The sequence below is a fragment of the Romboutsia sedimentorum genome (assembly GCF_030131845.1).
Lineage (GTDB): Bacteria > Bacillota > Clostridia > Peptostreptococcales > Peptostreptococcaceae > Romboutsia_D > Romboutsia_D sedimentorum.
Genome location: NZ_JASKYM010000011.1, coordinates 1 through 57,671 on the forward strand (window position 1 = coordinate 1; position 57,671 = coordinate 57,671).

General features: G+C 28.7%; 58 protein-coding genes, 1 tRNA gene, 2 rRNA genes and 2 pseudogenes (1 of these 63 running past the window's edge). 60 read left to right on the forward strand and 3 right to left on the reverse strand.

Translation table 11 applies throughout. The annotated features are described in order from the left end of the window. The 11 genes from QOZ84_RS14450 to QOZ84_RS14500 form a co-directional block, all read left to right on the forward strand. Nucleotides 1–109, forward strand: a 23S ribosomal RNA gene (locus tag QOZ84_RS14450); the annotation flags it as partial. Between the two features lie 107 nt (nt 110–216). Further along, nucleotides 217–290 (forward strand) — tRNA-Gly (locus QOZ84_RS14455). A 16-nt stretch (nt 291–306) separates the two neighbouring features. After that, nucleotides 307–423, forward strand: a 5S ribosomal RNA gene (gene rrf, locus QOZ84_RS14460). 164 nt (nt 424–587) lie between these two features. After that, complete coding sequence (locus QOZ84_RS14465) at nt 588–785, forward strand: DUF378 domain-containing protein (RefSeq protein ID WP_284133650.1); 198 nt, start codon at nt 588–590, stop codon at nt 783–785. 257 nt (nt 786–1,042) lie between these two features. Beyond that, nucleotides 1,043–2,455, forward strand: a complete 1,413-nt coding sequence (locus QOZ84_RS14470; RefSeq protein WP_284133651.1) for an aminotransferase class I/II-fold pyridoxal phosphate-dependent enzyme — start codon at nt 1,043–1,045, stop codon at nt 2,453–2,455. 59 nt (nt 2,456–2,514) lie between these two features. Then, nucleotides 2,515–3,204, forward strand: coding sequence for a dTMP kinase (locus tag QOZ84_RS14475; RefSeq protein ID WP_284133652.1), 690 nt, complete (start codon nt 2,515–2,517; stop codon nt 3,202–3,204). Nucleotides 3,205–3,206: 2 nt separating this feature from the next. Further along, on the forward strand, nt 3,207–4,142 hold the full coding sequence (locus tag QOZ84_RS14480) for a DNA polymerase III subunit (protein ID WP_284133653.1): 936 nt from the start codon (nt 3,207–3,209) through the stop codon (nt 4,140–4,142). Then, nucleotides 4,139–5,029: a PSP1 domain-containing protein gene (locus tag QOZ84_RS14485; RefSeq protein ID WP_284133654.1), complete on the forward strand. Its 891-nt coding sequence runs from the start codon at nt 4,139–4,141 to the stop codon at nt 5,027–5,029. The genes QOZ84_RS14480 and QOZ84_RS14485 overlap by 4 nt, the downstream gene beginning before the upstream one ends. A 95-nt stretch (nt 5,030–5,124) precedes the next feature. Continuing rightward, nucleotides 5,125–5,877 (forward strand): tRNA1(Val) (adenine(37)-N6)-methyltransferase, encoded by a 753-nt coding sequence (locus tag QOZ84_RS14490; protein ID WP_284133655.1) that lies wholly within the window; start codon nt 5,125–5,127, stop codon nt 5,875–5,877. Further along, nucleotides 5,878–6,711, forward strand: a complete 834-nt coding sequence (gene rsmI, locus QOZ84_RS14495; RefSeq protein WP_284133656.1) for a 16S rRNA (cytidine(1402)-2'-O)-methyltransferase — start codon at nt 5,878–5,880, stop codon at nt 6,709–6,711. A 24-nt stretch (nt 6,712–6,735) separates the two neighbouring features. Beyond that, nucleotides 6,736–7,431, forward strand: a complete 696-nt coding sequence (locus QOZ84_RS14500; protein WP_284133657.1) for an HD domain-containing protein — start codon at nt 6,736–6,738, stop codon at nt 7,429–7,431. Nucleotides 7,432–7,539: 108 nt separating this feature from the next. Here the strand turns inward: QOZ84_RS14500 and QOZ84_RS14505 are convergent, their stop codons facing one another. Together QOZ84_RS14505 and QOZ84_RS14510 are read right to left on the reverse strand one after the other, a co-directional pair. Continuing rightward, nucleotides 7,540–7,968 carry an Lrp/AsnC family transcriptional regulator gene (locus QOZ84_RS14505; RefSeq protein ID WP_026899666.1) on the reverse strand — a complete coding sequence of 143 codons (429 nt, stop codon included), beginning with the start codon at nt 7,966–7,968 and terminating at the stop codon, nt 7,540–7,542. A gap of 30 nt (nt 7,969–7,998) precedes the next feature. Further along, nucleotides 7,999–9,429 carry a nicotinate phosphoribosyltransferase gene (locus QOZ84_RS14510; RefSeq protein WP_284133658.1) on the reverse strand — a complete coding sequence of 477 codons (1,431 nt, stop codon included), beginning with the start codon at nt 9,427–9,429 and terminating at the stop codon, nt 7,999–8,001. Between the two features lie 126 nt (nt 9,430–9,555). Between QOZ84_RS14510 and QOZ84_RS14515 the strand changes: the two genes are divergently transcribed. The 9 genes from QOZ84_RS14515 to QOZ84_RS14555 all read left to right on the forward strand — a co-directional run bounded on the left by QOZ84_RS14515 (nt 9,556) and on the right by QOZ84_RS14555 (nt 18,985). Beyond that, nucleotides 9,556–10,137, forward strand: a complete 582-nt coding sequence (locus QOZ84_RS14515) for a nucleoside recognition domain-containing protein (RefSeq protein WP_284133659.1) — start codon at nt 9,556–9,558, stop codon at nt 10,135–10,137. Beyond that, nucleotides 10,137–10,658 carry a spore maturation protein gene (locus tag QOZ84_RS14520; RefSeq protein ID WP_026899663.1) on the forward strand — a complete coding sequence of 174 codons (522 nt, stop codon included), beginning with the start codon at nt 10,137–10,139 and terminating at the stop codon, nt 10,656–10,658. Before QOZ84_RS14515 ends, QOZ84_RS14520 begins: the two co-directional genes overlap by 1 nt. Nucleotides 10,659–11,140: 482 nt before the next feature. Beyond that, nucleotides 11,141–13,081 (forward strand): methionine--tRNA ligase, encoded by a 1,941-nt coding sequence (metG, locus tag QOZ84_RS14525; RefSeq protein WP_284133660.1) that lies wholly within the window; start codon nt 11,141–11,143, stop codon nt 13,079–13,081. Between the two features lie 20 nt (nt 13,082–13,101). Further along, nucleotides 13,102–13,872: a TatD family hydrolase gene (locus QOZ84_RS14530; protein WP_284133661.1), complete on the forward strand. Its 771-nt coding sequence runs from the start codon at nt 13,102–13,104 to the stop codon at nt 13,870–13,872. Between the two features lie 157 nt (nt 13,873–14,029). Continuing rightward, a complete protein-coding gene (gene rnmV, locus QOZ84_RS14535) occupies nt 14,030–14,569 on the forward strand; it encodes a ribonuclease M5 (protein ID WP_284133662.1) in 540 nt (179 codons plus the stop codon). Between the two features lie 70 nt (nt 14,570–14,639). After that, nucleotides 14,640–15,509: a 16S rRNA (adenine(1518)-N(6)/adenine(1519)-N(6))-dimethyltransferase RsmA gene (gene rsmA, locus QOZ84_RS14540; RefSeq protein WP_284133663.1), complete on the forward strand. Its 870-nt coding sequence runs from the start codon at nt 14,640–14,642 to the stop codon at nt 15,507–15,509. A 66-nt stretch (nt 15,510–15,575) separates the two neighbouring features. After that, nucleotides 15,576–16,778, forward strand: a complete 1,203-nt coding sequence (locus QOZ84_RS14545) for a hypothetical protein (protein ID WP_284133664.1) — start codon at nt 15,576–15,578, stop codon at nt 16,776–16,778. Nucleotides 16,779–16,858: 80 nt separating this feature from the next. Continuing rightward, nucleotides 16,859–17,974 (forward strand): M20/M25/M40 family metallo-hydrolase, encoded by a 1,116-nt coding sequence (locus QOZ84_RS14550; protein ID WP_284133665.1) that lies wholly within the window; start codon nt 16,859–16,861, stop codon nt 17,972–17,974. A 198-nt stretch (nt 17,975–18,172) separates the two neighbouring features. Continuing rightward, nucleotides 18,173–18,985: a hypothetical protein gene (locus QOZ84_RS14555; protein ID WP_284133666.1), complete on the forward strand. Its 813-nt coding sequence runs from the start codon at nt 18,173–18,175 to the stop codon at nt 18,983–18,985. Nucleotides 18,986–19,053: 68 nt separating this feature from the next. Here the strand turns inward: QOZ84_RS14555 and murC are convergent, their stop codons facing one another. After that, nucleotides 19,054–20,406 (reverse strand): UDP-N-acetylmuramate--L-alanine ligase, encoded by a 1,353-nt coding sequence (gene murC / locus QOZ84_RS14560; protein WP_284133667.1) that lies wholly within the window; start codon nt 20,404–20,406, stop codon nt 19,054–19,056. A gap of 223 nt (nt 20,407–20,629) precedes the next feature. Here murC and purR point away from each other — a divergent pair, with 223 nt between their 5' ends. The 40 genes and pseudogenes from purR to upp all read left to right on the forward strand — a co-directional run. Next, on the forward strand, nt 20,630–21,517 hold the full coding sequence (gene purR, locus QOZ84_RS14565; RefSeq protein ID WP_284133668.1) for a pur operon repressor: 888 nt from the start codon (nt 20,630–20,632) through the stop codon (nt 21,515–21,517). Nucleotides 21,518–21,644: 127 nt separating this feature from the next. Next, nucleotides 21,645–21,923: a septation regulator SpoVG gene (gene spoVG, locus QOZ84_RS14570; RefSeq protein WP_026902395.1), complete on the forward strand. Its 279-nt coding sequence runs from the start codon at nt 21,645–21,647 to the stop codon at nt 21,921–21,923. 184 nt (nt 21,924–22,107) lie between these two features. After that, nucleotides 22,108–23,481 (forward strand): bifunctional UDP-N-acetylglucosamine diphosphorylase/glucosamine-1-phosphate N-acetyltransferase GlmU, encoded by a 1,374-nt coding sequence (gene glmU, locus QOZ84_RS14575; RefSeq protein WP_284133669.1) that lies wholly within the window; start codon nt 22,108–22,110, stop codon nt 23,479–23,481. A gap of 88 nt (nt 23,482–23,569) precedes the next feature. Next, complete coding sequence (locus QOZ84_RS14580) at nt 23,570–24,520, forward strand: ribose-phosphate diphosphokinase (protein WP_284133670.1); 951 nt, start codon at nt 23,570–23,572, stop codon at nt 24,518–24,520. A gap of 165 nt (nt 24,521–24,685) precedes the next feature. Continuing rightward, nucleotides 24,686–24,886: a type II secretion system protein gene (locus QOZ84_RS14585; RefSeq protein WP_284133671.1), complete on the forward strand. Its 201-nt coding sequence runs from the start codon at nt 24,686–24,688 to the stop codon at nt 24,884–24,886. A 32-nt stretch (nt 24,887–24,918) separates the two neighbouring features. Continuing rightward, on the forward strand, nt 24,919–25,047 hold the full coding sequence (locus tag QOZ84_RS14590) for a hypothetical protein (RefSeq protein ID WP_284133672.1): 129 nt from the start codon (nt 24,919–24,921) through the stop codon (nt 25,045–25,047). A gap of 246 nt (nt 25,048–25,293) precedes the next feature. After that, the gene (locus tag QOZ84_RS14595) at nt 25,294–25,488 is read left to right on the forward strand and encodes a hypothetical protein (protein ID WP_284133673.1); all 195 of its coding nucleotides are present in this window, start codon (nt 25,294–25,296) and stop codon (nt 25,486–25,488) included. 24 nt (nt 25,489–25,512) lie between these two features. Next, nucleotides 25,513–25,878 (forward strand): annotated as a pseudogene (locus tag QOZ84_RS14600) (ATPase, T2SS/T4P/T4SS family); the annotation flags it as partial. Continuing rightward, on the forward strand, nt 25,824–26,024 hold the full coding sequence (locus tag QOZ84_RS14605) for a hypothetical protein (RefSeq protein WP_284133674.1): 201 nt from the start codon (nt 25,824–25,826) through the stop codon (nt 26,022–26,024). The pseudogene QOZ84_RS14600 and the gene QOZ84_RS14605, both read left to right, overlap by 55 nt. A gap of 12 nt (nt 26,025–26,036) precedes the next feature. Next, a pseudogene (locus QOZ84_RS14610) lies at nt 26,037–26,477 on the forward strand (hypothetical protein); the annotation flags it as partial. Nucleotides 26,478–27,028: 551 nt separating this feature from the next. Then, entirely contained in the window at nt 27,029–27,418 is a 390-nt protein-coding gene (locus QOZ84_RS14615; RefSeq protein ID WP_284133675.1) for a hypothetical protein, read from the forward strand. 117 nt (nt 27,419–27,535) lie between these two features. Continuing rightward, entirely contained in the window at nt 27,536–28,597 is a 1,062-nt protein-coding gene (locus tag QOZ84_RS14620; protein ID WP_284133676.1) for a type IV pilus twitching motility protein PilT, read from the forward strand. Between the two features lies 1 nt (nt 28,598). Continuing rightward, complete coding sequence (locus QOZ84_RS14625; protein WP_284133677.1) at nt 28,599–29,375, forward strand: prepilin peptidase; 777 nt, start codon at nt 28,599–28,601, stop codon at nt 29,373–29,375. A 60-nt stretch (nt 29,376–29,435) separates the two neighbouring features. Next, a complete protein-coding gene (locus QOZ84_RS14630) occupies nt 29,436–30,065 on the forward strand; it encodes a prepilin peptidase (RefSeq protein ID WP_284133678.1) in 630 nt (209 codons plus the stop codon). A gap of 12 nt (nt 30,066–30,077) precedes the next feature. Further along, on the forward strand, nt 30,078–30,638 hold the full coding sequence (gene pth, locus QOZ84_RS14635) for an aminoacyl-tRNA hydrolase (RefSeq protein WP_026902383.1): 561 nt from the start codon (nt 30,078–30,080) through the stop codon (nt 30,636–30,638). Nucleotides 30,639–30,655: 17 nt separating this feature from the next. Continuing rightward, on the forward strand, nt 30,656–34,042 hold the full coding sequence (gene mfd / locus QOZ84_RS14640; RefSeq protein WP_284133679.1) for a transcription-repair coupling factor: 3,387 nt from the start codon (nt 30,656–30,658) through the stop codon (nt 34,040–34,042). A gap of 29 nt (nt 34,043–34,071) precedes the next feature. After that, nucleotides 34,072–35,073 (forward strand): peptidylprolyl isomerase, encoded by a 1,002-nt coding sequence (locus tag QOZ84_RS14645; RefSeq protein WP_284133680.1) that lies wholly within the window; start codon nt 34,072–34,074, stop codon nt 35,071–35,073. Nucleotides 35,074–35,199: 126 nt separating this feature from the next. Further along, complete coding sequence (locus tag QOZ84_RS14650; protein ID WP_284133681.1) at nt 35,200–35,739, forward strand: stage V sporulation T C-terminal domain-containing protein; 540 nt, start codon at nt 35,200–35,202, stop codon at nt 35,737–35,739. Between the two features lie 120 nt (nt 35,740–35,859). Then, on the forward strand, nt 35,860–37,470 hold the full coding sequence (locus QOZ84_RS14655; protein WP_284133682.1) for a putative polysaccharide biosynthesis protein: 1,611 nt from the start codon (nt 35,860–35,862) through the stop codon (nt 37,468–37,470). A 116-nt stretch (nt 37,471–37,586) separates the two neighbouring features. Then, nucleotides 37,587–39,041, forward strand: a complete 1,455-nt coding sequence (yabN, locus tag QOZ84_RS14660; RefSeq protein ID WP_284133683.1) for a bifunctional methyltransferase/pyrophosphohydrolase YabN — start codon at nt 37,587–37,589, stop codon at nt 39,039–39,041. A gap of 75 nt (nt 39,042–39,116) precedes the next feature. After that, entirely contained in the window at nt 39,117–39,395 is a 279-nt protein-coding gene (locus tag QOZ84_RS14665) for an HU family DNA-binding protein (RefSeq protein WP_026902377.1), read from the forward strand. Nucleotides 39,396–39,499: 104 nt separating this feature from the next. Continuing rightward, complete coding sequence (locus QOZ84_RS14670; RefSeq protein WP_284133684.1) at nt 39,500–39,742, forward strand: RNA-binding S4 domain-containing protein; 243 nt, start codon at nt 39,500–39,502, stop codon at nt 39,740–39,742. A gap of 62 nt (nt 39,743–39,804) precedes the next feature. Then, nucleotides 39,805–40,059 (forward strand): YabP/YqfC family sporulation protein, encoded by a 255-nt coding sequence (locus tag QOZ84_RS14675; RefSeq protein ID WP_284133685.1) that lies wholly within the window; start codon nt 39,805–39,807, stop codon nt 40,057–40,059. Then, on the forward strand, nt 40,060–40,554 hold the full coding sequence (gene yabQ / locus QOZ84_RS16635) for a spore cortex biosynthesis protein YabQ (protein WP_284133686.1): 495 nt from the start codon (nt 40,060–40,062) through the stop codon (nt 40,552–40,554). Nucleotides 40,555–40,559: 5 nt separating this feature from the next. Next, nucleotides 40,560–40,841: an FtsB family cell division protein gene (locus tag QOZ84_RS14685; protein WP_284133687.1), complete on the forward strand. Its 282-nt coding sequence runs from the start codon at nt 40,560–40,562 to the stop codon at nt 40,839–40,841. An 82-nt stretch (nt 40,842–40,923) separates the two neighbouring features. Beyond that, a complete protein-coding gene (locus QOZ84_RS14690; RefSeq protein WP_284133688.1) occupies nt 40,924–41,844 on the forward strand; it encodes a Ppx/GppA phosphatase family protein in 921 nt (306 codons plus the stop codon). 88 nt (nt 41,845–41,932) lie between these two features. Further along, nucleotides 41,933–44,302 (forward strand): stage II sporulation protein E, encoded by a 2,370-nt coding sequence (gene spoIIE, locus QOZ84_RS14695; RefSeq protein WP_284133689.1) that lies wholly within the window; start codon nt 41,933–41,935, stop codon nt 44,300–44,302. A 465-nt stretch (nt 44,303–44,767) separates the two neighbouring features. Then, nucleotides 44,768–46,687 carry an oligoendopeptidase F gene (gene pepF, locus QOZ84_RS14700; RefSeq protein WP_284133690.1) on the forward strand — a complete coding sequence of 640 codons (1,920 nt, stop codon included), beginning with the start codon at nt 44,768–44,770 and terminating at the stop codon, nt 46,685–46,687. A 97-nt stretch (nt 46,688–46,784) separates the two neighbouring features. After that, nucleotides 46,785–47,669: a UTP--glucose-1-phosphate uridylyltransferase GalU gene (gene galU, locus QOZ84_RS14705; protein ID WP_284133691.1), complete on the forward strand. Its 885-nt coding sequence runs from the start codon at nt 46,785–46,787 to the stop codon at nt 47,667–47,669. Nucleotides 47,670–47,991: 322 nt separating this feature from the next. Next, a complete protein-coding gene (glpX, locus tag QOZ84_RS14710) occupies nt 47,992–48,993 on the forward strand; it encodes a class II fructose-bisphosphatase (protein ID WP_331496601.1) in 1,002 nt (333 codons plus the stop codon). 322 nt (nt 48,994–49,315) lie between these two features. Next, nucleotides 49,316–50,875: a transcription termination factor Rho gene (rho, locus tag QOZ84_RS14715; RefSeq protein WP_284133692.1), complete on the forward strand. Its 1,560-nt coding sequence runs from the start codon at nt 49,316–49,318 to the stop codon at nt 50,873–50,875. Between the two features lie 117 nt (nt 50,876–50,992). Next, on the forward strand, nt 50,993–51,193 hold the full coding sequence (gene rpmE, locus QOZ84_RS14720) for a 50S ribosomal protein L31 (RefSeq protein WP_026902367.1): 201 nt from the start codon (nt 50,993–50,995) through the stop codon (nt 51,191–51,193). A gap of 114 nt (nt 51,194–51,307) precedes the next feature. Next, nucleotides 51,308–51,892, forward strand: coding sequence for a thymidine kinase (locus QOZ84_RS14725; protein WP_026902366.1), 585 nt, complete (start codon nt 51,308–51,310; stop codon nt 51,890–51,892). 103 nt (nt 51,893–51,995) lie between these two features. Further along, nucleotides 51,996–52,895 carry a DUF1385 domain-containing protein gene (locus QOZ84_RS14730; protein ID WP_284133693.1) on the forward strand — a complete coding sequence of 300 codons (900 nt, stop codon included), beginning with the start codon at nt 51,996–51,998 and terminating at the stop codon, nt 52,893–52,895. A gap of 16 nt (nt 52,896–52,911) precedes the next feature. Continuing rightward, on the forward strand, nt 52,912–53,763 hold the full coding sequence (gene prmC / locus QOZ84_RS14735) for a peptide chain release factor N(5)-glutamine methyltransferase (protein ID WP_284133694.1): 852 nt from the start codon (nt 52,912–52,914) through the stop codon (nt 53,761–53,763). Between the two features lie 44 nt (nt 53,764–53,807). Beyond that, a complete protein-coding gene (gene prfA, locus QOZ84_RS14740) occupies nt 53,808–54,872 on the forward strand; it encodes a peptide chain release factor 1 (protein ID WP_284133695.1) in 1,065 nt (354 codons plus the stop codon). Nucleotides 54,873–55,004: 132 nt separating this feature from the next. Then, entirely contained in the window at nt 55,005–55,685 is a 681-nt protein-coding gene (locus QOZ84_RS14745) for a ZIP family metal transporter (RefSeq protein ID WP_284133696.1), read from the forward strand. Nucleotides 55,686–55,713: 28 nt separating this feature from the next. Then, nucleotides 55,714–56,754, forward strand: coding sequence for an L-threonylcarbamoyladenylate synthase (locus QOZ84_RS14750; protein ID WP_284133697.1), 1,041 nt, complete (start codon nt 55,714–55,716; stop codon nt 56,752–56,754). A gap of 58 nt (nt 56,755–56,812) precedes the next feature. Continuing rightward, the gene (rpiB, locus tag QOZ84_RS14755; protein WP_284133698.1) at nt 56,813–57,265 is read left to right on the forward strand and encodes a ribose 5-phosphate isomerase B; all 453 of its coding nucleotides are present in this window, start codon (nt 56,813–56,815) and stop codon (nt 57,263–57,265) included. Nucleotides 57,266–57,278: 13 nt separating this feature from the next. Then, nucleotides 57,279–57,671, forward strand: the 5' portion of a protein-coding gene (gene upp, locus QOZ84_RS14760) for a uracil phosphoribosyltransferase (RefSeq protein WP_284133699.1). Its footprint extends 237 nt past the window's final position; 393 of the gene's 630 nt are visible here — the first part of the coding sequence; its start codon is at nt 57,279–57,281; its stop codon lies off the right edge, out of view.

The following is a 57,671-nucleotide window of genomic DNA, read 5'->3' on the forward strand; positions in this document are numbered from 1 at the left end:
CCCACCGTAAGGGTAAGACCCCAGGAAGACTACCTGGTTGATAGGTCGAAGGTGTAAGTGCAGTAATGTATTTAGCTTACCGATACTAATAGGTCGAGGACTTGACCAAAAATAAAATCTAACGATTTTATATCGCAACTAAAAAACAGTTGCTAAAATTAAATGATTAATTCTAAATGGTATACAGTTTTCAGAGTATTAACTCTAAAACTAAATGCGGGTGTAGCTCAATGGTAGAGTTCTGGCCTTCCAAGCCAGCTGTGAGGGTTCGATCCCCTTCACCCGCTCCAAATTAAATAAAGATTATGTGGTTATTATAGCAAAGAGGATACACCTGTTCCCATTCCGAACACAGAAGTTAAGCTCTTTAGCGCTGATGGTACTTGGTGGGCAACTACCTGGGAGAGTAAGACGTAGCCACGTAATCTTTTTTTGTGTTTAAAAATAAGGTCTTCATTTGAAGGCCTTATTATAGTTGCTAGATAAATTAAATTTTGAAATTTGGAGAAACTATATGAGAATTCAATTAATTATTTGAGTATAAATTAGTAAATAACTTGAAAGCTAAAATCTAAGGAGCGATACAGATGAAGAAAATTGCATTAATTTTAGTAATAGTAGGAGCACTTAATTGGGGTGGAATAGGTGTTTTTGGAGTCGATTTACTAGGAAATGTTTTTGGTGGAACATATGAAATTGTGAGCAGGATGATGTATTTTGCAGTAGGTATTGCTGGAATATACTTATCTTTCACATTTGGTCAAATAATTAATAATAATTCTTAGTAGCTAAATAAAAGTCGTTGATAAATTTTATAATATCAACGACTTTTAGCTATATAAAATATAATAATTAACTTTAAAATGATTAAATTTAATATAAAAGTAATGTGTTATGTTTAATAGAAATTTCTAAAATTTATAGAAATAATAATTATAATTAATTTAAAAATAAATATAATTTTTTAATTAATATAAAATTTATAGAAATTGTGTTTGATTTAGTTATAATAAGATATATTAACAAATGTAAGGAGAGTAAAATGGATACTTCAATCATAGATAAATTAAAAGAAATAGTAGATACAAATTTAATATCATTTCATATGCCAGGCCATAAATTAGGCAAAGTTTATGACAAACTAGGATACTCAGATATATTAAAAAACATATATAAAATGGATACAACAGAGATAGACGGAACAGACAACTTACATTCACCAGATGGGATAATAAAAAAATCGCAAGAACGAGCTTCTAAGGTGTTTAAAAGTAAGCATACATATTATTTAGTTAATGGAAGTACATGTGGCATACAAGGGGCAATAATGGCATCATGTTTACCAAAAGACAAAATTATTGTAAATAGAGACTGCCATCAGTCAGTTATAAACTCTTGTATATTAGGCGACATAGAACCTGTATATATAAGACCTAAAATAAACATACAAACAAATATAATAGAAGGCATAGAAAGACAAGATGTCATAGATACAATAGATAATAATTTGGATGCGAAGGCTATTTTGGTAACATATCCAACTTATTATGGAAAAACGTATGATTTAAAAAAAATATGTGACTATGCCCATGAAAAAAATATGGTGGTTATAGTAGACGAAGCACATGGATCTCACTTGGGGTTAAGTGATAAATTGCCAAAGACTGCATTAGAACAAGGTGCAGATATAGTTATACAAAGTACTCATAAAACCCTACCTTCATTTACTCAATCATCTATGATACATATACAAGGGAATAGGGTAGATATAGATAAGATAGGACAAATTCTAAGAATTATTGAATCTTCAAGCCCATCGTATGTGCTTATGTCATCATTAGATTTAGCAGTAGATATATATGAGAGCAAAGGCGAATTGCTAATGAATGAACTTTTACTAAACATAGATATATTTACTAATGATATGAAGGATAATGAATTTATAGATGTGTTTAATGAAGATGATAAAACAAAAATATTTATTTCAACAAAAAAAATGGGTATAACAGGATATGAATTAGAAAAAATACTAAGACAAAAATATAATGTACAAGTAGAATTAGCTAATTATTATGGTGTATTATTAATATGTACCATAGGAAATGAAATAGAAGACTTTAATATAATAAAAAAAGCGTTAAATGATATTAGTAAAAACTTTCATAGTGAAAAAACTATAGAAACTATCCAATATCCAATGAGTATACCTCTAAAAGTATTAAGTCCTCGAGAAGCATTTTATAAACCTAAAAAACGTGTTAAAATATATGAAAGCATAGGAAAAATCTGTGGAGAATATGTGATACCTTATCCACCAGGAATAAGCTTATTATCTCCAGGAGAAATAATAACAAAAGAAATAATAGATTATATATTACTGTGTAATGAAAAAGGAATGAATGTAAGTGGAATAAAAGACTCAAGCTTACAGTTTATAGAGATAGTAGTAGATTAAAAAATATATAGGAGGTGAAAATCTGATTTTAAAATTATTATTTTAATCAGGACATAATTATGAACGGAAAGTTAATAATCATAGAAAGTGGATCAGATGCAAGCGGAAAAGCCACTCAAACCAAGAAATTGTATGAAAGGCTATTAGAAGATGGGTATAAAGTTAAAAAAGTTGAATATCCAAACTATGAATGTGAATCTTCAGCTTTAGTGAAAATGTATTTAAGAGGGGACTTTGGAAAAAAAGCTTCTGATGTAGACCCATATATTGCATCTACATTTTATGCAGCTGACAGATATGCATCATTTAAAACGCAGTGGGAAGAATTTTATAATGAAGGTGGAATAATACTTGCCGATAGATATACAACGTCTAATATGGTTCACCAAGCGTCTAAAATGGACAAGTTAGATAGAGATAAATATTTAGAATGGTTATGTGATTATGAATTTAACTTATATAAGATACCAAAACCTGACTGTGTTGTATTTTTAGATGTTCCCGTAGAGTTTAGTAAAAAGCTTATGGAAAATAGAAAAAACAAGATAACAGGAGAATCACAAAAAGATATTCATGAAAGTGATATAAAATATCTAGAAAAATCTTATAATAATTCGCTAGATATAGTAGAAAAATATAATTGGAACAAAATTAATTGTTTACAAAATAATAATCTAAGAAGCATAGAAAGTATACATGAAGATATTTATAAAGTAGTTATAGATACAATTAAATCTTCGGAGAGGTAAATATGTATTTTGAAAATATAATAGGGCAAGAATTTGCTAAAAAATATATAACAAATTCAATTAAAAATAATAAAATAAATCATGCGTATATGTTTGAAGGTATAGAGGGAATAGGGAAAAAAAGATTTGCAGATGAATTAGCTAAAATATTATTAGATGGCTACGATATAGATAATAATCCTGACTATATAAATATATATGCAGATGGGAATAGTATAAAAATAGCACAAATAAGAAAACTACAAACAGACATAATAATCAAACCACATAAGGATTATAAAATATATGTAATAAATGATGCACAAAAAATGACAGTAGAAGCACAAAATGCATTATTAAAGACGTTAGAAGAACCGCCTAAGTATGCTATAATGATTTTAATTACAAATAATAAAGAAATACTACTAGATACTATAAAATCTAGATGTGAGATAATTAAGTTCCTACCTATATCTTTAGTAGAGTTAAAAAATTATTTAACGAAAAATGGTATAGATGATAATAGGGCTCAATTATTAGCGACATTTTCAAGAGGTAGTATAAAAAGAGCATTAGAGTTATCTGAATCTGCAGAATTTGCAATTATGAGAGAGGATATACAGTCATACATACAAACAATACTTGATAAAAATATAGTAGATATATTAGAAATACAATCTAGCATGGATAAATACAAAAAAGATATAGCTAGTGTATTAGACATGATGGTAAATTATTTTAGAGATATAATTCTTTTAAAAGAAAAAATAGATAAAAGTATGATAATAAACTCAGACAAAATAATATTTCTACAAAATATGGGTAAAAAAATTACATATTCTCAAGTATCTAAAATTATTGATATAATAGAAGAAACAAAGAAAAAGATAAAAAGCAATTGTAACTTTAATATCAGTATACAAGTTATGGCTTTAAATATATATGAGGTGATTAAATGATAAAGATAGTGGGTGTTAGATTTAAGAGCGCAGGAAAGATATATTATTTTGATCCAGTTGAATTAGAGATAGAAAAAAATATAGATGTAGTAGTTGAAACTGCAAGGGGACTAGAATATGGGACAGTAGTGGTTGGGCCAAAAGAGATAGAAGAAAGTGAATTAGTTTCACCACTAAAACCAATTATAAGAATAGCTACAGAAGAAGACACTAAGACATATATTGAAAATAAAGAAAAGGCAAAAGAAACTTTTGAGTTATGCCAACAAAAAATAAAAGATCATGATTTAACTATGTATTTAATAGATTGTGAATATACATTTGATAGAAATAAACTAATATTCTACTTTACAGCAGAAGGTAGAATAGACTTTAGAGAACTTGTAAAAGATTTAGCTGCAATATTTAAAACTAGAATAGAGTTAAGACAAATAGGAGTAAGAGATGAAGCTAAATCAATAGGGGGATTAGGACCTTGTGGAAGAAGTCTTTGTTGTTCTTCATGGCTTGGAGATTTCCAACCAGTATCAATAAAGATGGCTAAAGATCAAAGTTTATCATTAAACCCTACAAAAATATCTGGAATATGCGGAAGATTATTCTGTTGCCTAAAGTATGAACATGATGTATATACTGAAGCTATAGATGCAATGCCTGTAGTAGGTTCTTTAGTAAAAGTTGAAGAATTGAAGGGAAAAGTTATAGAGATAAATCCGCTTCTAGAGCAAGTTAGAATAGAATTTAATGATAAGACTATAAAGATATGCCATAGAGAAGAAGTTAAAGTTCTTCAAGAACCTAAAAAATGTAATGGTGGTTGTGGTAATCTTAAAGAAGAAGGTTTAGATGCAGCAACAATAAGAGAATTAAAGAAACTAGAAGATTAAAAATAGTTTAAATAAGAGAATTAAGGGGGTAGGATTTTTCCTACCTTTTTATGATATAAGACAATTTAAGTCATAAGACATGGAAGGAGATATACATGGAAATACAATTAAAAGAAAGTGAAAGAATAGATGACTTGCAACTAAAGGGTCTAAAACTAATACAAGATACTAATGGATTTTGTTTTGGAATAGATGCGGTATTATTAGCGAATTTTGCAAAAGTAAAAAGAGGTGCTAATGTAGCGGACTTAGGAACAGGAACGGGAATAATACCAATATTAATAGCAGGAAAAAGTGAAGCTAAAAAAATAGTAGGTGTAGAGATACAAGAAGAAGTTTATGAAATGGCTACTCGTTCTGTAAAGTTAAACAATTTAGAAGATAGAGTGCAAATAGTAAATGCAGATATAAAAACAATAGATAAAGAACTAGAAGTACATGGATACCATGTAGTAACTTCAAACCCTCCGTATATGCATATGGATGGAATAAAAAATCCTAATGATAAAAAAGCAATATCAAGACATGAAGTAAAATGCAACTTAGAAGATGTTATAAGAGCAGCTTCAAGATTAACAATGCCTAAGGGTAAATTCTTTATGATACACAGACCAACTAGATTAGTAGATATAATTGAACTAGGAAGAAAGTATAGATTAGAGCCTAAGCAACTACAATTTATACATCCAAGAGCAAACAAAGCACCAAATTTAGTTCTTGTAGAATTTGTGAAAGATGGAAGACCGGAGCTTAAAATATTAGATCCATTATATGTATATGGAGAAGATGGAAATTATACAGACGAATTAAGAGCAGTATATGCAAATGAAGATATAGGAGAAAATTAAATGAGTGGAAAATTATATATATGTCCAACACCTATAGGCAATTTAGAAGATATGACTTATAGAACAGTAAGGATATTAAATGAAGTAGATGTAATAGCAGCTGAAGATACAAGACACAGTATAAGACTTTTAAATCATTTTGAAATATCAAAGCCATTAACTAGCTACCATGAACACAATGAAGAATCAAAAGGTGGATATTTAATAGAAAAGTTATTAGCTGGAGAAAACATAGCTATAATAAGTGATGCAGGAATGCCAGGAATATCCGATCCAGGAGAAGTAATAATAAAACAAGCTATTGAGAATAATATAGAGATAGAAGTATTACCAGGAGCAACAGCATCTATAACAGCACTAGTAGGTTCTGGACTTCAAACACGTAAATTTGTTTTTGAAGGATTTTTAGATAGAGACAAAAAAGTAAGAAGAAATCAATTAGAAGAAATAAAAGAAGAAGCAAGAACTATAATATTTTATGAATCACCACATAGACTAAAAGAAACTCTAAAAGACATGCTAAAAATATTAGGTAATAGAAAAATAGCTGTAAACAGAGAACTTACAAAAAAATATCAAGAGATAATAAGAGAAGACATAGAAACAGTTATAAATATTTTTAATGAAAAAGATGTTAAGGGTGAGTTTGTATTAATAGTAGAAGGTTTTACAGGAGAAAAAACTGTAAAAAATAATTATGATGACCTTAATGAAAGAGAATATGTAGTAGTTTTAATGAAAGATGGTATGGACAAAAAAGATGCAATTAAAGTAGTATGTAAAGATAGAAAACTTCAAAAAGACATAGTATATAAACAAGTATTAGACCTATAAAACATAAAACTTGAGGTGATGTAGATGAAACTACAAAATATATTAATCGATAGCTTATCTTGTGATAGTACTTATAAAAAAATCATTGAATTAGATGAAAATAAAACACTAGAAAAGATAATACCTAAAACAAAAGATATGAAACTAAATGGAGAGTGTAAATATCATGTAGTTAATGTATATAATCACTCATTAAATGCTTTAAAAGAATTTGAAGATACAATTGATGAAGATAAATTTTTTTCATCTCATTTAAGAAGCTATATAAAAGATTACTTAAATAGTGATGCAGGTACTAATTTAAATAAACTTCAATTATTAAAACTAGGAATATTTTTACATGATATAGGAAAGCCCGATAGCAAAACTGTAGATACTGAGGGAAGAGTTCATTTTAAGGGACATGAAATCGTAGGAGCAGATATAGCTGTTAATTTAGGCAAAGATTTAGATTTACAGGAAAAGACAATTGATTTGCTTAATATATATGTAAGACACCATATGATACTTTTGGTAACTTACAAAACCAATAATATGAGTCACGAAAAATTATTTGAGATATTTGAAACATTAGGAGACGATGTTATAGGTGTTTTATTACTAGGATACTGTGACATAGTTGCTACTAGAAAACTATTGAATCCCCATGAAGATACTGGTGTAATAAAAATATATATGGAATACGCTTTAACAAACTATATATATAAATATAAAAAATAAAAAAATATAGATTACTTATAAATATAAGTAATCTATATTTTTTTATATATCGTAAAAAGTACCTATCAATACTTTTTAAATAACATGTACATAAATACATTTTAATTTCTATAATATAGCTTTTGCATGTATAGGAGTTGATAGTATAACGGAAGTTTTTGTTGAACCTATTTTCTTTATAGAATCAATAACGTTTTCAAGTTCATACATATCTTTAACAATAACCTTTAGCACAGAACAATCGTTACCAGTTATATGATGGCATTCTACTATTCTATTATCATTACGAGCTTCTTGAATAAAATCTACATACTTATTGCTAGGCAGAGATATGTGTATAAAAGCTTTGATAACTCTTCCTAAAGCATCAGGATTTACTATAGCCTTGTAACCTTCTATTATTCCTGCTTCTTCTAATCTCTTAACTCTTTCAGAAACAGCTGGAGAAGTTAATCCAACTATTTTACCTAAGTCTTTCATAGAAACTCTACCGTCTTTTTGTAGAATGTCTATAATTTTGTGATCTGTAATATCCATGTTTGAATCCCCCTTAATTAAGATAATATATTATAAAAACTTTTTAGAATCTATCATTTCATTTTTTAAATTCCAAAGATCATCAGATAAATCAACTTTATAAGTTTGAGGATTTGAAAGTCTTCTATATCCTTCCCATAAAGTATTTAACTCATCTTTTACATAATCTCTTATTTCCATAACTGACTTATGTTCATGTTTGCACTCCCCGTTTATAAATAAAGGTTTGTGAAGTTCTTTGATTTTGTAATTAATAAAAGTTTTAGCTTTCCAATTATAAATAGGATGGAATACCGTTAAAGGTTTAGATTCGTCTATAACCTCATTATGAAGCATTATTAAATCTGCCTCAGCTTTGTGACTTTCATTGTATATTCTAACAACTTTTTTATATCCTGGGTTGTTAATTTTTTCAGGATCTTCAGATAATTTTATTTTAGGCTCAATTATATCACCTTTAAAAGATGCGGCCAATTTATAAACACCACCAAGTGATGGTGAATCTGCAGAAGTTATTAGTTTTGTACCAACACCCCAAGAATTTATAGCAGCACCATCTGATTTTAATGAAGAGATAGTATATTCATCAAGATCATTAGAAGCTGTAATACTAACATCCCCAAATCCCTCTTTATCTAAAACTTTTTTACATTCTTTAGATAAGTATTGTAAATCCCCTGAATCTAATCTTATTCCTAAAGGCTTATAATCGTTTTCTTTTAGTTTCTTAAAAACCTTTATTGCATTAGGAAGACCACTATTTAATACATTGTAAGTATCAACTAATAAAAGGCACTTATCTGGATATATATCAGCATAAGCCTCAAATGCTTCTAATTCTGTATCAAATTTTTGAACCCAGCTATGAGCTTGAGTACCTATTAAAGGTATATCAAATAATTTTCCAGCCAAAACATTTGCAGTAGCATTACATCCTCCGATTACAGCCGCTCTTGCACCATATGTACCTGCATCAGGACCTTGAGCACGACGTAATCCAAACTCTAGTACAGGATCTCCTTGAGCAGCAAAGCAAACTCTAGAAGCTTTAGTAGCTATAAGTGATTGGAAATTAACAATTGTAAGTAATGCAGTTTCAATAAGTTGAGCTTGGTATAACGGAGCCTTTACAGTAAGAACAGGTTCATTAGGGAACATTATAGTTCCTTCCTCAACAGCGTATATATCCCCAGTAAATTTGAAATCTTTTAAAAATATTAAAAATTTATCAGAAAATAAATTTAAACTTTTAAGATATTTTAAATCATCATCTGAAAAATGAATGTTATTTATATAATCAACAAACTGCTCAATACCACACACTATGGTATATCCACTATTGCATGCATTTTTCCTAAAAAACATATCAAATACTACAATATCCTCATGAATATTTTTTTCGAAATATCCATTTAACATAGTAAGTTGATATAAATCAGTAAGAAGTGTTAAATTTCTCATTGTATTTCTCCTTAAATTAAAAATTATATAAAACCCCACACATATACTAAAACATAATATAGTACAACTTTCAAGTATAAAGTGTTATATGTGTATCATAAAATTATTTAGGAGGTGTGGTATTTAATGGGAAAAATATGGTTTTATATGCTTTCGATAGGAATAGTAGGAAGTATAATTTTTGATAATTTAGGAGAATTAAATAAAGTTATATTAACAGAAGCATCAAGAGGAGTTGAATTTGCTATAAGTTTAGCCGGAGTTATGGCGCTTTGGATGGGAATAATGAATATAGCTAAAGATTCGGGTTTAATAGAAAAAATTGGTAACAAGCTCAATCCTTTAATGAAAAAATTATTTCCATCTGTACCCTCAGGGCACAAAGCAATGTCTTATATGGTTATGAATATAGCGTTGAATATGGTGGGAGCGGGTAATGGAGCAACAGCATTTGGACTAAAAGCTATGGGTGAATTACAAACACTTAATAATAAAAAAGATACCGCTAGTAACGATATGATAATGTTTTTGGTAATAAATATATCCTCAATTCAAATAATACCATTTACGATGCTAAAAGTTAGGATGGACTTAGGCTCACAAAATCCAGGAGAAATAATACTAACAACTTTATTTGCAACAATAGTATCTACAATAGTTGCTATAATAACATGTAAAATGCTACAAGGTAATAGGAGGTGTAAGTAGTGGATTTATTTTCTAATATACTTATACCACTTATAATACTTTACATAATAGTTTATGGAAGATATAAAAAAATAGATATATATGATAGTTTTATAAAAGGAGCAATCGATGGATTAAAGTCAGCATGGTCTATAGCTCCATACATAATCGGAATATTTTTAGCTATAGGTATATTTAAAACAGGAAAAGGGATAGAGATGCTAGAATTTTTATTTAAACCTATAGCACAGCTAATGAGTATACCAAAAGAACTTATTGGATTGATTATAGTCAAGCCATTATCTGGGAGTGGAGCATTAGGAATGTACACTGAACTAGCTCAAAGAGTAGGTGTAGATACATTGATAGAGAAAATGGGATCTACTATGGTAGGTGCATCAGAAACTATATTTTATACAATGGCTATTTACTATGGAAGTTTAAAAATAAAAAACACAAGACATACTTTAACTTGTGCTATGATTTGTCATATAGCTGGGGTAATAGCGTCTGTATTTGTTTGCTATGTAATGTTTGTTTAAAATAATATTTATATGATATAATAAATTAATATATAATAAAGCATAAATTTATCAAATTAAGCTTAAATATTAATTAAATTTGAAGTATAATAATATGTATAGAATATATTGATTTAGTAAAATATACAAATATATAATAAGCTAAGAAGAGAAGAGTAAATAAGGAATTTTTCTACAGAGATCTAGATTAGGTGAAAGCTAGTGATAAATAAATTATTGAAGATGGTCTCAGAGCTTTTTATCCGAATGATAGATTATCTATCTTTAAGATAAGACGGTTAGATTCGTTATAGTCTACTAAGATATCTAAACATAATTATTTAAAATAAAATAGTTTATATAGTTTCTTGTAAAACATTATAAATTATATTTATAGATATTAGAGTTTAGGTAAATTAGGGTGGTACCGTGATTAATCTCGCCCCTATGTTTAATAGGAGGCGAGTTTTTTAATATAAGGAAAATAAAATGGAGGTAAAATTATGACTAAACCAAGTTTTTATGTAACAACACCTATATACTATCCAAGTGGAAACTTACATATAGGCCATACTTATACAACAGTTGCAGCTGATGCAATAGCAAGATTTAAGCGTTTCTGTGGATATGATGTAAAATTTTTAACAGGAACTGATGAACACGGAGAAAAAATACAAAAAACAGCTAAAGAAAAAGGTATGACTGAAATAGAATACTTAGATAAAATGATCGCAGATATAAAAAGCTTATGGAATACTATGGATATATCATATGATGATTTTATAAGAACTACTGAAAATAGACATGAAGCGATAATACAAAAGATATTCACTAAGTTATATGAACAAGGCGATATATATAAAGGTGCTTATGAAGGAAGATACTGTACTCCATGTGAGAGTTTTTGGACAGAGTCACAATTATTAGAAGGGAATAAGTGCCCAGATTGTAAAAGAGAAACTTATATAGCAAAAGAAGAAGCTTATTTCTTTAAATTATCTAAGTATGAAGATAAATTAAGAGAACTATTCGCTGATCCTAATTTCTGCTTCCCAGTATCAAGAAAGAATGAAATGGTTGCAAATTTCTTAGACAAAGGTCTAGAAGATTTATGTGTAACTAGAACTACTTTTGACTGGGGTATAAAAGTACCATTCGATGAAAAACATGTAATATATGTTTGGGTAGATGCTTTATGTAACTATATAACAGCTCTTGGATATATGAGTGAAGATGATAGTGAATATAAAAAATTCTGGCCTGCAAATGTTCATATAGTAGGTAAAGAAATAATGAGATTCCACACAATAATATGGCCAGCAATACTTATGGCATTAGGTGAAGAAGTTCCTACACAAGTATACGGTCATGGATGGATATTATTTGATAATGATAAAATGAGTAAATCAAAAGGAAATATAGTATACCCTGAGCAAATGATAGAAAGATATGGAGTAGATTCGCTTAAATACTTCTTATTAAGAGAATTTGCATTTGGTCAAGATGGAAACTATACTCATAAAAACTTTGTAACAAGACTTAACTCTGACCTTGCAAATGATTTAGGAAACTTAGTAAGTAGAACAGTAGCTATGGTAGAAAAATACAATGATGGAATAATACCAATGGTTAAAGAAAATACTGAATTTGATGCAGACTTAAGAGATGTTGCAAAAACTTCAGTAGAAAACTTTGAAAAAGAAATGGATAAACTTCAATTTAATGAAGCATTAGAAAGTGCTTGGAAATTAATAAGAAGAACAAATAAATATATAGATGAAACTATGCCTTGGGCTTTATCTAAAGATGAAGCTAAAAAAGATGTATTAGATACTGTATTATACAATTTATGTGAATCTATAAGAACTATAGCAACTCTTATAAATCCAGTAATGAATGATACTGCTAAGAAAATATATACTCAATTAGGAATAGTTGATGAAAGCTTAACTACTTGGGAAAGTTTAAAAAGCTTCGGATTAATAGGTGAGAATACAAAAGTTCATAAAGGGCAATCTTTATTCCCAAGATTAGAGGTTGAAAAAGAAGTAGAAGAATTAAATGAATTATTCTCAGAAAAAAAAGATGAAGAAACAGCACAAGAGCCAATAGAACACAAAGAAAATATCACAATAGATGAATTAGACAAAGTAGAACTAAGAGTAGGAAAAGTTTTAAGTTGTGAGAAACATCCAAAAGCAGATAGATTATTAGTATCTCAAATAAAAATAGGACCAGAAACTAGACAAATAGTATCTGGAATAGCTTCTTGGTATAAGCCTGAAGATATGGTAGGAAAAGAAGTTATAGTTGTATGTAACTTAAAGCCGGTTAAATTAAGAGGTGTAGAATCTCAAGGTATGATATTAGCAGCTGGAGATGATGGAGATGATTTAGTAGTTCCAATCGCAAGTGGTGCTAAAGATGGATGCGAAGTTTGTTAATAAGTTAGGAGAATAAAAAAATGTTATTTGACTCACATGCACATTTAAATGATGCAAGATTTGATCAAGATAGAGAAGAACTAATTAAAACTCTAAAAGAAAAACAAGTAGATTTAGTTGTAAATCCAGGTGCAGATATAGAAAGTTCTATAAGCAGTGTTAAACTTGCGAATAAATACGATTTTATATATGCAGCAGTTGGAGTACATCCACATGATGTAGGTCAACTAGATGATAGTGCAATAGACACTCTAAGAAAATTAGCTACTGAGAATGAAAAGGTAGTTGCAATAGGTGAGATAGGATTAGATTATTTTTATGATAATGCACCTAGAGAAATTCAAAGAGAATGGTTTAAAAAACAAGTAGAATTAGCTAATGAATTAAAATTACCAATAATAATACATGATAGAGATGCACATGCTGATACTTTTGAAATAATCAAAAATACTAAAAATCCAGAAATAGGATGCGTGCTTCATTGCTATAGTGGAAATGTAGAATTAGCTAAAGAATATATAAAAATGGGATGCTATATTTCTATTCCAGGAACAGTTACATTTAAAAATAATAAAAAAACTAGAGAAGTAGTAAGTGAAATACCACTAGAATATTTATTAATTGAAACTGATTCACCATACATGGCACCAGAGCCACATAGAGGAAAAAGAAATGACCCATCACTAGTAGCTTTTGTTGCTGATAAGATAGCTCAGGAAAAAGGAATATCTTATGAAAAAGTATGTGAAGCTACAAAAGAAAATGCAAAGAGATTCTTTAATATAAAATAATAAATAATTTTTTATAAAATATTATAAAAGTAAAAGCTATAGTGCATAATTGTACTGTAGCTTTTATTTTTCTTGATAAAATGTCATAAAAAACGTAAAATATAAAGATGTAGTATAAGACGAGAGATTAAAAATTAGATAAAAAGGTGAATTAATAATGATAAAAGAAATTATAGTTGTAGAAGGACGAGATGACGTTACAGCGGTAAAAAGAGCTCTTGATGCAGAACTTATAACAACTGGTGGCTTTGGATTTCCAAAAGGAACTATGGAACGTATAAAATCAGCTCAAGAAAGACGTGGAGTAATAATATTCACTGACCCAGATTTTGCAGGGGAAAAAATAAGAAAAAAAATAGCAGCGGAAATTCCAGGATGTAAGCATGCATTTTTACCAAGAGAAGAAGCTAAAAAAGATGGAGATATAGGAATCGAAAATGCTACTCCAAAGAGTATAATAGCAGCTCTTGAAAAAGTAAGAACAGAAAGTACGGATAAAAGAGATGAGTTTAAACAAGTAGATTTAATAAGAAACGGACTTATAGGAAATGAAGATGCATCTTTTAGAAGAGATGAACTTGGAAAAATACTTGGAATAGGTTACGGAAATGCAAAACAATTCTTAAATAGATTAAACAACTATGGAGTAAGTAGAGAAGAGTTTGAAGTAGCATTAAACAAAATAGAATTAAGTTAAAAAAGTCACGCAAGCGTGACAAAAATAATTCACAAAAAACGTGAAAATATAGTAAAATAGGAGAAATTAAATGGATAGACTTTCATCACATAGTGCAACCAAAGATGTAGTTCAAAAACATGGATTTAAGTTTTCAAAGTCTCTAGGACAAAACTTTTTAATAGACGACAATGTAATAGATAGCATATTACAAGGTGCAAGACTTTCAAAAGGTGATCAGATAATAGAGGTAGGTCCTGGAATAGGAACACTTACTCGTGAAATGGGAAAAGTAGCGGATAAAGTAGTTGCTATAGAAATAGATAGAAAATTAATTCCGATATTAAGAGAAACTTTAGATGATCTTGATAACGTAGAAGTAATAAACAAAGATATATTAAAAGTAGATGTTCAGGAATTAGTAGAGGAAAAATTAAAAGGTGGGCCAGTTAAATTAATAGCGAACCTTCCATATTATATAACTACACCAATAGTTATGAAGTTTTTAGAAGAAGATATTCCAGTAACTGATATAGTAGTTATGGTACAAAAAGAAGTTGCAGATAGAATGAATGCAGTACCAGGTACAAAGGATTATGGAACTTTATCAATAGCAGTTCAATACTACTGTGATACAGAAATAGTGGCAAAAGCACCAAGACACATGTTTATACCACAACCAAATGTAGATTCAACAGTTATAGGACTTCATGTAAGACCAGAAATAAAATATCCAGTAGATAGCGAAGAAATATTCTTTAAAACAGTTAAAGCTGGATTTAGTCAAAGAAGAAAAACTTTACTTAACTCATTAAGTACATTGGGTTTCTTAAGCAAAGAAGAAATTAGAGAAGTATTATTAGAAGCTAATATAGATGAAAAAAGAAGAGGAGAAACTCTTAGCATACAAGAATTTGCTACTCTTTCAAATAAAGTAAATGCAAAGGTACCTTCAAAATAGAAGGTACTTTTTTTATACCTTTAATCATATAATATTTAGAGAAATTATGTTAAGGGGGGATTAGAAATGGCTTCCAAAAGAAAGTTTAAAAGAGATTATATAATTCTTGAAGCTAAAGATACTAATTTTAGATACAAAGAGCGCATTTTACCAAAAGCATTTGCTAAAGTAGAAATAAATGATGAAAAATCAGTAGTTTCACTTTATGTAGAAAATCTTAAATGTGTAAAAGATGGATATAGAGTAATTGCGATACAAAGTGATTATGAGACTTTAGATTTAGGGAAAGTTGTTTTAAGTGAGCAAGGAAAAGGTGAGTTTGTATTAAACCTAGATAGAGATGACATAGATTTAAAAGGAATAGCTCTACTTTATGAGCAATCTGTTCCACTCATAGGTTTTAAGGGAAGTAAAATAGAAAATTACGAAGATATATTATTCACTGTTGATGATGAAGAATTTGATGAGTATGAAGAAGTGGAATATATAGAAGTAGATGATGAAGAAGAATTTGATGATGAGGATTACGAATATGAAGAGATAGAGTATATAGAAATAGAGGAAGAAGATGACGAGGATTACGAAGAAATAGAAGAAAATGATGGATATATAGAAATACAAGACGAAGAAGATGACGAGGATGAGTATGAGGATGAAGAAGAAAAAGATGAAGAAGAAGAGGATGAAGAAGAAATTATAGAACGTAATTTATACAAACAAAAATCACAACCACAAAAAACTAAACAACAAAGAAAACCTAAATATGCAAGTCAATATCAAGAACCAAAACCTCAAAATAGACCATATCAATCATATGAACAGCATCAACAAAAATCTCAAAATTCTAACGCAGCAGGGGCATTGCTAATGCCAAGACAGATTAAAAAGGGATTAAAATATTTCAACGAAGTTAAGCCGTTTGTGAGTGAAGATATAGAAGACACTAGATGGTGGAAAGTAGAAATAAGTCCAACAACTTTATGTGGATATACAATGCCGCACTTAGGATATGTAAATTCATTAAATTACACAATGTATAGCGATGCTGTAATGCATTCATATAAATATAGACATTATTTATTTGGTGTTCAATATGATGAATATAATAAGAGAAAAAATTATATATATGCAGTTCCAGGAAATAAAAATGAGCAACCAGATAAAGGTCATACTGGATTTAATACTTATCAACCATGTGATACTAGAAATGATAGTCTAGGATACTGGCTATGTTTTATAGATTCTAGGAGTAGAAGAATCCTAAAATAAAATATATCACCTTTTCTATTGATAATATTATGATATTAATCTAAAATATATAGATATACTATAATTTGGGAGGAGATATCATGATAAACAAACAAAGATTAATAAATGAATTTTTAGAGTTAGTACAAATAGATAGTCCATCTTCAAAAGAAGGTAAAGTAGCACAAGTTTTAGTTGAAAAATTAGAAGCAATAGGTTGTGAAGTTTCAATAGATAACGCAGGGGAAAAGGTTAACGGAGAAACTGGAAATATAATAGCTAAGTTAAAAGGAAACAGACCAGGAAAGAAATTATTATTCAGTTCACATATGGACACAGTTAGCCCAGGAGAAGGAATAAAACCTATAATAGATGAAGCTACTGGAATAATAAAAAGTGATGGAACTACAGTATTAGGTTCTGATGATAAAGCTGGTATAGCTGCTATATTAGAGGCTTTAAGAATGATTAAAGAAAAAGATATTGATCATGCAGATATACAAGTAGTATTCTCTATATGGGAAGAAGGCGGATTATTTGGAGCTAAATACTTAGACTACTCTAAAGTAGATGCTGATTATGCATTTGTATTAGACAGTGGTGGAGCTCCTGGAGAAATAATAATTCAAGCACCAGCACAAGATGCTATAAATGTTAAAATAACAGGAAAACCAGCTCATGCAGGTCTTCAACCAGAAAACGGAATAAGTGCAATAATGGTAGCTTCAAGAGCTATGGAAAATATGAAGTTATTAAGAATAGATGAAGAAACTACTGCTAATATAGGAATAATTAAAGGTGGTATAGCAACAAATATAGTTATGCCAGAATTAGAAATAGCAGCAGAAGCTAGAAGTTTAAGTGAAGAAAAATTAGATGCTCAAACAAATCACATGGTAGAAACATTCAAAAAAACTGCCAAAGAGTTTGGAGCTAAAATAGACATAGAAGTTAATAGAGCATATGCACCTTTTAATGTATGTGAAGATGATGAAATAGTTAAACTTGCTAAAAAAGCTTTCTCTAACATGAATATAGAAGGACATACAGCTTCTACAGGTGGAGGTAGTGACACTAATATATTAAACAAAAATGGAGTAAAAGCAGTTAACTTAGGAGTAGGTATGAAAAATGCTCATACATTAGAAGAATATATAGCTATAGAAGACATAGTTAATTCTGCAATAATGGTAAAAGAAATAATAAAAGAAGCATAATATAATATTGCTTAATTAAAATCACCTAGCAAAAGTTAGGTGATTTTTGATATTTATAAACATATAAAAAAAATATATATTATTATCGAATTGTGAAAAAATTTCCTGGGAAATATTAATATAAAATAAACATACTTACAAAATATTGATAAAAGTATATAATTGTCTTATAATTATATAGCCTTAGGGGGGATTTTTATGGCAAAGAAAAGAAAACTAAAAAAAGGTACAATAATAATTATTGGAATTATTTTATTTTTTGTAGTTTATTTTTTAGCTTTTAATACTGCAAGAAATATGGAAGAAGACAGCACACAACCAGTAAAAGCAGAATTAGATAAAGAAGATACAAGATCGCTAATAAAGCAAATAAGCTCAAAAGAAAAAATATATATATCGGATTCAAAGGTAGAGAAAGTAAGAGTAGAAGAATCTTACTGGTCTAATGTAAAAATTTTATTCAGTGAGTTTACAAAGATAAGAAAACCAGAATCGTATACTCCGGTATATAATGGATATTCAGATGATGGAATAAGATTCTCTACAGATTTGAATTACTTTAGAGTATATACTGTAAGCAGCGAAGAATATTATAAAGTTCCAGTAGCTACAAAGAAAGAATTTGAGAAGCTTTTAAGTGAAAGTATTTACTTATCTTTTGATTTTGTTAAGCAGTATAAAAGTTGGGAAACTGTAGAAATAAAATATAAAAATGAAACTAAAAAAATACATAAGTGGAAATTCGATGATCTTTCACTTCAAATGATTCAAAAGAGAATAGTAGGAAAAGTTCAACCTGAAAAAAGTAAAGAAAGAAGTGACTATAACTTCCAAATAAATATTAAGGGAGAACACTACGATGCAGTCGTAGAAACTATGGGCAAGGATTATATAAAAATATCTCAAAAAGGAAAAAATGAAAGTAAAGCACAAGCTTATTATGAAGTACATACAAAACTTTATAACTACCTTGTGTCAGAGATATTTGAGATTGGAAAAAGCTCAAAATAATTATGTTTAAATAAAAAAGTGTCTTTTATAATGATAAAAAATCATTTAAAGACACTTTTTTATTTGAATTATTTTTGAATCAATGCTTCAGCAACTTGGTATATAGGACCTGCACCAGCAGTTATAACTAAGTCATTATCCTTAACATTATCACGAAGATAATCAGTTATATCTTCGAATTTGCTTATATAAGTTACATCGACATTATTTTGATATAATTTTTCAACTAAATCTTTAGAATGAATATCACCAGGATCTTGCTCTCTAGCAGCGTAGATATCAGTAATAATAACTTTGTCTGCAGCATAAAAAGCTTCCGCAAATTCATTTAAAAGAGATTTTGTTCTAGTATAAGTATGAGGCTGGAATATGCACCATAATTTAGACTGTTTCATTTTCTTAGCAGCAGATAAAGTAGCCTTTAGTTCTGTTGGATGATGAGCATAGTCATCAACAACTAAAGCACCATTATAATTACCTTTAACTTCAAATCTTCTACCAACTCCGCCATAAGCTTTTATATTAGTTCTTATAAGTTCTAGATCTATAGAAGATACATAAGCTGTAAGAATAGCAGCTGCAGCGTTGTATATGTTATGAAGACCAGGAACAGAAAGTTCGAATGTTCCTAAATTTTCACCTCTAAATTCTAAATCAAATACTCCGTGACCATTTTCATTGAAGTTTATATTTTTTAAGATTGCATCGTTACAAGCATCTGTTCCGTATTTTATTACGGTAGCTTTAATCTCATGTAATATATCTTCTGTGTTTTCATCATCACCATTAATTATGAAATAACCATCTTTAGGAAGTAATTTTCCAAACTTATTGAAGGATGCTTTTATTTCATCTATACCTGAGAAATAATCTAAATGATCTTCCTCGATATTTAATACTATAGCTATTTGAGGGTTGAAGTTAAGGAAACTATCAACGTATTCACAAGCTTCTGTAATGAAATGATCAGAATTACCTATCTTAACATTTCCACCAATAGTGCTTAAATTTCCTCCTACTAATATAGTAGGGTCTAAATCTGCATATTGGAATATAGTAGACAACATAGAAGTTGTCGAAGTTTTACCGTGAGTTCCAGAAACTGCTATTGAGTTTTTATATTCTCTCATGATTTGACCTAAAAAAGCAGCTCTATTCATAGTAAGTTTATTTTTTTCTTTAGCAGCTATCATCTCTGCATTGTCTTTATGTACAGCTGCAGTATAAATAACCATATCTATATTATCAGAGATATGTTCTTTTTTGTGACCAATAAATATATCAGCACCTTGAGATCTAAGTTTCTCTAATAGATATGATTCGTTTGCATCTGAACCAGACACTTTATATCCTTTATTAATACATATTTCAGCTAAAGCACTCATGCTTATACCGCCAATTCCAATGAAATGTATATTCATAAGAAAACCACCTTTCTTTTTAATTAAGTCCTACAATATGAACTATGTTTGTGGTATAATAGTATAATGTTCAATATTTTATGGCAAATATACATATACTAGATTATATATATAATATATTTAAAAACTAATTAAAACATAACCATTATTATATCATAATAAATATTGTTGTGCATTACATAGTTTAAGTAGTAAGGTGTTATAATCCTAGGAGGAAAATTTAATGAAGTTTAAAAGAACGGAGAGAATTGGAGCTATAGTAAAAATACTATCAGATAATCCAAACAAAATATTTACGCTAAGTTATTTCACAAATCAATTCAATGCAGCGAAATCAACAATAAGTGAAGACTTGATAGTTGTAAAAAATGTTTTTGAAAAGCTACAATTAGGTAAAGTTATAACTATATCAGGAGCAGCTGGTGGAGTTAAATATATACCAAAAACTTCAAAAGCAGAAAATGAAGAATTCTTAATGGATTTATGTGAAAAAATAGGCGATAAATCAAGAATATTATCAGGTGGATTTTTATATTTAATAGATTTAATATATGATCCAACAATAGCGGCTAAAATAGGCAAAATATTTGCCTCAAATATAGATTATATAGATGCTGATTATGTAGTGACAATGGAAACAAAGGGAATTCCAATGGCATTAATGACAGCAAAAGCTATGAATTTACCATTAGTTATAATAAGAAAAGACATAAAAGTATCAGAAGGTCCGACACTTAGTATGACTTATGTAAATGGAAATAATTCTAAAGTAGAAAGCATGAGTTTACCAAGAAAAGCTATAAAGCCAAACAGTAAAGTTATATTAATAGATGACTTTATGAGAGGTGGAGGAACTATCAAAGGAATGGTAGATCTTATGAATGAGTTTGGAGCACAAGTTATAGGAACTGGAGTGTTTATATCTACAATAGAACCACAAGAAAAAATGGTAAAAGACTACATATCTTTAATAGAATTAGATGTAAATGGTGAAAGCGTTAAAGTAGAGCCAAATCTAAAGACATTTAAAGATGAATATCAAAATGAAGAGGTACAAGGGGAGTGCCAAATTGACGATATAATAGAGGACATTTTAGAAGAGGAAGAATAATCCTACAAAAAATAATAAATTTTGTAAAAATAAAAAAGGATATTCAAAAGATTCCTAGAATTATATAAAAAAACAGTCCAATATTAAATATATTAATTTGTTAAATATAAAAGGGGGATACAAGGGTATGAAGATAACTGACGTAAGAGTAAGAAAGATAACTGATGAGGGCAAGATGAAGTGTATAGTTTCATTAACTTTTAACAACCTATTTGTAGTACATGATATAAAGGTTATAGAAGGTCATAATGGACTATTCATAGCTATGCCAAGCAGAAAAGTAGGGGAAGGTAATTTTAGAGATATAGCGCATCCAATAAATGCTGAAATGAGACAAGTATTAGAAGATGCAGTTTTAAAAGCATATCATGAAGCGGTGGCTCAATTAGAAGTTGCAGCTGAGTAATTATAAATATAGGGAATTTATTGAGAGTCGAACTATTCGGCTCTTTTTTGTATTTAAAATTTTTGTATAAATGTATACTTTTTTGCAAAAAGGTGCTATATTAGTTAGTGATAGCAAAGACATTAAATATAAACAATTAAAATATAGAATATATAGGAAATAAAATAAAGAATGGAGTGGAGAGATGAACTTTAAAGCTATAATCCTTGCTGCAGGCAAAGGTACAAGAATGAAGTCTAAATTTCCAAAAGTCATACATAAAGTGTGTGGAAAAGAAATGGTTAACCATGTAATAGATGTTTGTAAAAACTCTGGGGTTAACGATATAGTAACAATATTGGGACATGAAAGTAAAACAGTAAAAGAGAGATTACCTAAAGACACTATGATAGCAATGCAAACAGAACAATTAGGAACTGGGCATGCTGTTATGATGGCTAAAGAATATATAAATGACGAAGATACTATAGTGGTATTATGTGGAGACACACCTTTAGTAAAAGAAGATACATTAAAAAAATTATTTGATTATCATTTAGAAAATGGATACCATGCTACAGTACTTACTACATGTGTATCAAATCCTACAGGATATGGAAGAATAATAAGAGATGAAAATCAAGATTTACTAAAAATAGTGGAGCAAAAAGATGCTAGTGAGGAAGAGAAGCAAGCAAAAGAAATTAATTCAGGTATATACTGTTTTAATGGAAGGAGCTTAAGAGAATCTCTAGACTTATTAGATAATAATAATGCCCAAGAAGAGTACTATTTAACAGACACTATCAAGATAATGAGAGATAAAGGTCATAAAGTAGGTGCTTTCAATGGTTCTACAATAGAAGAACTAATGGGAGTAAACTCAAGAGTTGAGTTATCAAAAGCAGAACAAATAATGAAAAATAGAATCAATGAATCTCATATGGTAAATGGAGTTACGATAATAGACACTAATTCAACATATATAGAATCAGGTGTTGAAATAGGTAATGATACTATAGTATATCCAGGAGCTATGATAAGAGGAAACACAAAAATAGGTTCAAGTTGTATAATTGGAATGAATTGTAGTATAATAAATTCGCAAATTGGTGATTATACAGAAGTAGAAAGTTCAACGATAACAGATAGTATTGTTGGAGAAAATACAACAGTAGGACCTTATGCATACTTAAGACCAAAGAGTAATATTGGTAATAACGTAAAAATAGGAGACTTCGTAGAAGTTAAAAATGCTACAATAGAAGATAATTCTAAAGCATCTCACCTTTCGTATATAGGTGATGCTCACGTTGGAAAAAATGTGAACATAGGATGTGGAGTGGTATTTGTAAACTACGATGGTAAAAATAAATTTAAATCTATAGTAAAAGATGGAGCATTCATAGGATCTAACTCTAACTTAGTTGCACCAGTAACTGTAGAAGCAAAAGGATATGTAGCTACAGGCTCAACTATAACAGACAACGTTCCACAAGGAGCATTAGCTATTGCAAGACAAAAGCAAGTTGTCAAAGAAGGTTGGGTAGAAAAGAAAGACCAAAAAGATAACAAGTAATTACTAAATAGCTTATTATTTTCAGGCAATATAGCCTTGAACTTTTAATAAATATAACAAATGTTTAAAAATTTTCGGGAGGATATACATGAATACTAGCGGAAGCGAAATCAAAATACTTGCAGGAAATTCATCTAAAGAATTAGCTAAAAAAATAGCTGATTACATAGGAGTACCAGTTGCGGATTGTGAAGTTGGAACATTTAGTGATGGAGAAATATCAGTAAACATCAAGGAAACAGTAAGAGGATGTGATGTTTTTGTAATTCAATCAACTAATAGTCCAGTTAACGATAACTTAATGGAATTATTAATAATGATAGATGCAATGAAAAGAGCATCAGCAGGAAGAATAACGGCAGTTATACCTTATTACGGATATGCAAGACAAGATAGAAAAGCTAAGGCGAGAGATCCAATCACAGCTAAATTAGTTGCAAACTTATTAACAGCATCAGGAGCGGATAGAGTATTAACAATGGATTTACATGCAGCACAAATCCAAGGATACTTTGATATACCTCTAGATCACTTACAAGGTGGAAAAATATTAGCTGATTATTTCAATGAAAAAGAAATCGAAGACTTAGTGGTAGTGTCTCCAGACCTAGGAAGTGTTACAAGATCTAGAAAATTTGCTAATAGCTTAGATGGAGATGTTCCAATAGCTATAATAGACAAAAGAAGACCTAAGGCTAACGTATGTGAAGTAATGAACATAATAGGTGAGGTTAAAGGTAAAAATGTTATATTATTAGACGATATGATAGATACAGCAGGAACAATAGTAAACGCAGCTAATGCACTTAAAGAATTTGGTGCTAAAGATGTTTATGCTTGTTGTACACACGGTGTATTATCAGGACCGGCTATAGAAAGAATAGAAAATTCTTCTATCGGTGAGTTAATAGTACTTGATACTATACAACTTCCAGAAGATAAGAAGATAGATAAGATACAAGTTAAAACTGTAGCACCTTTATTCGGAGATGCTATAAAGAAAATATTCGCTAACGAATCTGTTAGTATATTATTCTAATTATAAAACCATTGGATACACCTTGTTTAGTATAAACAAGGTGTATTTTTATATTCTGTATGTGGACATCTAGAATATATGGAGTTAGTAGTGCAACCGGCTATGAATATATAATTATATTTCATGGCTTTTTTTGATTTCATAAAACGAATAAGGGGGGATAGTTTGAAAGTAAATAAAAAACTTAAAGATAAAAATGGATTTACATTAGTAGAGTTACTGGTTGTAATAGTAATATTAGCAGTGCCAGCTTTATTTAAAAATATAAATAAAGCAAAAGCAGCAGATTTAAAAGCAGATTATAAAGCATTTAAGTCAGCGTCATTATATTACTATACAGATAGAATACTTATCCTGCGGCTTTAACAGGGACTGGAGAGACTGATTTAGATGAATATATGGAAAAAGTACAAGCAGAATCACCATTTGGTGGTAAATATGAACCTTCAATAAATGGGCAGTCAATGGATATAATTATAAAGGTACCTAATAGTATAAGCACTGAATCAAAAAACATGATGTTATAAAATGTGGATAGAAATCAAAACTGATATAATTAAATATATATGGAGGTGGAAAACATTGAGAAAAATAAGAATTGGAGATAACCTTGTTGAAAAAGGATATATAACAAAAGAACAGCTAACATGGGCTTTATCTCAACAAAAATAACAGGAAAAAGACTGAGAGAACTATTAATAGACCAATGATTAATAACTGGCGAATTATTAACAAATGTACTAAAAGAACTTTTTAAAATAGAAAGCGTACATTTGACACCCATAAATATAGATACAATAGCAACTAATTTAATCCCAGCAACATATGCAAAAGAGGTGGTCGTATATATAGCAACAACTAGTGAAATTAATCAATCTATAGACTTGGCATATGCAAACTCAGATTTAGATAAATCAATAAAAGGCTATGCAAATGCAGATAAAAAAATTATAAAAGAAGGAGTATAGTCAGAAGAAGAACTAAACTCAGCTCTTATAGTAAGGCTTGTACAAAATATTTTAGAAAATGCTGTAAGGATGAGAGCTAGTGATATTCATGTTGAACATGAAGGTGATTTTAGGAAAATTAGATTCAGAATTGATGGAATGTTTATTCAGTATATGAAAACTAGTGTAAAGTCATACAAAGCAGTTGTAAGTCGTATAAAAATAATAGCTAAAGAGATAAATAAAATTATAAATTCATTAAAAAGAGGTGGTTCTATATCTGAAGTTATGTTAAATGAAGATTCGAAGTTCGCTAAACTTTTAGGGCTATTGTGTCTATGTGATTTTCTAGAGCGTTGGACTTATTTACATCAACTGGATATCCATTATTACAAGGTCTTGATTGTATAAAAGATAGTATAAATAATGCTATTGCTGAAAAAGCCATAGATATTGCAAAAGAAGGTGTAATAAAAGGGGAATCTTTAGCTGAAAATCTAGAAAAAATAGATTATTTTGGACCTATATTTTTACAAATGATTTCTATACGAGAGTAAACAGGGCAGTTAGAAAGTATGAGTTATCAAATTGCAGAGTTTTATGAATATGAAGCAGAAATATACTTAGAGCGATTAGTATCTATGATTGAGCCAATTATGATAATAGTTGTTGGTATAATAACAGCAATACTAGTTATATCAGTATTTTTACCAATGCTAAGCCCTAAAGATTTAAATGGACTTATGGATTTAGAAATAGAGGATATGATATCACTTGATAGCGATAAATACACATTCTCATATGAAGTTTCACGTGAAATTAAAAATGATGAAGAAAGTAAAATAAATGTTATTTTAGCGGGAGTTCTTAAAGAAGAAATATATGAAATCGATAATATTTTCAAACAATATAAATTAGAGAGAGAAGCTGTTGATACAATAGCAACTTCATACTTAAGGGTATTAAAACACGTTGCATATGATGATATTATGATTATGAATATAGAATAATATGGAAGTATTGTAGATATTTATAAAGACGATTTTTTATTTATACATGATAATATACCTATAAAATTTAATAAAAAATCTTAATATCAGCAGTGTTTAGCTTTAGGTGATGAAACTAGTGGACTTATAAATTATTATTCATCTAGAAATTTTGGAAAAGTAATTGATACTATTTTAATATTAGCTAAGCATACTTACAACAATAATATATATGAGGTTTTAAAATCATCTTTTGATAGTGAAATAGTAAAAGGTGTTGATAACCTATTTGATATAAAAGAAGATTTCAATAGGGATATACCTAGTGAAGACTTAAATAAAATAGTTGGTAATTTAGGTTGTATGCTTAGAGATTCAGAAAAGGAGAAATATCCTTTTATATCAATATCATTTATTTGTAAAAACCACAAGATACTAAATCACAAATAAAAGATATAAAGATTGAATATGAACAAGGTATAGAAAAAATAGAAAGTAAATATGCAGCTAAAGCAGGAATAAATACGACTATTTCTCAAGCTATAAAATCTATAGAAGTTCATGAAGGGGTTATGGGAGAGCAATTACAGTATGAAATGGAAAATTCAAACTTAAATTTCCCAGGAAATAATCCTTATAAAGTGTCAAATAATCAGGGATTTAGCTACTTATCAAATAATGGAAACAGTGGATCTAAAAGTACAATTAGGATAATTTATCTGGATATATTAAATTTGAGTTGGGATAATACAATATTATATAATAAAAAAATAGAATATAAATTAAAGTCTATTGGACTTATGAAAAATAAAGATGATGTAGATGGTGTACAGCCTAGACAAGTTATTTATATAGAACCTGGTCAAAATACATATATTGATTTTGATGTTATGTATAGCGGGTTAGTGTATAACGCTAATGAATTAGAAGAGGAATACACTATAAAGCATCGATACAAGTAAAAGTTGAGCAAGTTATAAGTGCAAATAATTATAAATTATCTTATGATATTAATGACTGGAGATATACGATAAAATAGTATTAGTTATATTTTAACAAATATAGTAAGGAGATAAACAATGAATATATTTGATTTGCTAAAAAAAGCAATAGATATGAATGCATCAGATATACATATAACAGTAGATAGTCCTGCAATAGCTAGATGTAGCGGGAAGTTTAAAAATTTAACAGAGTATATATTGACAGATGAAGACACTAAAAACATGGCTAGAGAATTAGCTGGCGATAAAAATTTTAATAAAATAGAGGAACATGGAGAAGCTGATTTTTCAGCTTACTTAGACAGTGGAGAAAGATTTAGGATAAATGCATATAAGCAAAGAGAAAAATATGCAATAGCTATAAGAACTATAGCATCTGATATACCATCTTTTGATAGCCTAGGATTGCCAGATATATTAAAAAAAATATCCGAAAAACATAAAGGTTTAGTATTGGTTACAGGGCCTACTGGAAGTGGTAAAAGTACAACATTAGCAAGTATATTAGATATAATAAATACTAATCAGCAAAAGCATATTATAACACTAGAAGACCCGATAGAATATGTTCACAAGCATAAAATGTGTATAATAAATCAAAGAGAAATAGGGAAAGATACTGAAAGCTTTAACTCGGCATTAAGAGCGATACTACGTCAAGACCCAGATGTTATTTTAATAGGTGAGATGAGAGATAAAGAGACAATATCTATTGCACTAACAGCAGCGGAAACTGGTCATTTAGTTTTTTCTACACTACATACTGTTGGAGCTGCTAAAACAATAGATAGAATAATAGATATGTTTCCATCAGAGCAACAACAACAGATAAGAACTCAGTTATCTACTGTATGTGAGGGAGTTATATCACAGCAATTACTTCCTACTTATGATGGAAGCTCTAGAGTAGCAGCTCTTGAAATTATGATACCTAATCATGCTATAAGGAATTTAATAAGAGAAGGTAAAATTTATCAAATACCTAATATAATACAAACAGGGTCTAAACTTGGAATGCAATCAATGGATAATGAACTAATAAATATGTATAAACAAGGTAAAATATCTAGAAAAATTGTATTAAGCAGATGTACAGATTATGAATATACTAGCAAATTGGTAGGAGATAGATATTAATATGGACGTATATTTTACAGTAGTATCATTTATAATGGGGGTAACTTTTGGAAGTTTTTTTAATGTTTGTATTTTTAGAATACCAGAAAAAAAATCAATAGTTAATCCACCTTCACATTGTTATAATTGCAATACTAGACTAAAATCAATAGATTTAGTTCCGATATTAAGTTGGACTTTATTAAAAGGTAAATGCAGATATTGTGGAAAAAAAATATCATCAAGATATGCATTAGTAGAGTTATTAACAGGTTTTTTATTTGTATTAATATACCATGAGTATGGGTATAATGTTATAACATTATATTATTTAGTACTAATATCATTACTCATAATCATAACTTTTATAGATATAGATCATTATATAATACCTGATGAACTAATAGTGTTTGGATGTACAATTGCATTAATATTTAATATGTTTGGAAAAGGTATTGGAATTAAAGGAAGTTTAATAGGAGCAGTTGTATGTGGCGGAGGTATGTTACTACTAATTTACTTAATAGAATTAGTAGTAAAAAAAGATGTTATGGGTGGAGGAGATATTAAATTATTCACCATGACAGGTTTATTTTTAGGAATTAAGGGTGGATTATTAACAATACTTTTAAGTATATATGCTGGAGCTATTTACGGTATATTTAACATAATAAGTAGTAAGAGGAAAAAGAAAAAATATGATTCTATGATACCTTATGGACCGTTTATATCGGTCGGTGCATTAATAACTGTTTTATGTGGAACTAATATAATAAATTGGTACATAAACTTATTTTAATGATTAAATATATATAGTAGGGTTAATAATTAAAATAACCCTACTATTATTTATAAAAATATGATTTATATAATAATAACTTCAGTAATAATAGCTCATATATGCAATAAGCAATTATACAAAATATGTGATGAAATAAATAAAAACAAAATAAATACAATAATAATTTATCTAGCAAGTATATCATCAATGATGTTAATTTATTATAAATATGGATTAAATGTAGAATCTATAAAGTATCTGTCACTAATACCGTTTATAATAATAATTTCAATAATAGATTATCATACTATATACATATATAATATGACAGTACTTAGTGGTATAATAGTCCAAGGAGTAATTTTTCTAATAACAATAAATAGAGAAACCGATGCATTAAGTCATATATTAGGATTAGTTATAGGATTTATGATACCATATATATTGTCAGTTGTGACAAAAGGACTAGGAAAAGGAGACATAGGCTTATACGGCTTATGTTGTTTTGCGTTAGGTCACAATTATGTGACTTATCTTATATACTTATCTTATGTTATGGGGTTTATATACTGTATGTATATACTTTTATTAAAACGTTATAAAATAAGAAAAATACCATTTGCACCATTTATATCATTGGCAACAATAACAATAATGTTAACCAATTATGATATATTAAAAATATACTTTGACATAATAAGTAATTAAAGGAGGAGAAAAATGTATATAGTAGTAGGGTTAGGAAATCCAGGAAAACAATACGATAAAACAAGACATAACGTCGGTTTTAACGTTATAGATATTTTAGCAAAGGAATATGACATATCCGTGACGAAGATAAAACATAAGGCTTTAATTGGAGAAGGTAGAATTGGGTCTGAAAAAGTTTTATTAGTTAAACCACAAACATATATGAATTTAAGTGGAGAAACTTTAATAGATATATATCAATATTATAAAGTAGACTTAAGCAATATAATAGTAGTGTACGATGATATCGATTTGGATGTTGGTAAATTAAGAATTAGAACAAAAGGAAGTGGTGGAACTCATAATGGAATGAGATCTATTACAAAGTGTTTAGGTTCAACAGATTTTCCAAGAGTAAGAGTTGGTGTATCTAAGCCAAGACCAGGACAAGATTTAGCTGACTTTGTTCTTTCAAAATTCAGAAAAGAAGAAGCTATAGACTTAGAAAATGGACTTGAAAAAGCATATCGTGCAGTTGATACTATAATAAGAGAAAATATAGAAATATCTATGAACAAATACAACGGGTAGTGAGAGGGGAATTATATATGAATGACGTTTTTGTATACCCTTTGCAAAATTCAAAAGAATATAAAGATGTAATAAATTGCATACAAAATAACAAAGGCTCATTACTAGTTAATGGGCTTTTACCAGTGCAAAAACCTCATATCGCTTATTCTATATTCAAGGACCTATCTAGGCAAATAGTCTTTATAGCGAGTAGTGATTTAGAAGCTAAAAAAGCATATGATGATTTAAGTTTTTATATGAAAGATAAAGTAGATTATTTAGGTTTCCAAGATATCTATTTTTATCATTTAGATGCAAAGGATAGAAATGAAGAAGCTAAAAAATTAAAGGTATTACTAAAATTAGCTAAAGGAAAAGATATGATTTTAGTAACATCTGTTGAAGCTATATTAAAAAAATATACACCTAAAGAGGTATTACTAGAAAATATATTTACATATAAAATAGGTGATAACCTTAAAATAGAAGAGTTAAGTGATAAATTGGTATTATTAGGATATGAAAGGGTTTCCAAAATCGAAGGCTTTGGTCAATTTAGTATTAGAGGAGGGATTATAGATATATTCTCACTAGAATATAATAATCCTATTCGTATGGAACTGTTTGATGATGAAATAGAATCTATACGAATTTTTGATGTTTTTACTCAAAAATCTATAGAAAAGATTAAGAAATTTTCTATAACACCATCAAGAGAATTTATATATCCTAAAAAGACTGAGGATAGCGTCAATAGAATTAAAAGTGATACAACTAAATATACTAATGAAGATATATTTTCAAATATTGACAAGATACAAAGTAAAACGTATTTCCAAGGTGTAGAAAATTATATTGACTATGTATACACAGATGAAAATAAAAGTTTATTCACATATTTAAAAGATGATGCAATAATTTTTGTTAACGATATAAGTAGAGTTAAGGAACGATGTGAGAATTATATAAATGAATTTAAAGACAATTATCAGTTGAATCTTGAAAGAGGATTAGCTCTTAAAGATCAAGGAAATTTATTATATCACTATAGTGATTTAGAATTTATAATGTCTAAAAATAAGTTGGTTTTAAATACATTACTTCCAAAACCTATAAATGATTTTGATGTAAAGTCTATAGTTAATTTTGAGTGTAGAGAAATTCCTACATTTAATGCTAAATCTAATAGTTTAGCAGATGAATTAAATAGATTAAAATATAATGGTTATAAATTAATATTAGCTACTAATACTTTAGATAGAGCTAAAAAATTAAATTCAGAATTACTAGACTTAGGACTAGAAAGTACTATATCTCAAAGTAGAAATATAGAAATAAAGTCTTCTCAAATTATTATTACTCCAGCTCGTATAACTAGCGGATTTGAGTATAAATCTATAAAGTTTGCAGTAATAACTGATAATGAAATGATAGGTGTACATAAGAGAACATCGACTCCTAAATCTAAAAAACAAAAAAAAGGGAAAAAAATTGATTCATTCTTAGATTTAAATGTTGGTGACTATGTTGTTCATGAAAATAGCGGTGTTGGTAGATACACAGGTATAGAACAAATAACTGTAAATGCTATAAAAAAGGACTACATGAAGATAGTTTATCATGGTGGAGATAACTTATATGTACCAATAGACCAAATGGACAAGGTTCAAAAGTATATAGGTGTTGAAGAAGATAAAGTAAAATTAAATAAATTAGGTAGTAGTGAATGGACAAAGGCGAAAGCTAAGGTTAAAAAAGAAATAGAAGATATGACTAAAGACCTTATAGAGCTTTATGCAAAAAGAGAAAAGGTAAAAGGATATAAGTTTGAAAAAGATACTCCATGGCAAAGTGAATTTGAGTCTTTATTCCCACATCAAGAAACTGATGATCAGTTAAAGGCAATAGAAGAAACTAAAAAAGATATGGAATCAAGTAAGGTAATGGATAGACTTATCTGTGGAGATGTTGGATATGGTAAGACAGAGGTAGCTATAAGAGCAGTGTTTAAGGCTTGTATGGAGCAAAAGCAAGTTGCAGTATTAGTTCCTACCACAATTTTGGCTCAGCAGCATTACAATACATTTAAGGAAAGATTTGAAAGCTATCCAATAAGAGTAGAAGTATTAAGCAGATTTAAAACGCCTAAACAACAAAAACAAATTATAGAAGATACTAAAAAAGGTTTAGTAGATGTATTAATAGGTACACATAGAATTGTATCTAAGGATATAAGTATACCTAACTTAGGTTTAGTAGTAATAGATGAAGAGCAAAGATTTGGAGTTAGACACAAAGAATCACTTAAAAAAATAAAATCAACAGTAGATGTTCTTACGTTATCAGCAACTCCTATTCCAAGAACTCTACATATGTCTTTAAGTGGTATAAGAGATATGAGTGTTATAGAAGAACCTCCTCAAGAAAGACACCCTGTTATAACTTATGTTACAGAAGGTAAAGAGAGTATAATACAGGATGAGATAGAAAGAGAATTAGCTAGGGGTGGTCAGGTATTCTTTGTATATAATAGAGTAGAGAATATCGAAGAAATGGCAAGCATGGTAAAACGATTAATTCCAGATGCTAGGGTAGCTGTGGCACATGGTAGAATGACATCTAAAGATTTGGAAAATATAATATTAGGATTTTTAAATAAAGAATATAACGTATTAGTTTGTACAACTATAATAGAAACTGGTATGGATATTTCAAATGCTAATACTATGATTGTATATAATGCAGATAAGATGGGACTTGCACAACTTTATCAATTAAGAGGTAGAGTAGGGAGAAGTTCTAGACAAGGTTATGCTTATTTAATGTATGAAAAAGACAAGGTGCTTAGTGAAATAGCAGAAAAAAGATTAAAGGCCATAAGAGAATTTACAGAATTTGGTTCAGGATTTAAAATAGCCATGAGAGACCTTGAAATAAGAGGGGCTGGAAATATACTTGGATCTCAACAACATGGACATATGGCTATTATAGGATATGATTTATATGTAAAAATGTTAAATGAAGCTATTAAAAAAGTTAAGGGTGAAGTTATTCTTGATGATATAGATGTAGAAATAGACTTAAGTGTAAATGCATATATTCCAGATAGTTATATAGATGATGAGTTAATTAAAATAGAAATGTATAAAAAAATAGCTTCTATAGAATCAAAAGAAGATATGAAAGAAGTGCAAGAAGAATTAGAAGATAGATTCTCTGATATACCTAAAGCTGTACAATCTCTACTAAAAATTGCATATATAAAAACTTTATGCAAAATGCTAAAAATAGAAAAAGTTAGACAGCTTAAGGATGAAATATTACTAATACCTACAACTAGATACAAAACAAAGGAAAAAATAGGGTATAATATAGTTGTAGAATTGGAAGAACTACTAGAGAAAATGTGTAGTGTGAAATAACTAAACAATTAGGAAAGGGTGTTTATATTTTGAAAAAAATAATGTCAGTAGCCGTGTCTATTTTATTAGGCTTATCTATGACTGCTTGTGGGAGCAGTAAAAAGGGGGAAGAAGCAGTAGTAACTATAAATGGAAAAGAAATAACTTCTAGTTATTATGAAAAAACGTTAGGTTTATATAAGCAATCAGTAGAGTCTATGTATGGTCCAGAAATTTGGGATACAGAAGTAGAAAAAGGAGTAAAATATAAAGATAAATTTAAAGATATGATGGTTCAACAAATAATAGATGCACAAGTTATATACGACCAAGCTAAAAAAGAAAATTTAATTCCTTCTAAAGAAGAAGTAGACAAAAAATTTAAAGAATTAAAGAAAAATATTGATTCTGATGCAGAATATAAAAAGAATTTAGAAAAAATAGGAATAGATGATGAATATTTAAAAAATCAACAAGAACAAGATTTAGTTCTTCAAAATTATAAAAGTAATTTTGAAAAAACTACAAAAATTTCAGATGACGAAATGAAAAAATATTATGAAGAACATAAAAAAGAATATTATAAAGATGAAGTTAAAGCATCACACATATTAATATCTACAGTAGATAAAAATAATAAACCTGTTCCTGAGGCTAAGAAAAAAGAAGCTAAAAAGAAAGCAGAAGAAGCACTTAAAAAGGCTAAAGCAGGAGAAGAATTTGCAGAGTTAGCAAAAAAATATTCTGATGATGGATCTGCAAGCAAAGGTGGGGATTTAGGATTCTTTGGAAAAGGTAAAATGGTTCCAGAATTTGAAAAAGCAGCATATTCTTTAAAAGTTGGTCAAATATCTGACATAGTAGAGTCTCAATATGGATATCATATAATAAAGCTTACAGATAAAGTAAACGAGCAAGTACCTTATGAAAAAGTTAAAGATTCAATAAAAACTACTTTATTAAGTACTAAACTTGAACAACAAATAAAGAAACTTTCAAGTGAAGCTAAGGTAGAAAAAAATGAAGATGCTATAAAGAAAATAAAATTATAAAAATAAAATAAAGTCCATTAAATATGCAAAAAAAGTTATTTTAACTAATACATAGCTTTTTTTGCATATTTTTCTTATCATTGGTAAAAATAATCCTAAAGTTACTAATGGAGGGATAAATTATATATGAGAGCGACAGGGATAGTTAGAAGAATAGATGATCTAGGAAGAGTTGTTATTCCTAAAGAAATAAGAAAAACTTTAAGAATTAGAGAAGGAGATCCACTTGAAATATTTACAGCTAAAGATGGAGAAGTAATTCTTAAAAAATATTCACCAATAGGAGAATTAAATGAATTTTCCCAAGAATATACAGAAACTTTAGGAGAAATTTTAGGATGTGGAGTAGCAGTAACAGACTTAGATTCAATAATAACAGTTTCTAAATTATCTAAGAAAGATTACAAAGAAAAAAGTATAAGCGACGAGTTAGAAGCATTAATAGAAAACAGAGAAATAAAGCATTTTAAAGATAGTAAATTATTACCTATATATAAAGATGATGCTATGGAATATTCAAAACAAATAATAATGCCAATAATAAGTGCATCAGGTGATTGTATAGGTTCTATAATACTAGTATCAAAAGAGTCAGAAAACATAGAGGAAGCAGAAGAAAAAATATTAAAAATAGCAGCAAACTTCCTAGGAAAACAAGTTCAATAATTGTTTTAAATCCAAGGCCCTAAATTTAGGGTCTTTTTACATTTTGTAGTAATATATTGAACATACCATTGAATATATGATATATTAAAGTTTGTTATATAAATCAAATGGAGGTTAGTTATGAATAATAACAAGAATAAAGACTCGTTTTTAAAAGGTGCTCTTATACTTGGAATGGCAGGTATAATAGTAAAAATAATGGGTGCATTTTTTAGAATACCTCTTGGAAATCTAATTGGATCAAAAGGAATGGGATATTATCAAGCAGTATACCCTGTGTATACCTTGTTTTTAACTTTAGCAACAGCAGGTTTTCCGACTGCACTTGCTAAGTTAGTTTCTGAAAAAAATGCAATTGGTGATTACAAGGGAGTACATAAAATATTCAAAATATCATATACTGTTTTATTTATTACAGGATTAGTAGCATTTTGTATATTCTTCTTTGGAGCTAAATACATAGTACAATCAATGCATAATCCAGATGCATATTATGCAATGTTAGCAATTGCTCCGGCGCTTTTATTTGTGCCAATGATGTCTTCTTATAGAGGATATTTCCAAGGTAAAAAAGAAATGACTAAAATTGCAATATCTCAGATAAGTGAGCAATTTTTTAGAGTTATATTAGGTTTAGGATTAGCATATTTTTTAATGAATAGTTATGGATCGGAATTAGGAGCAGCAGGAGCTATAGCAGGAGCTACTGTGGGTTCTATAGCATCTACAATTTATTTAGTAACGATATATATTGGTGAAAGAAAACAACGTAAAGCCGAGAAAAAAGCGAGCCAACATTTTAAAGATGAAACTGTTGGTAGAATATTAAAGAAATTATTAGTAGTTGCGATACCTATAACAATAGGTGCATCAGTTATGCCTTTAGTAGGTATGATAGACAGCATGATAGTTATTAGAAGATTAACAGAAGCTGGATTTACATCAGACCAAGCTTTATCAATGTTTGGACAATTAACAGGCATGGCGATGGCGATAATAAATTTACCATCAGTTATAACTATAGCGATGAGTATGAGTTTAGTGCCTTCTATATCAGAATCATATGCTGTGGGTAATAAAGCTAAAGCAAGAAAAGATACTAAGAGTGCTATAAAAGTTACTCTATTAATGGTTTTACCAGCAGCGTTTGGTATTGCGTCATTAGCAACGCCTATAATGAGCCTTTTATATCCTAATGAACCATCAACAGTAGGTACAATACTGTTTGTGCTTACACCTTGTGTTGTATTCTTAGGATTAATGCAAACTATGAATGGTGTACTTCAAGGAATGGGTAAACCTATGATACCAGTTATAGCTTTATCTATAGGTATGGTATTTAAAATAATAATAAGTTATACATTAACTGGAATACCAGAAATAAATGTTTTTGGTTCTGCACTTGGGACAGTAACAGCTTACTTAGTTGCAGCTCTTATTGAAATTGTTTATGTAAAAAAAGCTATGAATATAAGATTCTCACCTAAAGAATTTATTATAAAGCCATTAATATCTGTTATAACTATGTTTATAGCTGTTAAATTAAGCTATGCACTGTTTGCAGGAATAATAGGTAGTAAAATAGCTACAGTTGTTGCAATATGTGTAGGAGCAGCTGTTTATGGATTAGTAATCATATTCATAGGTGGAATTAGAAGAGATGAAGTATTAACTATGCCAAAAGGTGAAAAAATTTATAAATTGCTTAAAAAATTTAATCTTATGAGATAGTAAAGAGAATATATATGCAAATAAAGGAAATACTTATAAATAGCTAATTACCTTTATTTGCATTAAAATATTTATTAAATGACTAATAATTGATAAAAAGTAAGAGGAGTGGTATCATGGGTAAAATAAGCATTGTAGGACTTGGACCAGGAGATTACTCTCTTATCAGTCAGGGTGCATTAGAAGCACTACAATCAAGTTCAAGAATATTTTTAAGAACTGAAAAACATCCAACTGTGGACAAGCTTAAAGAAACTATACAATACACTTCTCTAGATTATTTTTATGATAAAGAAGAAAATTTTGAAAATGTATATAGCAAAATTTCTGAATTCATTGTAGAATTATCTAAAGAGGGCGATTTAGTATATGCAGTTCCAGGACATCCAAGAGTTGCAGAAAAGACTGTAAGTATAATAGAGTCACTAGCAAAGGAAAAGAACATAGAAGTAGAAACTATAGCTTCTATGAGCTTTGTAGATGCTATGTTTAATTATCTAGCAATTGACCCAGCTGATGGATTCAAGTTAGTTGATGCTTTTGAGATAGAGAATTCATTTATAGATACAAATACGAGTATGATAATAACACAAATATATGACCGTTTTATAGCATCGAATATAAAGCTGAAGTTAATGGAATATTATGATTATGATCAAGAAGTATGTATAGTGAATGGAGCAGGTGTCAAGAATCTAGAGAGTAAGAAATATGTACAATTGCAAGATCTTGATAGATGTGAAAATTTATTTGATTATTTAAGTAGCTTATATATACCAAAAAGTACTAAAAGTGTGTATAATACTGTATATGACCTAGAAAAAATAATGAATACGTTAAGAAGTCCATTTGGATGTGATTGGGATAAAAAACAAACTCATGAATCTCTTAAAAAATATCTTATAGAAGAAGCCTATGAGCTTTGCCAAGCTATTGATAATGATGATATAGATGAAATGATAGAGGAGCTAGGTGATATTCTTCTACAAGTTATATTCCACTGCCAAATAGGTCAAGAAGAAGGCTATTTTGATTTTAAAGAAGTAGTTAGTGGAATATGCAAAAAACTTATATATAGACATCCTCATGTATTTAACAATGCTAAAATAGACATGGATACATTTGAAAAAACATGGGAAGAATTAAAGCAAGAAGAAAAAGGCGAAAGTTCTATAACTGATGGATTAAAGAGAATACCAAAATATTTACCAGCGCTTATAAAAGCAGAAAAAATTCAACACAAGGCGGCACTTGTAGGGTTTGATTGGGATAATATAGAGGATGTATTTAAAAAAATTACCGAAGAATATAAAGAATTACTTGACGAATGTGAAGAAGGAAATATAAAATACATAAAGGAAGAACTCGGCGATTTATTGTTTTCTATAGTAAATTTAGCTAGATTCTTAAAAATAGATTCAGAGGAAGCCCTAAACTGTACAAACCATAAATTTGTAAATAGATTTGAATTTATGGAACAAAGTGCCAAAAAACTTAATAGAAATTTTGAAAAAATGACACTACAAGAAAAGGACGAACTTTGGAACAAAGCAAAAGAAAATAAATTATAAAAACATGTAAAAAACTAGAATTTTTACTGAAAAAATTAGAATTCTATTTTATAAACATTTATAGGAGGTATTATCGTGAACAAAGCTGAATTAGTATCAAAGATAGCAGAAAAGAGTGAATTAACAAAGAAAGAATCAGAAGCTGCATTAAATGCTTTCATGAAATCTGTAGAAGAAGCATTAGTATCAGGAGAAAAAGTTCAATTAGTTGGATTTGGAACATTTGAAACAAGAGAAAGAGCTGCTAGACAAGGTAGAAACCCAAGAAACCCAGAAGAAGTTATAGAAATACCAGCTTCTAAAGCTCCAGTTTTCAAAGCTGGAAAAGGTCTTAAAGATATAATAAATGCATAATTTTTAAATAAAAAAGTGTGGGATAATATACCACACTTTTTCTATATAAAGATTAAAAAATATAGTTAAATTTTTTTAGTAAAGTAGATAATAGGGAGGATAAAATGAGACTAGATAAATTTTTAAAAGTATCGAGGGTTATAAAGAGAAGAACCGTTGCTAAAGAGGCTTGCGATAAAGGAATAGTAGTAATCAATGGAAATGTAGCTAAGTCTTCATCAGAAGTTAAAATAGGCGATTTATTAGAAATAACTTTTGGTGAAAAAGTTATGAAAATAAGAATAAATGAAATAAGAGAGCATGTACTAAAAAATGATGCAAAAGAAATGTACGAGATAATAGAATAAATTTAAGAACTCTTCAGTATATTTATAGTAGTATTGATAGAAATATTTACTGGGGGGATATTATGGAACATAACATAACGTTAAAGGATAGGTCAAATTTAATTATTTCGGGAATAGAACATATCTATTCTTTTAGCGATAAAAAAGTAGAGGTAAGAACTTGTGCAGGTGAGATGGTAATAGAAGGTGAAAGCCTAGATATGAGCAAACTAAGTTTGGATGAAAATATTATAAGCATAGAGGGAACTATAAACTCTATTGTGTATTCAAAAGAAAGAAAGCCACAAGAAAGTTTCTTTAAGAAGGTGTTTAAGTAAATGATCCCATTTACTCAAGATATAACTTTCTTTTATGCAACTATTTATGGTGGAATAATTATAGGTTTGTTGTTTGATATTCATAGAGCATTTAAAGCTAATTTTAAATTTATGAAATATTGTTCTTTCTTTTTTGATGCATTGTTTTGGTCTTTAACTACTATAATAATATTCATAACAATAAATGCTATAGAATCTTTTGAATTAAGATATTATCATTTTGTGGCATTATTTATTGGTTTTATCTTATATTACAACACCATAAGTAAGTTTATTTTAACAATAATGAATAAAATTATTTCTTTAATAACAAATTTATTCAAGAAAACAATAAAATACATAGTCAGTATTTCGAATAATTTGTATTACGTTATAATCTACTCATTACACTTTATATTTGATATTATATTCTATATACCTAATATTTTCTTAGCTAGTAGAAAATTTATAAAAAGAAAATCTTTAGGTAAATTGAAAATAAAAAAAAGGGTGTAGATGAGATGAACTTAAGAAAAAAATTTTCAGGTCAATTCTTAGTTATAAGTATTTTCTTTATTTTTATGGGATTTAGCTTAATTGGGGGATTTATATTTCAAATAACAAAAGTAAAAGACTATAGATTAGAAATAGCAAATATAAATAAAGAAATAGATGAGACTAAATTAGAAATAAAAAAATTAAAAAAAGTAGAAAGTACTCATGACTTAGAAACTGATGCAAGAAACCGATTAAATATGGTTAAGCCAGATGAGATAATATATTTTGATATACAAAGAAGGTAACTAAGTTACCTTCTTTTGTGTATTAAAAATTATAAATGAAAAAATTAGATTGAATTTTTATTAAACAAAAGGAGAAATGATTATGAGAATAGCAACTATAGATATTGGAACAAATTCAATGAGATTATTAATAGGTGATTATATAGATGGACAAATACACAACAGAAAAAAACTTATGAACACTACTAGGATCGGACAAGATGTTGATAAAGACGGATATATAAGTGAGGAGGCTATAAAGCGAAATATAGAAGCGCTGAGAGAGTTTGTAGGCATTTGTAGAGAAGAAAAATGTGAGCATATTTATAGTATGGGAACTTCAGCTCTTAGAGATAGTAAAAATGGATATAAATTTGTAGAATTAGCAAAACAAGAAATAGGCATAGATGTTGAGGTAATAAGTGGAGAGGAAGAATCAAATTTAGGATTTTCAGGAGTTTTAGAAGGATTAAAAGGCAATGATGATATTTTGGTTATAGATATAGGCGGAGGGTCTACAGAGTTTATTATAGGAAATAGAGATGGAATTAAATTTGCTAAAAGTGAAAATGTAGGAGCTTTAAGAATGACAGAAAAATTTTTAAAAGCAGATCCTATAAATGAAAATGAGTTTGATGAAATGTCAATTTTCATAGAAGGTAAAATAAATGAAACTCTAAATCATATAAATAAAAAAAGTATAAAAAAACTTATCGGTATAGGAGGAGCAATTACTTCTTTATCTGCAATGGAGCAAGGATTACAAGTTTATTCTATGGAAAAAATACATAATAGTGAAATATGCAAAAAAGATATAGATATAATTCTACAAAATTTAAAAAAGATGACATTAAGTGATAAAAAACACTTAAAAGGACTACAGCCAAAAAGAGCAGATATTATAACTGCTGGTGTAAAAATATTGAATATAATAATGGAAAAACTAGAAATAGAAAACATAGTTGTAAGTGAATACGATAATTTGGAAGGCTTAATGTGTCTAAAAGCGAAAAAAATGTCTTAATATTTTAAGTATATACAAACCGATTATGACAAAAAAGAATACTTCTCTTTGATACAATTTCAATATAAACAATAAGGGGAGGATTCTTATGGAAAAGAGTGTAGTAAGTTTAAAAGGTAAAAGTATAAATCTAAATTACATAAAAATAAGCAGCTATATTGATTTTAATACAATAATGTTTACAATAATGGGATTTTTATTAAGTAGATCTATATTAATCGGGTCAATAGCTCCATTAGGTATAGCATTTTTCTTATATATATCAAAGGTTAAACGATATAGGATACCTGTATTTGTATCTACATTAGCTGGTATATTTTTATCTGCAAACAGTATGGCGTATGTTTTTAAGTATGCACTATGTTTAGTAGTTTTTATGGCGATTACGCCGAAAACTAAAAAGATAGATTCCACATGGAAGATATCTTTAATAGGGGCAGCTGTAGTATTGCCGATATCATTAGGACAAGCTTTACTATCGAGTAAATATATATACGATATATTAATTGTTGGTATGGAAGCTGTAATAATGTTTATATCTGTTTATATTTTTTCATATGGGATTGGATTATTAACTAACACAAATAAAAGAATATCAGTAAATATAGAAGAAGCTATATCAATAAGCTTACTAGTTACTTTTAGTATAATGGGAATAGGCGAATTGTCAATTTTAGGTGTATCTATAAGGGTGGTCTTATCAACTATGTTGATTTTGATAGCATCTATTATAGGTGGATCATCTATGGGATCAACATCTGGAGTTATAGTTGGGATAGCCTTTATAATTAATAATATAACATCAGCAATTTATATGGGTATATTTTCTTTTGCGGGTCTAGTGAGTGGTGCATTTAATAAACTTAATAAATATTTTTGTATACTAGGATATATATTAAGTTGGATGATATTATATGCATATACTTCTGGAGTTGGTTCTAACTTAACACAAATAAGAGATATATTAATAGCTTGTCTGATTGTATTAGTTTTGCCAGATGAATTTTTCAAGAGGGTAGAGAAGATAATAAAAACGGATATAGCTTCAAATGAAGTTGTTAACGATTATATAATGAGAAGTAAAAACTTAACTAATAACAGGCTTATGAATATGAATAAAGCCTACAATAGCTTAGCGGATACATTTGACCAGATAAGAGAAAGAGAAAAGATTGTTAATAAAAGAGATATAGCTACTATTGTAGATATGATACATAATGATCAATGTGAGAACTGTAGTATGAGAAGGCGATGCTGGGACTTAAAATTCAATTATACGTACACATTAATGAATGATATATTAGAAAAATTAGAAGAAAACGGAGAAATAACTTGTACTGATGTTTCTGAAGAATTTATAAAAGAATGTATAAAACCTGAAGCTGTTATCAAGGCATCAAATTATTATTATAAATTATTTGCACTAGATTATAACTGGAACATTAAATTTTCAGAAAGTAGAAAATTAATAGCAAATCAAATCAGAAGTATATCAAAATCAATAGAAATGCTATCAAATGATTTAGATATCAATATAATACTTGATTTAGAGAGAGAAAAAGATATACATGATCAGCTAGAAAGAAATAGTATCTCAGTAAATAAAGTAAATTATGTTACTAAAGGTGAAGATGATTTTGAAATAACAATAGAAAAGAAAACATGTGGTAATGGTTGTATGTGTGATGATAAGTTAATAGATGTAATTTCTAATCATATGGAAGAAACATTGTCTGCTCAAAAAATAGGATGTTGTTCGTTAGGTGGCAGATGTAGTATTACTCTTAGTAAAAGTCAAAACTACAAGGTGATAACAGATGTATCATCTATGTCAAAGGATGGTCATGTATTATGTGGAGACAATTATACACATATGGATATTAATGATAGTAAATATATGATAGCAATAAGTGATGGGATGGGAAAAGGAGAAAAAGCTTATGAAGAGTCATCTATAACCATTGATATACTAGAAAAAATGATGGATGCAAAAATTGAGGATGAAATAATTATAAATACAATTAATAATATGCTTTTATTAAAATCATCAGAAGAGATGTTTTCAACTCTAGATTTAGGAATTATAGATTTGAAAAAAGGTATATTACAAACTATAAAAATGGGAGCATGTTCAACATACATAAAAAGAGACAAGGATGATATTGACTTAATTTCATCATCATCTCTTCCTGTGGGAATATTATCAGATATAAAATTAGATAGAAAAACTGTGAAAATAAAAGATGGTGATTATATAATAATGGTATCTGACGGAATACTTGATGCAGGGAAAAATAATAATATGGGTGATAATTGGTTAATATACTTCTTAAAAACTATAGAAACTACAAATCCAAAGGAAATTTCAAATTTAATATTAGATAGAGCGCTTGAAATTCAAGGTGGATGTGTTGAAGATGATATGACTGTATTAGTAAGTAAGATATATTCTAGTTAAAATAGATAAAAGAATTATAGATAAAAGAAAATATTATATTAACAGTTTGTGTGTAAAATGTTGATATAATGTGGATAACATAAAAACGTAGAATAAAAGAGTTATAAACGTTGAAATTGCAAAGTTCGACAAAATTCAACAATATGAAAATGTTAAAATTATACATATGATATTTATAAAATATACCTATTATCAACACTAATCGTTGATAAATCAGGTAAAATTGTTGATAAGTATTAAAAAAATGTTAATAACGTGTTAAAAAGTATAAAAATATAAAAAATTAAAAATTACATACACATTGAAAAAACTAAATGTTTGTCGGAAAATAACCTGTGAATATGTGTATAAGTATGTGGATAACTATTTTATTTAAACAAAAGTATTAATGGTAAGAGTTGAATAATATGGACTAAATGAGCCATCCTAATATATAAATAGATTTTATTGAAAGGATGGCTTATTATGGGTAAAAAATTATACAAAGTAATTATACCTTTATGTATATCTGTTTTTTGTACTACAGCTATAAGTAAAGAATGCTATAGCCAATGCATAACAACAAAGAATAATACTATTTCAATAGTTAACAACGAAGATAATGAAAATCCCAAAAAAGAAATAAAAAAAGAAATAAATAAAGCTCCTAAAATTGACTATAGTAAAACTTGTTGGAAGTTACAGTCATTATATAGTAGCGAGAAAGAATGGAAAGAGGAGTTAAAACAGTTTACCAAGGATACTAAAGAACTTGAAAACTATATAGGCAAAGTAACTAAATCAAAAACACACTTGTCATTTGCTCTAAATATAAAAGAAAAATTAGATAGAAAAATAAATAAGCTTTATGCTTATTCAAAATTAAATCAAGATATTAATAAAAATTCATATAAATACTTAGATATGAATGAAAGTATTAATAAAGCTAATATGGATTATATGGATATATGTTCGCATTTAGAATTAGAAATACTTAAGTTGTCAGATAAAAAATATGAACAAATAATATCTAATAAAAAAATAAGTAAAAAATATGGAATGTATTTAGCTGAAATTAGAAGATCTAAAAAACATTATTTAGATGAAAAAAGTGAAGATTTGATTGCTAGAACTTCCACTATAGCTTCTTTACCAGGTCAAACGTATGAACTTTTTAGAAATATGGATAAAAAAACAAACTTAAATCCTTCGCAATATGCAACAGTTTTAGAATATGGAGATAGAAATGAAAGAAAGTCTGCTTATCAAAATGAGTTTATAGCGTACAACGATAATATAAATACTTTATCAGGTCTGTTAGTTGGTCAAGTAAAGAAGAATATATTTTATTCTACAGAAAGAGGATATAAGTCATCTTTAGATATGAATTTACAATCTGATGATATAGATGTTAAGGTTTATGATGAGTTAATAGAAACTGTAACTAAAAATACATCTAGTTTACACAAATACGTAAGCTTAAGAAAGAAAATTTTAGGTTTAGATAAAGTATATTATTATGATATGTTTGTGCCAATAGTAAAACCAGTAGACGATGATATTACTTATGATAAAGGTCAGGGAATAATATACTCAGCCTTAGGACCACTTGGAAAAGAATATGGAGATATACTTTACAAAGCCTTTAATGAAAAATGGATTGATGTTTATTCTAATGATAATAAAGTAAGTGGAGCATATTGTTTGTCTGTTTATGATGATCATCCGTATATTTTAACAAATTACAATAATACATTAAGTTCTGTGTCTACGTTAGCTCATGAACTAGGACATGCAGCTTATGAATATCTTAGTGCAAAGAATCAAAATTATTTTAATTCAAATCCATCAATATTTACTCATGAAGTAGCATCTACTACAAATGAAGCATTATTGTATGAAGTTCTTATAAAGAATGCTTCTAATGATAAAGAAAAAGCGTATTATATAACTCAATATCTAGATTTAATTAAAGATACATTATACGTTCAGACTATGTATGCAGAGTTTGAAAAAACTATACATGAAATGGTTGAAAGTGATAAAAGCGTAAATGCACTAGTATTAGATGATATATGGGGTGGTCTTTTAAAGAAATATTACGGTGGTAATTATGAAGTAGATCAATTATCTAAAGTAGGTTGGTCAAGAATACCTCATTTTTATAATAGTTTCTACGTTTACAAATATGCAACAGGGTGTAGTGCAGGAGTAAGTTTTGCACAGGATATACTAAAAAATGGTCCTGATAATTATATACACTTTCTAAAAAGGGGAAGTTCAGACTATCCAGCAAACCTTCTTAAAGATGCAGGCGTAAATTTAACAACAACAAAACCTATAGAAAATACAATAAAAAAATTCGATTCTTTAGTAAAAGAATTAGAAAATATAGTAGCAAAATAATTTATATGACAAACACAATATAAAAGTGCTAAAATATAACCAAAGGTCCTATTTGATAGGACTTTTTGTTTGTAAAATATAGTGGAGGAATAACTTTATGCAAAAAAAAGTGAGAAAAGCTGTAATACCTGCTGCAGGTTTAGGAACTAGATTTTTACCAGCTACAAAGGCGCAACCTAAAGAGATGTTGCCAATAGTAGATAAACCAACGCTACAATACATAATAGAAGAAGCTGTAGCATCAGGTATAGAAGAGATACTTATAATCACTGGTAGAAATAAAAAATCTATTGAAGATCATTTTGATAAATCAGTAGAGTTAGAATTAGAGTTAGAGCAAAAAGGAAAAAAAGAATTATTGGATATAGTTCAAGGTATATCTAATATGATAAACATACATTATATAAGACAAAAAGAGCCTAGAGGATTAGGTGATGCAATTTACTGTGCAAGACACTTTATAGGAGATGAACCATTTGCTGTAATGCTTGGAGATGATATAGTAGATAATGAGGTACCATGTTTAAAACAACTTATGCAAGCTTATGATGAATATAGAACTACAATACTAGGCGTACAAAAAGTAGATATAAAAGATACAGATAAGTATGGTATAATATCTGCTAAGCATATAGAGGACAGAGTATATAAGGTAAAAGACTTAGTTGAAAAACCAGAACCAGGGAAATCTCCTTCAAATATAGCTATACTTGGGAGATATATAATAACACCTGAGATATTTGAAATATTAGAAGACTTACCAGCAGGTAAAGGTGGAGAAGTTCAACTTACAGATGCACTAAAGGTGCTATCTAAAAAAGAAGCAATGTATGCCTATAACTTTGAAGGAAGAAGATATGATGTTGGAGATAAGCTAGGATTTCTAGAAGCTACGATAGATTTTGCTCTTAAAAAACCTGAGCTTAAAGATGAATTTATAGGTTATTTGAAGCACGTTTGTAATAAATACGATGATAAATAAAAGAAAATTTTTTGAGGTGATATAAATGTCGAATGTAAAACAAAAGAAAAAAAACAAAATTATAGCTATATCAATAGTAGTAGTTCTTGTAATTACAAGTATGACAACACTGTTTGGTATGTTAGCAGCAATATTGTAAATTAAAGCTAGTCTTTTAATAAAGGCTAGTTTTTTGTGTTTAATAAAATATATAATCATATTATATGGTTAAAATCAACTAATGTAATACACTAATTAATAAATATACATATATATGTTTACTAATTAACAAATATAATATATAATTTTCATTAATAAGACTAACTAAGGAGATGGATATATTATGGATAGAAATTTGGCATTAGAACTTGTTAGGGTAACGGAAGCAGCGGCATTAGTATCATCACAATTTATGGGAAAAGGTGATAAAAATGGTGCTGATGGAGCAGCGGTTGAGGCTATGAGAAGAGCTTTTGAATCAATTAAGATAAGTGGGGAAGTAGTTATAGGAGAGGGCGAGTTAGATGAAGCTCCTATGCTATATATCGGTGAAAAAGTAGGTATGAACACAAAAGGAAGTATGGAAGTTGATATAGCAGTAGATCCATTAGATGGAACTACATTAATAGCAAAGGGACTTCCAAATGCGATATCGGTAATAGCAATGGGATCAAAAGGTAGTTTGTTAAATGCACCAGATACATACATGAAGAAAATAGTAGTAGGACCTAAAGCTAAAGGAAGCATAGATTTAAACAAAACTCATGAAGAAAATATAGTAAACGTAGCAAAGGCATTAGGAAAGAAAACTACTCAAATGACTATAACAGTTCAAGATAGAGAAAGACACGATGATATAGTTAAAGCTGCTAGAAAATTAGGAGCTAGAATAAAAATGTTTGGTGATGGTGATGTAGCAACAGGTATAGCAACTTGTTTTGAAGAAACAGGAATAGATATGCTTATGGGAATCGGTGGAGGTCCTGAAGGTGTAATAACTGCAGCGGCAATAAAGTGCATGGGCGGAGATATGCAAGCACAAATATATCCATTAAGTGAACAAGAAAGAATAAGATGTCATGAGATGGGATTCTCAGATGAAGATATTAAAAAAGTTTTAAGTATAGATGACTTAGCAAAAGGGGATGAATTATTCTTTGCTGCAACAGGTATAACTGAAGGCGATTTATTAAAAGGAGTAATACCAGTAGGGAATGATAGAGCTAAAACTCAATCGGTAGTAATGAGAGCTAAAACAGGAACAATAAGATTTGTTGATGCTATACACAACTTAGATAAAAGTGATATATTAGTAGAATTAATGAAAAAATACAATATGGAATAGAGATAAACTTAAATTTAAAAAACTATAAATCTAATCTTTAAGATTAGATTTATAGTTTTTTGTATAATAGATTTAATTATAATTTTATACAAAAAATAGAGAATTAAGTTTAAAATAAGTGAAAAATGTATAATATATATTATATAAAAGTTAATGTTGTATTTATATGATAGTTTACTTTTTTTATTTGTTGACCGTAGTGCAGTAGAAATGATATTATTAGAATTAATTGCAAAGTAAAACTTTTCTTTTTCACACCTTTAATTCCCTAAAATAATAAATGAAATTTATATAAATAATATATAGATGAGGAGGATTTTTTTTGAACTTAAATGAGAAAACATTGAATGAATTAAGTAGTAAAACATTGCCACAATTAAAAGAGATAGCTAAAGAGTTAGGTATAAAATCTATAACGAAATATAAAAAAAGTGAACTAATTGAAATTATTAATGAAAATTCTAAGAATAATCACATAGAAAAAGAGAAAACTAGCAAAAGAGAAGAAGTTAAAGAACAAAATGTTATTATTTCACAGAATAAAGTTGCACAATATAAGCAGTTAGAGAAAAAGCCAGAGAATAAAACTTATGTAAAACCTTATGAAAAGAAAGAAAATGAAAATCAAAATAATTCAAGAACTACTGAAAATAAATACGTTAAAACTGGTGAAAATAGAACTTTTAATAATACTTCTAATGCAAGAAACAATAAACCGTATTATGCTCCAAAACCTGTGGATGAATCTAAGATAGTAGATGAGTTTAATACATCTAAAGAAGATGAGGTAATGGGGGTTCTTGAAATTTTACCTGATGGATTTGGTTTCTTAAGAGGTTCGAATTATTTATCAACAGAAAATGATGTGTATGTATCTCCGTCTCAGATAAGAAGATTTAATATGAAGACAGGTGATAAAATAAAAGGTATAACTAGACATCCTAAAACAGGAGAAAAGTTTAGAGCTCTTTTATATGTTCAAAAGGTAAATGATGAAAATCCAGAAACTGCAATACAAAGGAAAGCATTTGAACTATTAACACCGATTTATCCAGAAGAAAGATTGACATTAGAGAGAAGTCAAAATGACATAGCTACAAGACTTATAGATTTAGTATCTCCTATAGGTAAAGGTCAAAGGGGATTAATAGTTGCACCTCCTAAGGCAGGTAAAACAAGTCTTCTTAAAAATGTTGCAAATAGTATAGCTAAAAATCATCCTGATGTTGAGTTAATAGTGCTTCTTATAGACGAAAGACCAGAAGAAGTTACAGATATGAGAGAATCAATAAACGGAGATGTTATATATTCAACATTTGATCAAGTATCAAGTCACCATGTTAAAGTAGCAGAAATGGTTTTAAATAGAGCACAAAGATTAGTTGAACATGGTAAAGATGTTGTTATATTATTAGATAGTATAACAAGGCTTGCAAGAGCTTATAACTTAACTATATCTCCAACTGGTAGAACTTTATCAGGAGGTCTTGACCCAGGTGCACTTCATGGTCCTAAAAAATTCTTTGGAGCAGCAAGAAACATAAGAGGTGGCGGTTCACTTACGATACTAGCTACTGGATTAGTAGAAACTGGTTCTAGAATGGATGATGTAATTTTCGAAGAATTTAAAGGTACAGGAAATATGGAATTAAACTTAGATAGAAAATTAGCAGAGAAAAGAATATTCCCGGCAGTAGATATATATAAGTCTGGAACTAGAAGAGAAGACTTATTGCTTACTGATGAAGAAAAGACTGCTCTTTGGAGATTAAGAAGAGAAATGAGTAATAATTCAGTACTAGAAGTTACGGATAAAGTAATAGAATTACTTAAGAGAACTAGAAATAATGATGAATTTATAAAATCAATAAAAGCACTTTAAAGTAATAGAAAAACTGCTTGTACCGATAAAAAACTTATGTTATAATGGTGTAGTTGATAATGCAAAATGAAAAATTAATATAATTAATTTATAAAATAAAGAGAAGAGGTGAATAGAATGCAAAAGGATATACAACCAAAATACGAAGCTGTAGAAGTGCGTTGTGCTTGTGGAAACACATTCCAAGCTGGTTCTGTTAAGGACGAGATAAAAATAGAAATATGTTCTGAATGCCATCCTTTCTATACTGGAAAGCAAAAGAATATAGAAGCTGGTGGAAGAATAGACAAGTTCAAGAAGAGATTCAAAATAGACTAATCTTTATAAAATGTGGAGTTGGGCAGCCAACTCCTATTTTAATGAAATAAATCATGATGAAATTAATTAAATTGACATAAATGTAGAAATTTTAAGCAGTAGGGGGTAATAATCATGTATAGACCGGTCAATCACGGATACATAGAAGTTGTAATAGGACCGATGTATAGTGGTAAGAGTGAGGAACTAATAAGAAGAATAAAAAGAGCTAGAATAGCAAAACAAAATATTGTTGTGTTTAAGCCTAAAATAGACAATAGATATAGTGTAGAAGATGTTGTTTCTCATAGTGGAGACAGTGTTAATGCTATACCTATTAATAGTGCAAAAGAGATATATAATTTTATAGATAGTAAGACGCAAGTTGTAGGTATAGATGAAGTTCAATTCTTTGATGAAGAAATTGTGGAAATAGCTATGGATTTAGCCGACAAAGGAATAAGAGTAATAGCTGCTGGATTAGATATGGATTTTAAAGGCGAGCCTTTTGGTCCAACACCAAACCTTTTAGCTGTTGCAGAATTTGTTGATAAAATACAAGCTATATGTTCTGTATGTGGTCAACCAGCAAATAGGTCACAAAGATTAATTAATGGAGAACCAGCAAGATATGATGATCCTATAATACAAGTAGGGGCTGTAGAAAGTTATGAAGCTAGATGTAGAAAATGCCACGTTGTATATAAAGATAAAAAATAATTTGAATATAATCAACCTACCCTTTAAAGTTTTACTTTAAGGGGTGTTTTTGTATTATAATAAAATATAGATAGTAAAAGTTTAAATTTAAAGAGGTGAGTGCATGAAGAAGCAATCTGTCGGTGGTCAAGCTGTAATTGAAGGTGTTATGATGCAATCTAAAGATAAAAGAGCAATTGCTGTAAGAAAAAGTGATGGAAAAATAGTTGTAAAAAAAAATAAAATAAAAAGTTGGATAAATGAGAAGAATATAGATAAAATTCCTTTTCTAAGGGGTTCGTTTGTACTAATTGAAACAATGATAGAAGGGATTAAGAGTTTGAATTTCTCATCAGAGTTTTTTTTAGATGAAGATGGAAGTGAAGAAGATGCTTTTGATAAATTTATAAAAAAGATATTTAAAGACAAAGCAAATGATGTAATGATAGGGATATCGATGCTAATAGCTTTTGTATTATCAGCTGGTCTATTTATAGTACTTCCAACAGCAGTAGGAGGTGCATTTGCGAGATTGGTGAATAATGATGTGTTATTAAATCTAATAGAAGGTGTAATTAGAATTTGTATTCTATTTTTGTATATAGTATTAATATCAAAGAGTAAAGATATAGAAAGAGTATTCCAATACCACGGTGCTGAACATAAAAGTATACATTGTTATGAAAGTGGAGAAGAACTTACAGTAGAACATGCAAGAAAATTTACTAGATTTCACCCTAGATGTGGAACAAATTTCTTGTTTATAGTTATGTTTACATCTATAATATTATTTTCTTTCTTTGGTTGGCCAAATCCTATTATAAGGATAGTAATGAGAATAGTATGTATACCTATAGTTGCAGGAATATCTTACGAAATAATAAGATTTCTTGGGAAATATAATAATAAAATAACTAAAATTGTAGCATATCCAGGTATGATGTTACAAAAATTCACAACAAAAGAGCCAGACGATAAGCAATTAGAAGTAGCAATAGCTGCATTAAAAGCAGTAGTAGATTAACAATAGAGGAGATAATATGACGATAAGAGATATAATTATAAAATACTCAGAAGAACTTAAAGAAATAAGTGACACTCCAAGACTAGATGTAGAACTTATTCTTCAAAAATCTCTTGGTGATGTAGATAGGATTTATATTCATATTAATTTAAATAAAGAATTGAGTAATGATGAATACAATTTATTTTTATCTATGATAAAAGATAGAATAAATGGAAGACCAGTTGCTTATATAGTTGGTAATCGAGAATTTATGGGATTAGACTTTTTTGTAAAGGAAGGAGTCCTTATTCCAAGACCAGATACAGAAGTTTTAGTAGAAGAAATAATAGAACTTTGCAAAAATAAAGACAAAGTAGAAATACTAGATATAGGAACAGGGTCAGGAGCAATAACTGTAAGTTTAGCAAAATATATAGAAAAATCTACTATTAAATCTTTAGATATATCTGATATACCGTTAGAAGTTGGTAAAAAAAATGCAATAAATAATGGTGTTGATAATAAAATAGAATTTATTAAATCAGATCTATTTAGTTCAATTGAAGATAAGAATATTAAATTTGATGTAATAGTGTCTAACCCACCATATATACCTAAAAAAGATATGGAGACACTACATACACAAGTAAAAGATTATGAACCATACAATGCACTAGAAGGTGGAATTGATGGATTAAATTTTTATAGAGATATAACAGAACAATCGAAGTGTTATCTAAAAGAAAATGGTATATTAGCGTATGAAGTTGGTCATGATCAAGCTAAAGATGTTTCAGATATTATGAAGGATAATGGGTATACAAAAATATACACTAAGAAGGATATTCAAGGCATTGATAGAGTTGTTATAGGGTTTAAAATATGATATAATGAAAAATTGATATGATACAATAGATGAGGTGAAAAAGTATGCTAAAAAAATTAGAAGTATTAGAGGATAAATATAGAGATTTAAATGAAAAAATAAGTAACCCAGAAATAATAAATGATCAAAAAACTTGGCAAAAATACATGAAAGAACAATCTGATTTAGAGCCTATAGTAATGAAGTACAGAGAGTATACAGATGTATTAAATAATATAAAAGATTCAAAGGAAATACTACAAGAAGAATCTGACGAAGAATTAAGAGAGTTAGCTAAAATGGAACTATCTGAAATGGAAGAAAAAGTAGAACCATTAGAAGCAGAACTTAAAATATTATTATTACCTAAGGATCCTAATGATGACAAGAACGTTATAGTTGAGGTAAGAGGTGGAGCTGGTGGAGATGAAGCGGCTTTATTTGCAGGAAGTTTATTTAGAATGTATTCTAGATATGCTGAGAGAAGAAGATGGAAAATGGAATTATTAACTGCTAGTGATACTGGAGTTGGTGGATACAAAGAGGTATCTTTCCTAATAAAAGGTAAAGGTGCATACTCAAGACTTAAGTATGAGTCAGGAGTTCATAGAGTTCAAAGAATACCTGCTACTGAATCAGGTGGAAGAATCCATACATCAACTGCAACAGTTGCAGTTTTACCAGAAGTACAAGATGTAGAAGTCGAAATAAATGCAAATGATTTAAGAATAGATGTTTTCCGTTCTTCAGGAAATGGTGGACAAAGTGTTAATACTACTGACTCTGCAGTTAGAATAACTCATCTACCTACAGGTGAAGTAGTATCTTGCCAAGATGGAAAGTCTCAATTAAAAAATAAAGAGCAAGCTTTAAAAGTATTAAAAGCTAGACTTCAAGATAAAGCATTAGCAGATCAAAATAAAGATATAGCAGCTGACAGAAAGAGTCAGGTTGGTACAGGTGATAGATCTGAGAGAATAAGAACTTACAACTTCCCTCAAGGAAGAGTAAGTGATCATAGAATAAACTTAACCTTATATAAGTTAGATTCATACTTAGATGGAGATCTTGACGAAATGTTAGATGCTTTAATCACTGTTGATCAAACTGAAAAGATGTCAGCAATATAAATCCCTATTAATTAGGGATTTTTCTGTAGAGTTTAGAAATTTTTCTATAAAATACTTCATTATATAAACTTTAGGGAATGTTATAAATTAATCATGTATATAATTGAATATAGATGATTAAAGGGGGAAGTTATGATACTTAGAATAACATTAATTGGTCTTTTAGCAGGTGTCATAGGAACAGGAGTTGGAGGCGTTATATCGGCAATTTTTAGAAAAAATGTGGACAAATATCTACACTTTTTTATGGGACTATCTGGTGGGATAATGCTAGCTGTGGTTGTTTTTGATTTAATGAAAGAATCTATGGTACAAATGGGAGTATTTAACACGGTAATATTCACTTTTTTAGGTGTATTATTAACTATGTACATAAAAACTAAATTAGATGTATCAAAAGAAATGAAGTCTGGTTATCTTATATTTATAAGTATACTACTTCATAATTTACCAGAAGGATTAGCTATAGGTTCTTCTTTTATGTCTACAGAGTCCTTAGGAATGACACTTGCAATAGTCATTGGTATACACAATATACCAGAGGGACTAGCTATGGCATTAAGTTTAGTAGGAACCAAAATGAAAATTTCAAAAGTGATTTTATTTACAATAATAGCAGGTGTGCCTATGGGAATAGGTAGCTTTTTAGGTGCTTATTTTGGAGGAACTTTTAGTTCGTTAATAGGAGTATTTTTAGCTATGGCAGCAGGTACAATGATGTACGTTGTTTTAGAAGAGATATTTCCAAAATCAAGAAGCCTATATTGCATAATTGGTTTTTTAGTTGGAACAGTTATTGTAAATTGCATCTAAACTAAAAATGAAAGTAGGTAAACAGAAGATGAAAACTATGATAAGTAATATTGATGTAAATAATATAGACCTAAAAGAATTAAAAAAGCATTCTAAACTATTAAGTGAAGGAAAAACTGTTATATTTCCTACAGAAACAGTTTATGGTTTAGGTGCAAATGCACTAGATGAAAATGCAGTTAAAAAAATATATGAAGCTAAAGGAAGACCTAGTGATAATCCGCTTATAGTACATATTTATAGTAAAGAAGAAGTATATGATTTAGCTAAGGACATAAATGAAAAAGCAGAAATTATAATGGAAAGATTTTGGCCAGGTCCTATAACTATAATTTTAAACAAAAAAGAAATAGTACCTAAAACAACTAGTGGTGGATTAGATACAGTTGCTATAAGAATGCCTTCACATAAAATAGCAAGAGAAATAATAAAACAATCAGGCGTTCCAATAGCAGCTCCTTCAGCTAATATATCAGGACGACCATCTCCTACTAAGGCTAATCATGTTCAAGAACAAATGGATGGTAGAGTAAGTGGTATTGTATTGGGTGGAGATAGTAATTTTGGAATAGAGTCAACAGTTATAGATCTTACAGGAGATATTCCTATGATATTAAGACCAGGGAGTATAACAAAAGAAAATTTAGAATGTGTAATTGGCAAAGTGGATATAGATCCATCTTTAGCTAAAAAAGAAGATAACAAAAAAGCAAAAGCTCCTGGTATGAAATACACTCATTATTCTCCTGACGCAGATGTTTATATAGTGTCAGGAAGGCAAGAAAATGTTATAATAAAAATTAATAACTTGATTGAAGAAAATACTAAAAATGGATTAACTACAGGAGTAATGTGTTTAGATAAAAATAAACATAAATATAACTGTGAAGTTTTATCTTTAGGAAATACTTTAGAAGAAGTAGCAAGTAAATTATTTGATACTTTAATACAAATGGATAAACAGAATATAGATGTAGTATATTCTGAAGAATTTGAGTCTACTGGATTGGGTCAAGCTATAATGAATAGACTTCTTAAATCTGCTGGATATAAAGTAATAAAAGCATAATATTTACTGGTAAATATATGCCTAAATATATTATAATATAAAATGGAGGGCTACATACATGAAAATAGGACTAGGAAGTGACCATGGAGGGTATAATCTAAAGAAAGAAATTGCAAATTACTTAGATGAAAAAGGAATAGAATATGTTGACTTTGGACCTAATAATTCGCTAGAATCAGTTGATTATCCTATATATGGAGAAAAAGTTGCAGACGCAGTAGTAAATAAAGAAGTAGACTATGGTATACTTTGCTGTGGAACAGGGATAGGAATATCTTTAGCTGCTAACAAGGTTCCAGGAATAAGATGTGCAGTAGTATCTGATGTATTTTCAGCTAAAATGTCTAAGGCTCATAATGATGCAAATATGCTTTCATTAGGAGAAAGAGTTTTAGGAAGAGGGTTAGCTTTAGAAATAGTTGAAGCTTGGATTAACACAGAATTTGAAGGAGATAGACACTCTAAAAGAGTTGATATGATAAAAGAAATAGAAAAGAAGCACAGTAAGTAGGAGGAAAATAAAAATGAGTAAAGTAATAATAACAGATCATCCATTAATACAACATAAGTTAACATTAATGAGGGACAAAAACACTGGTTCTAAGGATTTCAGAGAACTTTTAACAGAAATAACTATGTTAATGGGATATGAAATAACAAGAGATGTACAATTAGAAGACATCGAAATAGAAACACCAGTAGTTAAGGCAACATCTAAAGTTATAGCTGGTAAAAAATTAGGAATAGTGCCTATATTAAGAGCTGGACTTGGAATGGTAGATGGATTAGTAAGTTTAATTCCAGCGGCTAAAGTTGGACATGTAGGATTATATAGAGATCCTGAAACTTTACAACCAGTAGAATACTACTGTAAACTTCCTCAAGATATAGAAGAAAGAGAAATGATAGTAGTAGAT

Excerpts from the sequence above, each read along its gene's own strand:
- QOZ84_RS14465 (WP_284133650.1), top strand. The coding sequence starts at position 588 with ATGAAGAAAATTGCATTAATTTTAGTAATAGTAGGAGCACTTAATTGG.
- QOZ84_RS14470 (WP_284133651.1), top strand. The coding sequence starts at position 1,043 with ATGGATACTTCAATCATAGATAAATTAAAAGAAATAGTAGATACAAAT.
- QOZ84_RS14475 (WP_284133652.1), top strand. The coding sequence starts at position 2,515 with ATGAACGGAAAGTTAATAATCATAGAAAGTGGATCAGATGCAAGCGGA.
- QOZ84_RS14480 (WP_284133653.1), top strand. The coding sequence starts at position 3,207 with ATGTATTTTGAAAATATAATAGGGCAAGAATTTGCTAAAAAATATATA.
- QOZ84_RS14485 (WP_284133654.1), top strand. The coding sequence starts at position 4,139 with ATGATAAAGATAGTGGGTGTTAGATTTAAGAGCGCAGGAAAGATATAT.
- QOZ84_RS14490 (WP_284133655.1), top strand. The coding sequence starts at position 5,125 with ATGGAAATACAATTAAAAGAAAGTGAAAGAATAGATGACTTGCAACTA.
- rsmI (WP_284133656.1), top strand. The coding sequence starts at position 5,878 with ATGAGTGGAAAATTATATATATGTCCAACACCTATAGGCAATTTAGAA.
- QOZ84_RS14500 (WP_284133657.1), top strand. The coding sequence starts at position 6,736 with ATGAAACTACAAAATATATTAATCGATAGCTTATCTTGTGATAGTACT.
- QOZ84_RS14505 (WP_026899666.1), bottom strand. The coding sequence starts at position 7,968 with ATGGATATTACAGATCACAAAATTATAGACATTCTACAAAAAGACGGT.
- QOZ84_RS14510 (WP_284133658.1), bottom strand. The coding sequence starts at position 9,429 with ATGAGAAATTTAACACTTCTTACTGATTTATATCAACTTACTATGTTA.
- QOZ84_RS14515 (WP_284133659.1), top strand. The coding sequence starts at position 9,556 with ATGGGAAAAATATGGTTTTATATGCTTTCGATAGGAATAGTAGGAAGT.
- metG (WP_284133660.1), top strand. The coding sequence starts at position 11,141 with ATGACTAAACCAAGTTTTTATGTAACAACACCTATATACTATCCAAGT.
- QOZ84_RS14530 (WP_284133661.1), top strand. The coding sequence starts at position 13,102 with ATGTTATTTGACTCACATGCACATTTAAATGATGCAAGATTTGATCAA.
- rnmV (WP_284133662.1), top strand. The coding sequence starts at position 14,030 with ATGATAAAAGAAATTATAGTTGTAGAAGGACGAGATGACGTTACAGCG.
- rsmA (WP_284133663.1), top strand. The coding sequence starts at position 14,640 with ATGGATAGACTTTCATCACATAGTGCAACCAAAGATGTAGTTCAAAAA.
- QOZ84_RS14545 (WP_284133664.1), top strand. The coding sequence starts at position 15,576 with ATGGCTTCCAAAAGAAAGTTTAAAAGAGATTATATAATTCTTGAAGCT.
- QOZ84_RS14550 (WP_284133665.1), top strand. The coding sequence starts at position 16,859 with ATGATAAACAAACAAAGATTAATAAATGAATTTTTAGAGTTAGTACAA.
- QOZ84_RS14555 (WP_284133666.1), top strand. The coding sequence starts at position 18,173 with ATGGCAAAGAAAAGAAAACTAAAAAAAGGTACAATAATAATTATTGGA.
- murC (WP_284133667.1), bottom strand. The coding sequence starts at position 20,406 with ATGAATATACATTTCATTGGAATTGGCGGTATAAGCATGAGTGCTTTA.
- purR (WP_284133668.1), top strand. The coding sequence starts at position 20,630 with ATGAAGTTTAAAAGAACGGAGAGAATTGGAGCTATAGTAAAAATACTA.
- spoVG (WP_026902395.1), top strand. The coding sequence starts at position 21,645 with ATGAAGATAACTGACGTAAGAGTAAGAAAGATAACTGATGAGGGCAAG.
- glmU (WP_284133669.1), top strand. The coding sequence starts at position 22,108 with ATGAACTTTAAAGCTATAATCCTTGCTGCAGGCAAAGGTACAAGAATG.
- QOZ84_RS14580 (WP_284133670.1), top strand. The coding sequence starts at position 23,570 with ATGAATACTAGCGGAAGCGAAATCAAAATACTTGCAGGAAATTCATCT.
- QOZ84_RS14590 (WP_284133672.1), top strand. The coding sequence starts at position 24,919 with ATGGAAAAAGTACAAGCAGAATCACCATTTGGTGGTAAATATGAACCT.
- QOZ84_RS14615 (WP_284133675.1), top strand. The coding sequence starts at position 27,029 with ATGGGAGAGCAATTACAGTATGAAATGGAAAATTCAAACTTAAATTTC.
- QOZ84_RS14620 (WP_284133676.1), top strand. The coding sequence starts at position 27,536 with ATGAATATATTTGATTTGCTAAAAAAAGCAATAGATATGAATGCATCA.
- QOZ84_RS14625 (WP_284133677.1), top strand. The coding sequence starts at position 28,599 with ATGGACGTATATTTTACAGTAGTATCATTTATAATGGGGGTAACTTTT.
- QOZ84_RS14630 (WP_284133678.1), top strand. The coding sequence starts at position 29,436 with ATGATTTATATAATAATAACTTCAGTAATAATAGCTCATATATGCAAT.
- pth (WP_026902383.1), top strand. The coding sequence starts at position 30,078 with ATGTATATAGTAGTAGGGTTAGGAAATCCAGGAAAACAATACGATAAA.
- mfd (WP_284133679.1), top strand. The coding sequence starts at position 30,656 with ATGAATGACGTTTTTGTATACCCTTTGCAAAATTCAAAAGAATATAAA.
- QOZ84_RS14650 (WP_284133681.1), top strand. The coding sequence starts at position 35,200 with ATGAGAGCGACAGGGATAGTTAGAAGAATAGATGATCTAGGAAGAGTT.
- QOZ84_RS14655 (WP_284133682.1), top strand. The coding sequence starts at position 35,860 with ATGAATAATAACAAGAATAAAGACTCGTTTTTAAAAGGTGCTCTTATA.
- yabN (WP_284133683.1), top strand. The coding sequence starts at position 37,587 with ATGGGTAAAATAAGCATTGTAGGACTTGGACCAGGAGATTACTCTCTT.
- QOZ84_RS14670 (WP_284133684.1), top strand. The coding sequence starts at position 39,500 with ATGAGACTAGATAAATTTTTAAAAGTATCGAGGGTTATAAAGAGAAGA.
- QOZ84_RS14675 (WP_284133685.1), top strand. The coding sequence starts at position 39,805 with ATGGAACATAACATAACGTTAAAGGATAGGTCAAATTTAATTATTTCG.
- yabQ (WP_284133686.1), top strand. The coding sequence starts at position 40,060 with ATGATCCCATTTACTCAAGATATAACTTTCTTTTATGCAACTATTTAT.
- QOZ84_RS14685 (WP_284133687.1), top strand. The coding sequence starts at position 40,560 with ATGAACTTAAGAAAAAAATTTTCAGGTCAATTCTTAGTTATAAGTATT.
- QOZ84_RS14690 (WP_284133688.1), top strand. The coding sequence starts at position 40,924 with ATGAGAATAGCAACTATAGATATTGGAACAAATTCAATGAGATTATTA.
- spoIIE (WP_284133689.1), top strand. The coding sequence starts at position 41,933 with ATGGAAAAGAGTGTAGTAAGTTTAAAAGGTAAAAGTATAAATCTAAAT.
- pepF (WP_284133690.1), top strand. The coding sequence starts at position 44,768 with ATGGGTAAAAAATTATACAAAGTAATTATACCTTTATGTATATCTGTT.
- galU (WP_284133691.1), top strand. The coding sequence starts at position 46,785 with ATGCAAAAAAAAGTGAGAAAAGCTGTAATACCTGCTGCAGGTTTAGGA.
- glpX (WP_331496601.1), top strand. The coding sequence starts at position 47,992 with ATGGATAGAAATTTGGCATTAGAACTTGTTAGGGTAACGGAAGCAGCG.
- rpmE (WP_026902367.1), top strand. The coding sequence starts at position 50,993 with ATGCAAAAGGATATACAACCAAAATACGAAGCTGTAGAAGTGCGTTGT.
- QOZ84_RS14725 (WP_026902366.1), top strand. The coding sequence starts at position 51,308 with ATGTATAGACCGGTCAATCACGGATACATAGAAGTTGTAATAGGACCG.
- QOZ84_RS14730 (WP_284133693.1), top strand. The coding sequence starts at position 51,996 with ATGAAGAAGCAATCTGTCGGTGGTCAAGCTGTAATTGAAGGTGTTATG.
- prmC (WP_284133694.1), top strand. The coding sequence starts at position 52,912 with ATGACGATAAGAGATATAATTATAAAATACTCAGAAGAACTTAAAGAA.
- prfA (WP_284133695.1), top strand. The coding sequence starts at position 53,808 with ATGCTAAAAAAATTAGAAGTATTAGAGGATAAATATAGAGATTTAAAT.
- QOZ84_RS14745 (WP_284133696.1), top strand. The coding sequence starts at position 55,005 with ATGATACTTAGAATAACATTAATTGGTCTTTTAGCAGGTGTCATAGGA.
- QOZ84_RS14750 (WP_284133697.1), top strand. The coding sequence starts at position 55,714 with ATGAAAACTATGATAAGTAATATTGATGTAAATAATATAGACCTAAAA.
- rpiB (WP_284133698.1), top strand. The coding sequence starts at position 56,813 with ATGAAAATAGGACTAGGAAGTGACCATGGAGGGTATAATCTAAAGAAA.